We start from the raw sequence: 57,671 nt of genomic DNA, 5'->3' as shown, positions 1-57,671 counted from the left end.
ATTTTGATGCTTATAATTAGTAATCACTTCTTCTACTACATCTGCTAAAACAGCAAAATCATCAGCATTCTTATCACTTCTTAAAAAAGGCACTTCCGCACCATATGCTATAGCTATTTTTGCAATTTCCTGATCGTCTGTAGAGACCATAACCTCATCAAACAAATTACTTTTTAAAGCAGCTTCTATAGAGTATGCAATAATAGGTTTCCCTAAAAAAGGCTTTATATTCTTTTTAGGAATTCGTTTACTCCCACCTCTTGCAGGTATTATTGCCAAATTAGCCATAGATATATGATAACACTTTTTCTATTACGTATGCCTGTTCTTCATCCGTTAAACTTGGATACATTGGTAAGCTAATACATCTAGCATAGTACTTTTCAGCATTTTTTAAACTTGCACTTTCATATCCTATTTCTTTATAATAAGGCAAAGTATGTACTGGAATATAATGTATCTGTGCAAAAATGTTTTGTGTTCTTAAAAAGTTATACAAACCTTTTCTATCGTCAACTTCTATAACAAATAAGTGATGTGCGTTTAAAGATTTTTCATCTAGGCTTTGAAATTTAATTTTATCCTTAAACGCTTTCTTGTAAGTACGTGCTATTTCATTTCTTCTTTCAACTCCTGCCTTATTTTTTGCTAATTGCGAAATTCCTAAAGCTGATTGAATGTCTGTTAATCTGTAATTATAGCCTAACTCTTGCATTTCATAGAACCAACCTCCATGATTCTCTGTCATATCTTCTTTGGTGATACCATGCGTTCTTAAAGAGGAGAGCTTTTTGTATAGTTTTTCAGAATTTGTAGTAACCATTCCTCCTTCTCCACAAGCAATATGTTTTACTGGGTGAAATGAAAATATACCAATATCAGCATAATTGGCATTACCGCACATTTGTTTATCTCCTTTTGAATCTACAAAATAGCCTCCTGGTGCATGACAAGCATCTTCTATTATCCATAAATCATGCTCTAGAGCTAATTCTTTAAAAGCTTCTAGATTTATGGGAAGACCTGCAAAATCTACTGGAATTATTCCTTTAAAAAAACCTTTTGGTTTACTCTCAATTAATTTTTTAGTACTCTCTAAAGACAGTAAATAGGAATCTGGATCTATATCTGCAAACCAAACTTCTCCGCCAGCATATCTAACACAATTTGCTGATGCTGCAAAGGTAATTGGTGTTGTAATAACCCGCTCTCCTTTTTTTAAGCCTAAAGCTAAGACAGCTAAATGTAACCCAGAGGTTGCATTATTAACAGAAACAGCATATTTAGCGCCTACATATTCTGCAAATTTATTTTCAAATTCTTTGACTTTTGGCCCTTGAGTTAAATAATCTGCTGTAAGTGTTTCTACTACTGCATCAATATCATCTTGTTCAATATTCTGTCTTCCGTATGGTATAGATTGCATTATATAACAAAATTAGTATCTACATGTTCTTTTATAAGTTTTCTTAACGTCTCTACAGTCTCCCATTCCTCATTTTCACCTGAATTATAACTAAAATTTTGTGGGACAGGTTTTGCATTAAATTCTTTAATAAAGTCTTCTAATTTCCATTTATGCGTAGAAGGTAAAATGGTATAATATTTTCCAAGGTCATAGGTATAAAATGAATCAGATGGTGTTATCATTTCTTCATGAATTTTTTCGCCTGGTCGGATCCCTACAACAGGTTTTTTACATTCTGGAGCAATAGCTTCAGCTACATCTGTAATTCTATATGAAGGTATTTTAGGTACGTATAATTCTCCCCCCCAAGCGTATTCCATTGCATGCATTACCATATCTACTCCACCTTGTAAGGAAATATTAAAACGCGTCATATTTGGATCTGTAATTGGTAAAGAACCTTCTTTCTTCTTTTTAATAAAAAATGGAATTACAGAACCATTTGATCCCATAACATTTCCATATCTTACTACAGAAAACCTTATAGGACTATCTCCTTTAATATTATTTGCTGCTATAAAAAGTTTATCTGAAGTTAATTTTGTTGCACCGTATAAGTTTATGGGTGCACAAGCTTTATCTGTTGATAATGCCACAACTCGTTCTACACTAGTTTCAAAACACGCGTCTACAACATTTTGAGCTCCTCCAATATTAGTCTTTATACATTCTTCAGGGTTATATTCTGCTAAATGAACATGTTTCATAGCTGCTGCATGGATAACATAGTCAACCCCTTTAAAAGCTCTCTTAAGGCGCTCCTTATCTCTAACATCACCTATAAAAAAACGTATTTGAGGAAATTTATTTTTTGGAAATTCCTGAGCCATTTGAAATTGTTTTTGCTCATCACGAGAAAAAATTATTACTCTTCTAATTTCAGCATGCTTAGATAAAATATGAGTTGTTAATGCTTTCCCTAGTGATCCAGTGCCACCAGTAATTAATAGTGATTTACCTTTATAATCCATTTATTTATTTTAAAATACTACTTTTTGGTCTCTTAACAAAGCTACAACAATTATTATCTCTTACAAGCGTTGTGTTCTCATTAAGATTATTTTCTATTATTATTTTCGAAGCAAAATCATACCTTGTTATTTCTTTTTTATCCGTAAAATAATATATCCCATATTTTTTTACATTTTTAGATGCTAAATGCAAGACATAATCCGCTAAATTTATAACGATCGTGGAGTATGCTTTTTGGAAATCGGCACCATACGTTTTACTATATAACCAAGAGGTACAAATAATAAAATAATTAGTTATTATTTCTAGAATATGTTTTTATCTGGCTGACTTTGATTATCCAAACTCGTTTATTGGATTTGGGATATCACCAATTTTGTATAAAATTCTTTTTTTCTCCATCAAAAACATACTCTGTAGAAATATGAATATCTTGTATAGTCAAACCTAATTGACCAGAAGTTTCTGTAACTAAAACATTGCTCATTTAAATAGTGCTTTAAAATTAGGTAACTTCTTATCTTTTTCTGATATTATAAATTTATGAATAGGAAACTCCCAGTCAATATCTAAATTTCTATCATTATATAAAATACCTCTTTCTAAATCCTTTTTATAATAGTTGTCACATTTGTATTGGAAAATAGTTTGGTCAGCTAGCGCTAAAAAGCCATGGGCAAAACCTTTAGGGATAAATAAGCTAATATGATTTTTTGCTGATAACTTTATTTTAAAATGTTTTCCAAAAGTGGGGCTTTCTTTACGAATATCAACTACTACATCTAATACTTCACCAAAGGCAACACTCACTAATTTAGCTTGTGCCGCTCCTTCTGTTTGAAAATGTAAGCCTCTTAATGTCCATTGTTTGGAAATAGATTGATTGTCTTGTACAAAATCAACGGATTCTCCAATTGTTTTTTCAAAATATTCTTTCTTATAGGCTTCAAAAAAAACACCTCGGTTGTCTTTAAAACGAGTTGGTTCAATTACAAAGCAACCTTTAAGGTATGTTTCCGTTATTTTCACCTTACTTTTTTGTTTTTAATAAATACTCCCCGTAACCACTTTTCAATAAAGGTTGCGCTAATTGATGAAGTTCGTCTTCTGTTATATAGCCCATTTTATAGGCAACCTCTTCTATGGCTCCTACCTTTAAGCCTTGCCTTTTTTCAATAACCTCTACAAACTGTGAAGCTTGCATTAATGAAGAGAATGTTCCCGTATCTAACCATGCCGTTCCAGAGTCTAAAACACTTACTTTTAATTTACCTTCTGCTAAATAGGCCTTATTAATATCGGTAATTTCTAATTCTCCTCGGTTACTTGGTCTTATTTCCTTTGCTATTTCTATTACTGTATTATCATAAAAATAAATTCCTGGTACTGCATAATTAGATTTAGGTTGAGATGGTTTTTCTTCAATAGAGATAGCCTTTCCATCATTGTTAAATTCAACAACACCATAGCGCTCTGGATCATTTACATGATATGCATAAATAATTCCTCCATTGGGGTTTTTGTTTTCCTGTAATAATTTAGAAAAACCAGATCCATAAAAAATATTGTCCCCTAAAATAAGGGCCACACTATCTTTTCCAATAAATTTTTCGCCTATTAAAAAGGCTTCTGCTAAACCATTAGGTTGCTTTTGAATGGCATAAGAAAATGTACAGCCTAATTGAGAACCATCCCCTAATAATTTTTCAAATAAGGATTTATCTTGTGGAGTTGTTATAATGAGTATTTCTTTAATGCCAGCAGCCATTAGCGTTGCTATAGGGTAATATATCATAGGCTTATTATAAACAGGCATTAATTGCTTGCTCACAGCTATTGTAAGTGGGTGTAATCTTGTTCCAGAACCTCCTGCTAAAATAATTCCCTTCATTATTATATTATTGATATTGTTTTTTATAATAATCTAGGTATGTGCCAGATGTTACATTATTTAACCATTCTTTATTTTCTAAATACCAATCAATTGTTTTTAATAAGCCTTCTTCAAAAGTAACTGACGTTTTCCAACCTAAATTATTCTTCACCTTTGATGCATCAATAGCATATCGTAAATCATGTCCTGGCCTATCTTTAACATAAGTAATGAGTTGTTCACTTTCTCCTTTTTTTCGATTTAATTTAGTGTCCATTAATTGACAAAGGAGTGTTACTACATCTATATTTTTCCATTCATTAATACCTCCAATATTATATGTTTCTGCATTTTTTCCTTTATGAAAAATAGTATCTATGGCTCTTGCATGGTCTTCTACATATAACCAATCTCGCACATAATTACCATCTCCATAAACAGGTAATGGTTTTTTTTGTATGATGTTGTTAATCAATAGTGGAATTAATTTTTCTGGGAATTGATTTGGGCCATAATTATTGGAACAATTACTAATGACATATGGTAAATTATAGGTTTCTCCATATGCCCTTACAAAATGATCTGAGCTTGCTTTGGATGCTGAATAAGGAGAATTAGGATTATAAGCATTTGTTTCTGTAAACAGACCTATTTTTCCTAAAGAGCCATATACTTCATCTGTACTAATATGGTAAAATCGTTTTTGTTTTGTATTATTTTCCCAATTATTTTTAGCAGCATTTAATAAGTTTACGGTACCTATTACATTTGTTTTAACAAAGGCTAAGGGATCTGTTATTGAACGATCTACATGTGATTCAGCTGCGAGATGAATCACGCTATCAAAATTATACTTCAAAAATAAATCAGTAATAAATGTTATATCTGTTATATCTCCTTTAATAAATTTGTAATTAGGTAGTGCTTCTATATCTTTTAGGTTTTCTAAATTGCCTGCATAAGTCAGTGCATCTAAATTATAAAGATGATATTCAGGATATGTTGTCACTAATCTTCTAATAACATGAGAGCCTATAAAACCTGCTCCTCCAGTTATTAAAATTTTTTTTAAAGTCATATTTATTTACAAAATTTCTTTAGCCCTTTTATTTAAATATTTTATAATAGACCATAAAAAGAATATTCCTAAAAATATTGTTGGAAAAAAAACTAATCCTTTTCCAAAAAATGTTTTTTTAACTTCTTGGGGACCCCCAAAATTTATAATAGTTATCGTTTCTTTTCGCTCTTGAATACCTAATTTATTAATTGCTATATCCTTAATTAATCTACTCTTTAAATTCAATAAACTAGGTATGTCTAAGCCTTCTTCTCCACCTAATAAAACCATGCTATCTCCATTACTATTAGATTGATTCCCTAGCGTATTTGTATATTTTTCTATTAACTTATTTATTTGGGAAATAAGAACTTCATTTTCTTTAATTCGAGTTTCCGAATTGACTAAATTAATCTTTTTAATCTCTTTAAAATATTCATTTCTATTAATATAAGCCATGATTTTTTTAGCCGCATCTTGCCCAATACTAGCATCTTTATAATAAAAAGAAATTTTGTGACTTATATAACTACTGGCAAGAACTTCATTTTTAATAATTTGCTTAATAACATTGTCATCTTTTAAGTTTCCTAAATATTCTAGATATTTTAAATCTTCCTGTAAATCAGATTTTTTTTTATTGTCTTCTATAGGTTCAATTTCAATTTTTAAATCATTTATGGAATCTAAATCTATATTTAGGCTTTTAAAAAAAAGTTTGTCTTTTCCTTTTATTTTAAACTGTAGTTCTTGAATCGTTCCATATAAATAATCCTTGCTTTCAAAATTAGGAGTTACGATAACCTCTGTTTTTTTTAGTTTTTCTGAAATAGAACTTAGACCATATCCTATACCAGCACCTACTATAATTAATACCAATAGAATTATGAGGTTTTTCTTGAAATACAGAAACAGTTTTAAAATAGAAATAAATACTTTTTTAAAAGCGTTTCCTATTAATGCAAAGAGTTGTTCTAAGTCTATTTCTTCGGAGTTATTATTGGGTTCTTGTTGATTAGACATATGATGTTAAGAATTAAATATCTGAGTTAAAATTTTATCTGTTATTAAATAGGTAGGTTTTACTCCTGTTGTTCCTAGCCCTCCAGAAGCTAATGTGCTGCCCGTTTCTAATGGGTTATCTGATGCATAATACGCATAGCGTACTTTTATATCTTCTCTTACGCTTTTCCGTATTTTTGAGGCTGACTGTATTGCTTTTTGATAGTGTACGCCTTCCATTTCTAAACCAATTACATTCCAGGTAGACTCATGAAAAAACTTCAAAATATCTTTGTTTTGTAATGAGGTTCCTAAAACGGTTACCATTGCGCCCTCTAAAACTAAAAGTCCATTATCTTTAAAATCTTCCGCACATAATTCATTTTTAAAAGGATAATTATCTGCGGTACCTTCAAAAATATGTGCAGACGGAATCATTAAATCTCCTTTTCCTCCTTCTAAAATACCCGCTTTTCCCATAATAGATATCGAAACTACATTTAAAAATACCTTTTGGTCTTTTTTAGAGCCGTATGGTCTTAATAATTCATCTATGGTTTCATAGGCTTGCTCTCCAAACGCATAGTCCATTACAAATATAACAGGTTTTTCTTCTTTGGAAAGTTGTTTCCCAAAATCAAAACAACAGGCATTTTCACCAAGCTTAGCAGTATCAAAAATCTGCACATCTATATTTGCACCAGAATCATCATCAATAGATAACATCCCATTTTTTTTTGCATAAGCGTTTACTTTATTTCTTAAGGTTTTATTTTCTGAAGCACTTAAGCTTTCATAAATGTCTAGAGAATCTGCATTTGGAAATTCTTTTTCCAATGCTTTTCTAGCAAATAAAGAGTTCATTACACTATGCATATTAGCACTTATAATGTGTATTGGCCTGTTTATTAAATTATTTTCTTTTAATACTTCTTTTATAGTATTTGCCCATCTTTCGCCATGAATATGATGCCCTAACCGTTCTCTTAATATAGGCGTAAATGTAATAGCTCTTTTCTCTCCTGTAAATTCTTCTTCTATGGCTAGTTTACCGAGCCAATAAATAATTTTTAAAAAACGTTCTGGATTTTTCTTAGATGAAAAAGTATCGTAAATAGCAACGATCTCTTCAAAAGATCTCCCTAAAATGTTGGCTGTATGTATAATAGCAACTTCTCTTTCTGCTTGTGTAAGCTTATCTTTTTTTACAGCTGCTTCTAACTTTTCCCAATCGCGTATGGTTTGCTGTGTATCAGTAATAATTACTCTTTCTGCAATTTTCTCTGACTCTATAAACAGAAAAGTAAGGTGGGTTAAAATGTCATAAATATCAGATCTACCTCTGGTAATCTCAATATTCATCTGTTCATTATCTATTCTATAGCAATTCCTTCTTCTTTTTGGAGGGACTATTGCTTTAAAGTGAGACTTTCCATAGCCTTCATCTGAAGTAAGATTTATAAATCTACATTGCTCTATTCCTTCAGGTAAACGTTCTAAAACATAAACAAGTCCGTTTAATTCTGCTTTTTCTTCAGCAATAGTTCCATAAATTTCTGGTCGGAGTTGTAATAATGCATTTCTTAAGGTTTCACCAGAAACACCCATCGGTTTATAAAAGCCCCTATTAAACAAATGACGCATGGTAATATACAGGCGTTCTATAGCATTTGTAGATTCTTGTGCTCTTGTTGTATTGATTGATTTGCCCATGGAATAAAATTCCTATAAAATTACAACTTAATTTTTGGTTTACTCTATAATCGAGATTTAAATACACTATGGTTTGTCCAGAATATAAATTGTCTTTCTAATACAATTACTTAGTAAACTTGCACGCTAAATTGAATACATAATTATGCTTTTTTAAATTGTAATAATTTATCTGCTACTTTCCTATCATTTGATAAGCGCTGTACTTTATTTTGCCCTCCTAATTTGCCTATAGATTTCATGTAGTCTCTAAATCCATTGCTTTTAATGGATGTGATTTTAAGTGTTTGAAGTATTTTACCTTCAATTAAATCATAATAATAACTATTTTGCTCTTGTAATGTTTTATCTAAGGTTTCTATAAAAATTTCTTTGTTTGTAGGCTCTTTTTCAAATTCTACAAACCATTCATGATAAGGTAACTCTTCATTAGTTGGATTAATTTGTGGTGCTACCGTAAATTCATTTACTTCTGCATCTGTAACCTCAATTGCTTTTTGCATGGCCACTTCTACTTCTTTCCCAATAACATGTTCACCAAAAGCAGAAATAAAATGTTTAATTCTTCCTGAGACTATTATTTTAAATGGCTTTAAAGAAATAAACTGAACGGTATCTCCTAAATTATACCCCCATAAACCTGCATTTGTAGAAATAATCATTACATAATTAACACCAATTTCTACATCTTTAATCGTAATTCGTTTTGCATTTTCTTCAAAGAAAGTATCTGCTTTAATAAACTCATAAAAAATACCCGAATTTAGGAGCAATAGCATTCCTTTTTCTTTCTGAGAATCCTGATAAGCAAAAAAACCTTCACTAGCAGGAAATAACTCTATACTATCTACTTTTCTGCCAATTAAACTTTCAAATTTGGAACGATAAGGCTCATAGTTTACACCACCGTATATAAAGAGATTAAAGTTTTTAAATAAATCTCCAACTTTTTTGTTGCTAACAGCACTCAATTTTTCAAAATACATCTGTACCCAAGATGGGATGCCTGCAATTATAGACATATCTTCTGAGATGGTTTCTTTTACAATTTCGTTTACTTTGGTATCCCAATCTTCGATGCAATTTGTTTCCCAGCTTGGCAGTCTATTTTTCTGAAGGTATTTTGGAACATAATGTGCAGAAATACCAGATAATCTGCCTAACTTAATTCCATTTTTCTCCTCTAAAACTGGACTGCCCTGCAAAAAAATCATTTTCCCATTTACAAAATCAGCATTTCCTGTTTCAGAAATATAATTTAAAATAGCATTTCTAGATGCTTCTACTTGATGCTTAATAGATGCTGAAGTTATCGGAATGTATTTTGCACCAGAAGTAGTTCCAGAAGTTTTAGCAAAATATATTGGTTTATCTGGCCATAATATATTGGGCTTTCCTGCAACAACCTGTTCTACATATTCTTTTAACCCTTCATAATCTCTAACAGGAACATTTTTTACAAAATCTGAATGGTCTTTTATAGCATTAAAATTGTGATCTTTTCCAAAGCTTGTATTTACCGCATTGGTTAAAAGTTCTTTAAATACAATTTCCTGAGTTTTTATAGGATTTTGAACCCATTTTTGAGTTTTTTTTGCAATTTTTTTTGCAAAAATTTTTGCTGCTAAAGCCTTTATCGACATGGTTATTATTTAAAATCAATGAAATCTAAAGGATTCACTGGATTACCATTATTCCAAAGTTCAAAATGAAGATGTGGCCCAGTAGTGAGTTCACCTGTATTTCCTACGGAAGCTATTACTTCACCCGCTTTTACAAATTCTCCTTGTTCTTTATTTAGAGATCCATTATGTTTATAAACAGATAATAAACCGTTTTTATGTTCAAGTATAATTACATATCCAGTATCTACAGCCCACTCCGAAAAAATAACTGTACCATCTGCAACAGCTTTAACAGGTGTATTTGTATTTGCAACAATATCTACAGCAAAATGCTTTTTGTTAGCATCATAAGGTTGAGAAATAGTACCACTTACAGGAGAAAATAAAATAGCAGTGAGGTTTGTAGTATTCTGCTCAAATAAATTGTATTTATCCTCTAAAGCAACCTGTGCTCTAAGGATCGAGTCTTCTTTTATCGGTGTTAAATCAATTGTAGATGGATCTAATTTAAATTGTTCAAAAATAGAATCTCTATTTTCTTCATTATTATCTATATCACCATTTAAAACTTTACGAATATTATCTAAATACTTATTGGTATAATTTAAAACAGTTACTAAAGAATCCGTCTTATAAGTAAGTTCTGTGGCTTGTCTTTTTAACTTTGTAGAAGAATACCCTGGTATGTATTCTCTTAATGGTGTAAAGGCAACTAAAAGTGTAGTAAGTGCTATAAGACAGATTATAAAAATTGATCCTGTAATAAAAACGTTTAGACGATTTAATTTAAAAGAAACTTTTTCTTCAAAAGTATTTTCATTGAGAATTACCAAGCGATACTTATGAAGCAGCTTTCTCTTAATTTCTTTTCTTTTTTTAAGATTCTTTGACATTAACACAAATATAAGCTTAGAATTGAATTTAGTATAAATACTTTTCAAAATTTATAATGAATTTAGTATAATGTTGCTCCTAAATTTCATAAAAAATACGAATCACTATACAAGCAAACTGCATTCAGAAAAATAAATCAAAATTTAGAGTTATTCATTCTTTATTCAATAGCTACAAAAAAAGTACTCAAAGTTTAAATGATACTTATTGAAGTATTAAATATCTTATTACTAAATTTATATCTAGAATACATTTAACCCATCGTACGACGGTCATATTAAACTCATTATATATCCAGAACTTAATTTTAGACTAAAAATGAAAAAAAAGTGTTTTTTAATCATTCTTTTCATGACAACATTAATGAGTTTTAATACAACTCATTTACGAGATTTAGTAAATCCAATCGATTGGGATCAGTTTAAAACAAAAAAACCTAGTGAAGCCTATTTATTGAGTTCAAAACTTATCGCAAATGCAGGGAGGTATTCTATGAAATGGGCAAATGAGTATTACAATTCATCTAAAAAAAACGATCGGTTTATTATTGAAAATGTCAATAAAGAGCAGCCTATTCGCACTCCGTCTAGCGCTGCATTAGGATTAGCTGTTGCCCTTAAAACAGGAGTTGATCCAAAACTAATGGGCAGTACTTATGATGAAATTCAAAAAACCATTACAAAACTTGTAAAAGGTGTTGTAATGCATCATAAAACTAATGGAGGAAAATGGGGGGATCACTGGCAATCTACATTATGGATAGCCCAGGCAGGACGTGCAGGTTGGATGGTTTGGAACGAATTAGATGAAGATACACAAGAAATGCTATGTAAAGCATTGGTGCATGAAGCAGATAGGCATATTAAACCCGATTATAAAGTTGCTTATTGGAATGGTGAAGGCGGAAATTCTAGAGCTGAAGAAAATTCTTGGGATTCTATGCCGCTTCAACTTGCTATTGCTATGATGCCTAAACATCCTAATAACATGAAATGGAAAGAAATAGCCAGTAAATTACTCATTAGTGCATATTCTACAGCGGCAGATATGAGTAAAGCCAGGCCTAAATTAGACGGAAAATCACCAAAAGAATGGCTAGATGGTTATAATGTTAGAGAAGATGGTATTGTTATTAATCATAACCTATTGCATAATGATTATATGGTATCTATTGCCCATTTGCAGATGTCTGGTTTTTTAGTGTTTTCTATGGCCCAACGGCCTGTACCACAAACATTAGATTATAATTTTGATTTCATTTATAAAACACTCGTTAGCAAAGAATTTACATCTCCACCTCATAAATCACCTGGAGGAACTATGTATGTTAAAGGGAGTCCGGAACAATATTACCCAGAAGGTACAGACTGGTCTAAATATAGATATGCTTGTTATTACGGTATGGATGCTTTAGCTGATATATTAAACTATGATAAAAAACTTCCTAAAGCAGCTCAATGGCGAAAATTAAGAGGGCAACGTATATTAGAACTCCAATCTCGGCATAAAGATGGCCATATGTATAAAGATGGTGAATACGATAATTATTGGGGTAAAGAACAAATGGTGTTCTGGATGATGGCAGACGCTCATTTATTACAATGGTTGGCAGACCGGAAAGCACTATCCAAAAAAAAGAATTGGATGAATACACTTTAGCAAGTTTATGATTTAGTTAAAAACAATACATAAACTAATACGCTATACGGCAGTAAGCATAGAACAACCAAATTATTAAAAGCTAGTGACCTAACGTTAATATAACTTTATTAGTACACCAATTATTTAACCTTAAAAATCACATTAATTGTATGGATATATTGCCCAGAAGGAGTACTATAATGCAAGTAAGCTTCTACCTCATCACCCCACCTATTATTAATATCTTCTACTTCTTGTATCTCTCCTAGTTCTTTGCCCATTACATTTGCAATAGTCAAAGCTCTTTTTGTGGCTTTTTCTAAGGCTATTTTACTTAGTTTCTCAGCTTCTTTTGTATCTATGGTAATAATTGATATCGCATTTAAAACTTGTACTCCTAATGTCTTTATTTCAAGGAATTTTTTCATATAAACTTTAGAATTGGTTGCATATTCATAAATGGTACCTTCTTTATTATAACTCATGGTTTCATAGCCAAAATCATTAGGGTTTTCTTTTAAGTCAGTCCAAGGAATTCCTTTTGCTTCAAGTGCTTGTTTAAATTGTTTTTTCAGTTTATCAAGCGCTAGTTCTTCTGCAGGAAGGCTTGAATAGGCACCACTAAGCGAAATAGTAGTCTTAAATGTTGGTGATGGATCTATATATATAGCACGGGCACTTACTTTAATTACTGCTGATTGCTGTTGTTGCGCTATTGCCCAAAAAGGTGCGAATAGGGTAAATAAATAAAAAAATATTTTTTTCATGATATCATTTTTAGTTTAAAAAGTGAGGCTGTCTAAAAAAATACTTTAAACAATACTTTTTTAGACAGCTTCATTTTTGTTATTATTCTGGAATATTAAAATATGTAATTAGCTCCTCGTAAGTCATTTTAGTGTAGTCTGGAGTAGTTTTTTTGGAACCTACCGTATCCGGACCACTATTACCATTAACAGATTGTCCGCCAGGAATGATAATATATCTAAAAACATCATTTAAAAAAGGCTCTCCGATGTTGTTAATTTCTATTCCTTCTACACCTATATTAAGTGTTCCTGCATTGATAACTCTAAAAAAATAGTTTTCGTTTAGGAAACCATAGAATGTAACTGGAACTTGATAGATCGTGTTTGTAGTACTTCTTGCATAAACCAAAATAGTCCCGGTATCTAAAATTTCTTGCGTGATTTCTGGTGCGTCAATGTTAAAGGCATCAAAACCATCTGTAATGTTATCATCAAATCCGGAAGCTATCCAATCCGAATAAATAACATTAGCACTACCTGTTTCCCCTTGCTCTCCTTGAGCCCCATCGGCACCGTTTGCTCCATCAGCACCATCTGTGCCATCCATTCCTGGAATACCCTGTTCTCCTTGCGGTCCTTGTGGACCAATTGGCCCTATTGCTCCATCATCTGTAGAACATGACACAATTAACAATATTCCAAATAATGCAATACTCAGAATTCTAAATCCTCTTTTTGTAGTTTTCATAATTTTAATTTTAAAAGTTTATGCTTCAAAAGTAGTAGGCGGAGATAGCTGTGATGTCCCGTTTTTTTAGATGGCAAAGAATAAGGATAAATTCGTAACAGTTTATAGGTGTACAACTACGTATCATAAATAACAAATAAAATAGTTAGGCTATATATAAAAACAAAAGAGATCAGTACTGATCTCTTTTGAGTTTTAAATTTGATAAAGAAGAAGCTTATTTTAACCTAGTTCTTTGCTATGCCATAGTTTGTAGTCAATTATAAGTCTTTCTAAATTCAATAGGAGACATATCTGTTTTGTTTTTAAATAGTTTGGTAAAAGATGCAGGGTGCTCAAAACCTAAATTATAGGCAATTTCACTTACTGATAGAAACGTTGATGATAGCTGTTCTTTAGCCTTCTCTAATAACTTATCTTGTATGTGCTGTTGTGTGCTTTGCCCTGTTAATGACTTAAGCATACTGCTTAAATAATTTGGAGAAAGGTTTATATGATTAGCAACCCATTGAACAGTAGGTAGTCCTTTTTCAATTAAATTATCATCTTTAAAATAGTCTGATAAAACCTGTTCTAACTGCACTAACACTTGGTGGTTAGAAATCTTACGCGTAATGAATTGTCGTTCGTAAAATCGTTCCGCATAATTTAAAAGCAACTCTAATTGAGAAAGGATTATTTTCTGACTGAATTTATCAATATTTGATTGGTATTCATTTTGAATATTTTTTAGGAGGTCTAACATCATTTGTTCTTCTTTTTCAGAGAGAAAAAGTCCTTCATTTACATTATATCCAAAAAAATCATACCTAGTACTAAGAGTTGCTAAAGGTGAGTTCCACAAAAAATCTGGATGCACCAATAATAACCAGCCTGAGGGTTTATGTTTGCCAATATTAGGGTTATTTCCTAAACTCATCACTTGTTTTGGTGCAATAAATGTCATAACACCTTCGTCAAAATCATACTCTTGTTGCCCATAAAAAAATTTATATGGTACATTTCGCTTTAATCCGATTGTGTAGTAGTCTTGTTTCCATTTTAAGCTATCAATTTCTTTTGGGTAGTTCACTTCACTGTAGTCTACCAAACTTATTAATGGATGTTCGGGTGCAGTAATATTAGCTAATTTATGATAGTCTCCAACCTTTTTAAAATGCCTTAAGTCTTTCATTATAATAAATTTAGGAAAAAAAGGTTAAACCAGCATACCACCAGAGGCTTCTATGCGTTGGCCATTAATCCAACCTGCTTTATCAGAACATAAAAAGGCAACAATTCCTCCAATATCTTCAACTTCTCCTACACGTCCTAATGCTGTAATATTTGAAATTATGGAAGCTTTTTTCTCCTCTTTATTGCTTCCGCCAGCGAAATCTGTTGCAATGGCTCCCGGGGCAACAACGTTAGCAGTAATTTTACGTTGCCCAAGTTCTTTTGCTAAATAGCGTGTAAAAACCTCTATACCACCTTTCATCATAGCATAGGCAGACATTCCTGCTAAGCTAAAACGAGTTAATCCACTAGAAATATTAACAATACGCCCTCCTTTATTGAGATATGGTAATGCTGCTTGGGTTAAAAAATAAACACTTTTTAGGTGCACATGCATCATTTCATCAAATTGCGCTTCTGTAGTATCTAATACTAGATTATAAGTTCCTGTTCCTGCATTATTAATTAAAAAATCAAAGTTAGCATTACCGTTTTCTTTTTGTAAATAGTTGATTACTTTATCAATAAACGCTTGTCCGGTTTTATAATCATTAGCATTAAAAGAAAAAGCACAGACTTTTTGACCTAGTGCCTCTATTTTTGAAATAACTTCGTTTGCTTTCTCCTTGTTTGTATGGTAGGAAAAAATAATATCTACACCATTCTTTGCAAGGTTAAGAGCCATATCTCTACCCAATCCTCTACTTCCACCGGTAATAATTGCTATTTTGTTACTCATTTTTATTGTTTTTTAAATTACAATACAAAATTGAGTATTTGTGCTGTCTAGTCTTTTTTCAAATCTATTTTTATCTTGTTAGAATCTATTATTATTTATATATACTTATTAAAGTTTAGGCTATGCTTACTACTTTATGATATCCATTTAACTTCCTATTACGTCAAGACACTAAAAGCAAATTATTTTTATACTGCACTGGCGTAAGTCCTGTATGTTTTTTAAACGCATTGTAAAAAGCAGATTTAGAATTAAATCCAGACTCAAGTCCTAATGACACAATTGTATAATGCGAAAAAGCTTCAGAAATAAGATTGCGTTTTACATCGGCAATTCTGTATTCATTTACAAAATCAATAAAACTCTTGTTTAAAAGACTATTGACCATACTAGACAGATAACAGGCAGATATCCCTAATGCATCTGCAACAGAGGTAAGGCTTAAACAGGGGTTTCTATATATTTTTTTTAGATGCATCAGACTTTCCAGTTTTTTAAAATATTGATTTGCTTTTGAAAATGGCTTTCGCGATTTTGCATTGATTTCTTTTATTTTTTGACTGCATAGTGATGCAATAATATTTAAAAGATAAAGGTGTTTTTCTGTATAAAATCCTTTTTCTGGATGTTCAGAATCAATAATTCCATAGAGGGTATCATTCACCATAATAGGCACACAGATTTCTGATAAACGAGAGGCATCATCTATTAAGTACCTATAATCTTGAGAGGTATCGGTTATAATTTCAGCTTTTCCTGAAGCAGCAACACTCCCCACAATACCTTCGCCTAGATCTAAATTAATTTGATTATAGATATGGTGTTCATTAGGATTTTTTGTACCATACGCAGCACGTTGTGTTAATTGTTGCTTGGTAGCATCATAGGTGTATATAACACAATCTACAAAGTCTAATTGATGAATTACATTTTTTGTAATATCCCAAAGCACTTCTTCTGCTGTTTCTTTTAAGTATAAAGAAGAAGAAAAATAGCTAATTGCTCGGATTTCTTTAAGTCCACAAAATTGAGTTTCTAACATCATCTTATTTTTGTTATCAAAACTAAAGTGGAGTTGTATTTAAGAACTGTTGGTATGTAACAAAATAATAACCGTATGTAACATTAGTCTTTATGGCTAGTGTTTTTTTGCATACTAAATTCAGAAGGGGTTATTTGAAATTGCGCTTTAAAACATTTCATAAAATAACTAGGTGTATTAAAGCCACTGGCATATGCTATTTCATTAATACTAAGCTCACTTTTTATAAGAAGATCAGAAGCAAGTTTTAAACGTTGCGATCGTATAAAAGCGGATGTTGATAGTCCTGTATAAGTGAGCAATTTTCGATGTAGTTGCATTCTGCTCATAGCTGTTTCTTTACTAAATAAGTCAGCATTAAAAGTAGGGTTTGTTAAGTGTTCTTTTAAAATTAGCTGAATCTTATTTAAGAACTGTTCTTCTATTGGAGATACCTTTAGGTTTTTAGGTTTTATATTCCAATTGTTTCTGTAATATGCTATAAGTTTTTGTCTGTTTTGTATGATGTTTTGCAGACGTTGCCTTAATATAGTAGCTTTAAAAGGTTTTGCTAAATAATCTTCAGCTCCATATTGTAAGGCTTGCAATTCTTTATTTGTATTGGTATTTGCAGTAAGCAATATTATGGGTATATGGCTGGTTCTTTGATCTTGTTTAAGGTTATTGCATAAAGTTATACCATCCATAATAGGCATTCGAACATCACTAACAATAATATCTGGGAATTTTAAAATAGCTTTCTCAAAACCTTCTTGCCCGTTTCTTGCTTGTATAAGCCTAAAATGACCTTTAAGAAGGTCCATAATATATATTCTGGTATCCGTGTCATCTTCTACTAACAACAATACTGGTTTTTCTTTTGTTGTTGTTTTATCTGTTTTTAGTATTTCGTTTTCATCAGCTGTAATCCCTTCTATATTTTGTAACTCTTCTTCTTTAAAAGCTTTTTTAGTTACGTTAAAAGTAACTGTAAACGTAATTTGTTGCTTTCCTGATGAAGCAACTATAGTTCCATTAAAGTGAGCCACCAATTCTTTTACAAATGCCAATCCCAGACCTATACCCTCATTATCTGGATTTGCTTGATAAAATCTTTTAAAAATCAGATTTTTGTCAATACTACCAGCAAGATTATTGGTTACTTGTATTTTTAGTAGTCCATTATCATAAGAACTTTTAAGAACACAAGTACTATCTTCTGGGCTATATTTTATGGCATTAGAAACTAAATTAAATAGTACTTTTTCTACCATGTCCTCATCATACCAGGCCCATGGCATGGGCGAAATTATAATTTCTAATTTTATCTTTTTTTCTTTAGCTTTAAATAAAAAAGAATTCGAAAGTGTTTTAAGAAAAAAAGAAATATCTCCATAAATTCCTTTTTTTTGATATTTCCCTTCTTCTAAACGAGCAAGTTGAAGTAACTGATCTACTAATTTGGTTAATCGGTTTACATTACGAGTAACTAGACCTAACTTTTTATCATTTTTTAACTCTGTCTGTTCTTCTAAAATGGAGGCTATAGGGCCAGAGATAAGGCTTAGAGGTGTTTTAAATTCATGAGCAATATTACCATAAAGTTGTGATCTAAAATCATTTAATTTTTGAAGCCTTTGTGCCTCTTGTTCCTTAATTTGCAAGCTCATTTTCATTTTTAAACGCCATTTTAAATAACTGAAAAAACCAACTAAAATGGTTAAGCTTAAAAACAAGTAAAGTACTTTTGTATAAGTATTCCAATACCATGGAGGTTTTATGACAAATGAAAAGTGAGCTCTATTTGGACTCCATACACCATCATAATTGCTAGATTTTACTTGAAACTCGTAGGTGCCTGGAGGTAATTTGGGATAGCGTGCATAATTTTTATTTCCAGAAAAAATCCAATCTTTATCATAATCTACTAAACGATATTGATACTTATTTTTGGAAGGCAATGAAAATTGCATACTTGCAAAAGTAAAGGCTAATGTATTTTCATCATGTTTAAGCATTGAACCAGGTAATAATGGTCTATTTTGGGTACGTACTGAGAATGATGTAATATTAGTTTGTGGCTTACTTTTGTTTGGTGTTATATGTAATGGATTAAACCAATAAATACCTTTTAGCCCTCCAAAATAGAGCTGCTGTTTCTTTGAAATATGCCAAGCACCAGTATTGAACTCCGTTGCTAAACCATCATAATTATCAAAATTAGTAATCTCGCTCAGTTGTCTTTTCGCGGTTAGTGTAACTTTTGCTATTCCTTTATTTGTACTTAGCCAAAGGTTTTTATTTTGATCCGGAAGAATAGCATAAATAACCATATTTGGTAAACCATCTTCTGTGGTATATTTTTTTACTCTTCCATTAGATAAGGTGTATTTAAGTAAACCATCCCCGTTTGTTCCAATCCAAAGATCATCTTCTTCATAAAATAAGCTTTTAATTGCGTTACTAGATAGTGCTGAATTAGTTTCATTAAAATATGCTATCCGTTCTTCTGATGGATTTACTTTTATGAGACCATTAGCATCTGTTCCTAACCATAAATTATGATGATGATCTTCTGTAATAGTACGTATTGAATTCTTAAAGCGAAACTTTTTTAAAATTCCATGATTCTTATCAAATTGAATAAGACCATTTTCTCTAGAGCCTAGCCAAACTTTCTGGTTTTTGTCTTCATAAATGGTCCATACTGTTTTAATATTAAATTCTTGATTTCCTAATGATTTGGCAGCCCTAATTTCTCCACTACTATCCATAATATACAGGCCTTCTCCCTGTGTGCCTATCCAAAGATCTTGATCTTGATCTACATACAAACTCATAATTCTATTTGTAGCTAGGATACTATTTTCTTTTGTATAAGATTGCCATGTGCCGCTTTGGGTATTAAATTTAGTTAAGCCTTTACCAGAAGTGCCTATCCAAATATTTCCATCAGCATCTGTTGTTATTGCTCGGGTTACATCAACATTAACATTGGCTGGAGTTTGTTCATTGGTAAGCGAACTAAATTTTTCAAGGTGTTCATCAAAATATGAAGCCCCTGCGCCATCTGTCCCAAACCAAAGTACTCCCAGCTCATCTTGATGTATCGTTAAAATATCATTATAATGGATTGCTTTTCGATTATTTTTATCTGGAGTAAAATGCTTTGTTTTTTTGGTTTCTGGATTATAATTAAAAAGCCCGTTCCCATACGTTCCTATCCAAAGTTGATTTTGTGCATCAAATAAAAAATCGAGAATATTTAGATTTTCAGGTAATTGAAAGGTATGTGCTTTTAGTAGTTGCCAATTTTTATTTTTTTTATTCAATTCATATAATCCATGACCGTAGGTACTTAGCCATATTTTACCTTGTTGGTTAGCCCCAAGTTTACCTAATATAATAGGCTTATTATATTCTTGTTTCGGTACTTCTATTCGCTCAATTACTTTAAAATCTTTTAGGTTTATAAGCAATAAAGTATGTTCGGCTACAATCCACAGTTCATCTTCTGAACTTTGAAAAAATTGACGAATGGGACCTTTAATTTTTAGGTTTAATGCTAATAATTTAAATGCTTGGTCTCTATTTCTTCTAAAATAAACTTCGCCATTATGTGTTCCAGTCCAATGTGTCATTCTAGAATCTTGAAAAATGGTGTATATATTAGTTAGCCCAAGTTCTACTTTAAATTTTGTGCTATCATTCGGTAGTTGATACAGTTTTCGATCTAATGGTATTGCCCATAGTGTACCTTTACGATCTACATAAAGCTGCCCCATTTCACTATGGGTACTTCTAGTAATATCTAAAAACTGAAAAGAATATGTTTTAAACTCACGACCATCATATCGGTTAAGTCCATCTTGGGTAGCAAACCATAAATATCCTAGGCTATCATGTACAACATCAATAACACTGTTTTGCGATAAACCTTCTTTTACAGATAAGTTTCTAAATGAAATTTGTTGCTGACCAAAAAAATAAGTTTGAAAAAAGAAGAATAGAAACACCAAAAATATCTTCTGAGAGATAAAAAGAGATTTTTGAGATTTTTGTCTTTTCTTCAAGATGTGTAACTGCTTTTTTCAATTTAAAATTACACATTCTAATTTTTAATGATAGGATCAATGTATGAATTTCATTATTTAACTTACATATGGTTTGTTTAAGAATATGATTTTTCTTTAAATAAGTATAATACATTAGCATTTATTTAAATGCTATGGATGCTATTTATAAAATAACCCATTCAAAAAAACGCTAAAAAAAATGCCGGCTAATTTAGTCGGCATTTTTTATGATTTAAAATAAGTTTGCTATTATTTTTTATAACTATCATTTAAAATTTTAAGTATAGGTTCTGTAACATCTTGAGTTTCTACTCCGTAAAGAACACTACCACCATCACCACCACTTAAAATATAGGTATAGCCATTTGTTTTAGCATAGCTTTTAATTTGCTTTTTAACTTTGCTGATAAGGCTATCCATCTCTACTTGGCTTGCTTCTTGTATATTTTTCTCTTCTTGCTGTAACTGTTGTGCTAAAAATTGGCTTTCTTGTTGTAAAACACCATATTCTGTTTGTGCTTTGTCTTGACTCATTTTTTCTGCTTTTGCCTGGAAAGCTGTGTATCTAAGTTGAAATACTTGAGAAATACTATCTTTTTTCTTAGTAAAAGCCTCTCCTTTTGTTTTTAGTTTCGCTTCAATATCTATTTTTTCTTGATAATCGTTTAATATTTTCTGATTATCTACAAAGCCTATTTTATTCTGTTGACATGCAAATGCTGTTAAAGCTACGATTGCTACTAGTACTTTTTTCATTTTCTTTCTTTATTTCATTTCTGAAAAACTCAGAAACCTATTAATTTAATGCTGCGCAAAAATAGAAAAGCTTTTGGATTATTCTAAAAAAGTTTATGCTTTCATAAAATAACTTTCTCCTATTGTATTACTATTTAGTTACTTTTGAGAAAATTAGACCGTCATGAAATTTATATACGCATTTTTATTTATCCTTAGTTTCTTTACCCTTAGCGCACAAAAAGGTGAGGTTGTTACTACTGAAGATGGTAAAAAAGTACTTTTAAAAGCAGATTTTACCTGGGAATATATCAATAATACCCCTAGTAGAACAACATCTAAAACGATGATTATGCCAGTACCATCGGCAACATCATCGTGCGTACCAACAGAAAGTTTTAAAGAGCCAAAGGGAAATCAAAAAATACAAGCGCAATTAAAACGTGGTAAAGCCACTATTAAACATTTAAAAAAGCGTGTGGCTAAAGATGCTAAATGTGCAGTTGCGGATGTTATCTTACTAAGCATACAGGAACAAAAACAAACTGGCCGTTACGTACTTTGTGCAAATGGCAAAAAGGTGGTGTACAAACGCACCGGTTATGCATTTACAAAGAAGATTGATCTGAAGTTTTAGGATCTTTATCAGAATTACATTTTCAAGACCCTTAAATTAAACATTAAGTTATATAATTAATAACGATATTTAATTGTTAACAAATATTAGAACGAACAGTTAAAATCTTTGATAAAAACATCAAATTATATAAATGAATTTTGAAAACCAACTCATCTTCTTTTTTAGTGCTTTAGGAGCATTTAATGGGTTTTTACTATCTCTCTACTTTGCTATTGTCGCAAAAAAGAAAAAGTTTTCGAATTACTTTTTAGTGTTATTACTACTGGTCTTGAGTATAAGAATTATAAAATCAGTATTCTTATTTTTTAATCCAAATTTATTTAATGTCTTTATACAGATAGGGCTTTCTGCTTGTGTATTAATTGGACCAGTACTTTACCTATATACCGTATCTCAAACAAAACCATCAAAAGCTAAAAAATGGTGGATTCACATAATTCCTTCTTTAAGCATAGTAATTATATTAGGAATTGTATATCCATATTTAGACAATAGAAAACTGTGGACCACATTCTTAGTTAAGGGGATTTATTTTCAATGGTTGGTTTATATTCTTTTAACTGGTTTTAAATTAAAACATATTTTAAAAAAAGTAGTCTCAAAAAGTACAAAGCCTAATGAGGTTGAAGTTTGGTTGTTAAGTATTTTTGGAGGAGTATCAATTATTTGGCTTTCTTATAATATTGCTTCCTATACCTCCTACATTGTTGGAGCCTTATCATTTTCATTTGTTTTTTACCTTTTCGTTTTATTATGGTTGTTTAAAAGGAATAAAAACACTTTGTTTTTTGAAAAAAAAGTGAAATATGAGAATAAAAAAATTGACACAGAAGAGGTAAAACTAATTATAGAAAAATTTACAGTAATTAAGGGTGAAAAATTATTCAAAAACCCCAATTTAAAATTATCAGATATTGCTCATCAACTCAATATTTCATCTCATCAATTATCACAACTTTTAAATGATAATTTAGGAAAATCATTTTCCTTATTTATTAACGAATTTCGAATTGAAGAAGCTAAACAATTATTAATTTCAAGTGAAGCATACACAATTGAAACTATTGGTTACGATTGTGGTTTTAACTCTAAGTCTACTTTTTTTACAACTTTCAAAAAAATAACAGGCACTACACCGGCTAAATACAAAAAAGAAAAGAGTCAAAAAGAAACCAATTAAAAGTCTTTATTTACATCGTAGTAGTTCGGATTTATAATAGAAAACCTTTTTAAATAAGAATGATTGCATATTGCGGTAAACTTATATCGTATGCAAAAAATAACATTCCTACAATTAATTCTATTTATTCTACTAGGATGTAAAAACTCAAGTAAAGACCCAGACAAATTACTTATAATTGGTAAAGACCCATCAGCTTCAGTTTCGGTCACCAAATAGGTCATAAAAAGTGCTAAATACTAAACTTTAATTATAATCAATCCAAATATGAAAACATCAATCACACTATTATTAATTACGTTAAGCTTTTCAGCTAATTTGTTCGCACAAGATTCAGACTACACTCAAATTGAAAAAACGGTTTCTTATTACTTAGACGGTGGTACAAATAACGATTTTGAAACGCTAAAAAAAGCCTTTCATAAAGACGCTACTATGAAATTTATACGCAATGGCGAATACAAAGAGGTCAATGCTATAGAATTTTTTAAAAACGTAATAAAACCTGGTCCAAAACAAAACAGAGAAACACGTATTGCTTATATAAATATAACAGGTAATGTAGCGAGTACAAAGTTAGAAATAGATTATGAAACCTTCAGTTTTATTGATTATATGAATCTCATAAAAATTAATGGGGAATGGAAGGTCGTCAGTAAAATATTTTATAGAAAACAGAACTAATGAAATTTATTTTGTCATTGAAAATTATAAAAAGCCTTTGGAATTAAACCTAGCTAATAATAATGCTATTGAAAATATTAAATACCCTAATTATAAAATGAAACATAAAATAATTCAACTCTTAATATTAGTATTAACCTTGGCGCTTTCTGGCTGTAAAAACTACAAAACGATAGATGCTTATGTTGATGAAATAAACCAAAAAGGAGAACTCAATGGTAATGTTCTTGTTATAAAAAATAAAGAAATTTTATATGAAAACTCTTTTGGTATTGCCCATCCTAAAACAAAAGAACCTTTAACAGCAAATCATCGTTTCGCTATTGGTTCTATTTCTAAAGAATTTCCGGGAGTGGCTGTAATGCAACTCTACGAACGCGGAAACCTTAAACTTGAAGATAAGGTGAGTACATATCTTAAAAATTTACCGGCTTGGGCATCTACAATAAGTATTCAGCAGTTATTTAAATACACAAGTGGTTTACCAAGAGTAGCGTGGGAGCGTTATGGGGAAAATGAAATGACTGTTACTCACGAATTGTTGCTGAATGATTTAAAGAAAGTAGAACAGCTTGCTTTTGAGCCTGGTACAGACTATCTCTATTCAAACTACAATCCTATATTGCTCATCCATATTGTAGAAGAGGTTTCTGGTCAATCTTTTGAGGACTATGTGACGCAGAACATATTTATACCCTCAAAAATGACCAATAGTTATTTTGGAAAGGCAACTCCCTGGAAAAACGAAACCTTACCTGCTTATCCTTTTGACAAAGACAAGCATCTTGATGCTTTTAAGATGGACGGTATAAAGTTTTTAATGTTATTTACAGCGCAGGATATTTACCAGTATCTCCAGCACTTGCACAGCTATCAATTGCTATCAAAAGAATCCATAAAACTCCTTTCTGAAAGAGAAGGATCACAATCACCTTTAGGTGTTTTAGAATGGGACGGTGACAAACTAGAGGTTCACCATCATCATGGCGAACAAGGAAGCTATGAAGCAGTCATTAGATATTTCCCTGAAGAAGAAGTTTATATTATTATTTTAAAGAATCAAAAGTTTTTTAATGTAATGGATATGGCAGATAAAATCAAAAACATCATCACTCAAAAAAACATATAAACTATGAGAGCATTAACACTACTTATAATAACGCTTTTATGCTTCAATCACTCAAAAGCACAAACACTAAACGGAAACAAAAAAGACATTCAAACTATATTGAAGAATACAGCGAATTTTTCAAAATATGTTATGTCCTCAAACTATGAAATGATAGTTGCATCTTATACAGAAGATGCAAAAATCTTCCCTAATAATACCAAAATATTAGAAGGAGAAGATATTATCAAATATTGGACTTTACCTGAAGGGTTAAGTACATCATATCATAAGATTACACAAAGCGAAATAACCATTATTAAGGATACAGCGTATGATTATGGTTATTATGAAGGTAAAACTAAAAATACCAAAGGCGAAGAAAGAACCTGGGGAGGCAAGTATGTTATTGTTTGGAAAAAAATAAATGGAGACTGGAAAATGTATTTGGATATTTGGAATAATATATAAAGTTATAATCAAAGTACTGTTTATTAGATATCTGATAAAATTTTTGAAATAGTAATTTGGGAAACCTGTAGAAATAATTGCTAATGCAGAAATTAAGTAAGGTTTGAAAGTTTACTATAAAAATCTTTTAAAACTATATTTCATGTAATTATATACTTAGAAATAGTGTAGTTAATTTAAAGATATCGTAATAGGTTTATTTAGATATACTGGGCTATATAAAATAAAAGTTTCAAGATTTTTTTGACCACGTAGAACAATATACTTTTCTCTATTGTTATGATCTACTGTTCCTTTTATTTCTTCAACAGTTATATATTTTTTAAAATCTGTAAGGGGTAAATCCTTGTTTTTTTCAAAGGCTGAATACAGGTCTTTATATATTTTTTGACCTTTTATAGTTAAATTAGATAATGCACTATATTTTTTAGGATCTTGTTTCTTTAATTCTTCTATTTCTTTAGTATTATATGGTACATACTCTTCTTTTTCATTTTCAGAAAGTGTTATTAAAGAAATTTCAGAAGTACTAGAGTCATTTAAAGCTTGTTCTTTAGTATTTAACTTACTTAAAATAACTTTATTATAAAAAATAGCAACTAGTTTATATTCATCATTCCCAAACTTAAAGTTCTCTCCAATATTTTCTTTTGAAAGTTTTATTGAGGTATAATCCACTAGAAATTGAATATGATATGTAGCGGATCCTGTTAAAGATTCTGAAGGTGTTAACTTATCTATAATTTTACTGTTTTTTGTAAATCTATCATAATAATATTTTGTGCGTTCTCCATTTTTTAAAATATATTTAGAAGCTCCATGACCAGAAGAACCATAAGAATTTTTCACTTCTATTTCTTGAGCATCACTATTAAAAAGCGCTGTTTTATGAAGATCTATTTTTAAAAGACTTCTAACTTTCCTTTCTAATCTTTTTTCAAAATCTCCACTCTGAATTAATTCTGGGATTTCAGTAGAAAAAAAAAGCTGACTAGCATCAGTATTATTAATAACTTTTAATGTTGCATTAGATTGAATAGAATCTACTATAATTTGAATAGAATCTAAGGATATTAATTTAGATTTTAAATTTTCTAATGTAGATACAGACACTGTTTTATAAAAGTATGAATCTGGTTTTACGAAAACATCTCTAGTAATTTTATATCCAAACTTATAAAACCGCTCATTCATATCTGTCTTATTTTGTGCCATACTCAAATAAGATGAAAAAAATATTAAAATAACTATTACAAGAATTTTTTTCATTTTCAAATCTTTTAATTTATAATTAATCTTCATTTTTTATTTAAGCTGTGTCAAAAAAATTACGTTACTCGTTTCATTCCAAAAAAAGCAAAAAACACAACTATAAGAATTAGTTATACTTTAATGAGTAAAGTATAATTTTTAACTATCTAAAACGGCTTTTTTAAAAGGGGCTATTTAAACGTTTCTCTAAAAAAACAATCTAGTAGACAATTAAAGCTCAAAACAATCAGGAAATGAGCTTAAAATGCGTTTTAGGCTTTCTTAAGAATATAAATATGTGATGAATACTCTTTTGTTTGCCACGCTTTTAGATTAGACCTTAATCCGATAAAAAAAGCTTTCATAAAATTTTGTTTTCCTGTTTTATATTTTTCAGATAAGAGCGAAACATAAAAGGCATCAAAAAGCATTGGTTTAATTTTCACCACTTCTAATCCTTGTTTTACAAAAAGTTTTTGAATGGCAGTTTTAGAAAAATGCCATAAGTGTCTTGGCACATCATACGCTGCCCAAAAGTTTTTATAATACTGCGCATCGTAAGATTTATAATTTGGAACAGCAATTACCAAAGTACCATCTTCATCTAATAAATTATAAAGTGTTTTTATTTGATCTTCTAAATCTGGTAGATGTTCCAAAACATGCCAAAGGGTAATTACATTAAATTTTTTATTTTCCAAAGCTTTTAAATCAGAAAATAATTCAATCCCTTTTTGTTTGGCTTTTTCTTGAGCTTTTATATTTGGCTCTACACCTGTAGAATTCCAATGGTTCTCTTTTGCATGTATTAAAAAATCGGCTGTGCCTGCTCCTACATCTAAAAGATTTTTAGCATTGCTATAGGATGCTATAAGCTGAAGTTTATTTTTTAGATTTATTTTTTTTACTGATTGATATATTTTGTCTACAAATGTTTTTCTAGCATCGGTATGAGAAATATATACTTCACTATCATAATAAACACTTAAATTATTTGGTTGCGGAGTTGTCACTAATAAATCTAAATCTGTATCATATACTAATTCAAACTCTTCTTGACTAACAGCATAATCTTTAGTTTTTAAATAGTGTTTCATTATAATTATCAGTCGCTAAATATTCCTCTTTTAAATTACGAAGATACTTTAAAACCGTATCGCGTGAAAAAGAATTTTCTGCTAAACAATCGTTTTCTTCATCATTATAAACTTCTAAAGCAATATAGAAATGCCCTTCTCTAGAAATGGTATTGTCTTCTGTTGTAGCATACGTTTCAAAATCTTCATTTTTTAATAATCCATTTGCAGCAACATCAACTGCTATGGGAACTAAATTAAGTGCTTTCGTTTTTTTCTCTACTTCATAGAACGAAAAGAAAAACTGTTTATCGTTAATTTGAAAAGGAATATCGTCATATACGTCCGTATGATTTAAGTTAAATTTTGTATTTACATAGGTATAGAACTCTTCAGCTTCTTTAGGGTCTTCAAAAATAAAAGTCTGTCTTTTAGGCAAACCTTTTTTAAATTTTCTGCCTTTTACAATTTTATAATCTTCTATGTTTGGAGCAATTTGTAAGGGGATACAGGAATGAAACAGAAATAAACCCATAAGGAGAATAGTAATTTTTTTCATTTGTGTTGTTTTTGTTTGAGTTCAAAAAAGAATTCAAATATTATACCAAATTACTAATATTAAAACTTTTACTTTTAATCATACAGATAATTTACGGACATAAAACTAAATTAATCTAGGCTTTTACCACCTTAAAAACAATACTTCTTTTGAAAAAAGTTCTTCATCGACAGATATATAAACCACAAAAAATAATGCTTTCACAACAAAAATTTGGAATTGTTCCACGTGGAACATTATGTTGTTTTGTCTACCAATTCAACATCTAAAAAGACAGATAATGTCTTCGCTTTTTCTTTTACATCTGCTAAAGATTTACTTTTATATACAGTAAAATGTTTGTTTCCTTTAAAAAAACGAATCACATAACTTTTATGTTTTCTCTCGTTCCCTAAAGCAGCTATTGGTCCCCAATCTGAACCTTGTTTGAATTTAGCAGAAAACACAGAAATATATTCAGGATAAATACAATCTAATTTTAATTTAAGAATGCTTAATCCAAACAATTTAATATGTTGTTTGTTCTTAAAATCGTTTGCAATTTCATAAGAAATAGAATAGCCAATTAATACAATTCCAATCAACGACATTGTAATTAATTGACTTAAGGGTATGGCATAATTAATCATCATTATAACTAATACCAATAAAATAATAAAGCCAATTATTTTTGGTGTTAAAGGTTTTAATTGTTTAAAAAATAAAGATTTTTTCATCGTCCTAGATACACTAACAGTACACTTATATCACTTGGAGAAACACCACTGATTCTAGATGCCTGTGAAATAGTTACGGGTTGTATTGCTGTCATCTTTTCTCTTGCTTCGTAAGACAAAGATTTTAGTTTAGTATAATCAAAATTAGCAGGTATTTTTACATTCTCTAATCGATGTAGTTTGTCTGCATTATTTTTTTCTTTAGCAATATAACCAGCATATTTAACCTGAACTTCTGTTTGCTCTAATACTTCCCTATCTATAGTATTTTCCTTTACAAACGATGAAACTGCATCTAATTGCAGCATATGATCCATAGTAACTTTTGGTCTAGAAAAGAATTTAAACATTTTAGCAGATTGATTAACTGTTGCAGAATTTACATCTTCCAAAATGGGGTTAATATCATTTGGAACTACACTTGTTTTTCTAAAGAAATCTACGAATCGTTCTGATTTATCAAGTTTTTCTTCCATACGTTTTAGACGATTTTCATCTGCTAAACCGAGTTGATATCCTCTTGGTGTTAAACGCAAATCAGCATTATCTTGTCTTAATAAGGTTCTATATTCTGCTCTAGATGTAAACATTCTGTATGGCTCTTCAGTTCCTTTTGTAATTAAATCATCAACTAAAACACCAATATAAGCTTCATCTCTTGTTAAGATAAAAGGGTCTTTTTCTGTTACTTTTAGATGCGCATTTATACCCGCCATTAATCCTTGAGAGGCTGCCTCTTCATAACCTGTAGTGCCATTAATTTGACCGGCAAAAAATAAATTTTCAACCAACTTCGTTTCTAAAGAATGCTTTAATTGTGTAGGTGGAAAATAATCATATTCTATAGCATAACCAGGTCTAAAAAACTTTACATTTTCAAAACCTACTACAGAACGAAGTGCTTTAAATTGAACATCTTCGGGTAAAGATGTTGAGAAACCATTAACATAAACTTCAACTGTATCCCAACCTTCTGGTTCTACAAATAGTTGATGACTCGTTTTGTCTGCGAATCTATTTATTTTGTCTTCAATTGAAGGGCAATATCTTGGTCCTAAACTTTTTATTCTACCGTTAAACATTGGTGATCTGTCAAAACCTTCGCGTAATAAATCATGAACTAATTCACTAGTATGACTCATATGACAATCACGTTGATGTGCTAATGGTTTTGTATTGGTGTAACTAAATTTCTCTGGTATAGCGTCACCAGGTTGCACTATCATTTTAGAAAAATCTAGAGACCTACCATCTACTCTTGGTGGCGTACCTGTTTTCATTCTTCCGCTTTCAAAACCAAGATTTACTAATTGTTCAGTAATACCTGTTGCCGCTTTTTCACCGGCTCTACCACCTCCCAATTGACGCTCTCCTATATGTATCAATCCATTTAAAAATGTACCATTAGTAAGTATTACTGATTTACTTTTTATTTGAATCCCTAAAGAAGTAACTACGCCAACGGCTTTATGATTTTCAACAATAAGACCAGAAACCATTTCTTGGTAAAAATCTACATTAGGAGTTCTTTCTAATGCTAAACGCCATTCTTCTGCAAAACGCATTCGATCACTTTGCGCTCTAGGACTCCACATTGCAGGTCCTTTAGATTTATTAAGCATTTTAAATTGTATGGCCGATAGGTCGGTAATAATTCCACTATAACCTCCTAAGGCATCAATTTCTCTTATAATTTGTCCTTTAGCAATACCACCCATAGCAGGATTACAAGACATTTGTCCGATGTTTTGCAAATTCATGGTTACAAGCAATACTTTAGATCCCATATTTGCTGCAGAAGCTGCAGCCTCAGCACCGGCGTGCCCACCACCTACAACTATAACATCATATTCTTTATCAAACATAATTTTTAATGTTCCACGTGGAACAGTTTTATGGTTTCTTCTTCTTTACTACGCATTATTTTTATATCCATATCTTCTTTGTCTTTAAAACCTAAAAGATGTAGGATACCATGTGCCATTACACGTTTTAATTCAGTATCAAAATCTACATTAAAATCTAATGCGTTTTCCTTGACTCTTTCTATCGATATAAAAATATCACCACTTATTGTCTTACCATTACAATAATCAAAAGTGATAATATCTGTATACGTATCATGATTTAAATACTGTTTATTAATTTCTAAGAGGTAAGAATCGTCACAAAAAATAAATGATACATTAGAAACAAAACCTTGGTGTAAAATGATTACTCTAGTTAACCAATCGGCATAATAGTTTTCATTATTTAATTCAAATTCAAATTCGTAATTAAAGTCGATCATTCTTTTATAAAATAGTCTCTTACCTTATTTTTAAAATTTTGCTGCAAAGGTAATGCTTGTCTATTTAAAATTTCTATTTCGTTTCTATAATTCTGTAAACTAGATGGTTTGGTTAATATAGGATTCTGATAATTATTTGTATTAGAATTACTTTCTCTTTCTTGTTTTTTTCCTTGTTTCATTGCAGCATTCTCTAGTTTTAAAAGCTGATAGTTGATAGTGTTAACTTTTTCCATTGTTCGTTGCGTAATTCCATTTTCTAATAAGTCATTCTGGAAGTCTTCCATTTGCTGCAACATTCTTTTTCCAAGTTGTTTATCACTATTTTTTATTAAATTCTCTAACTGCTTTTCTAATGCTTGTTTTATAATTTCTTGTTGTTTATAAATTTCATAAATTTCTTTCAACTCTTGTTCTGATAAACCTTGACCATTTTGACCTTGTGAACCAGATCCATCTCCCTGACCTGGTTGGCCTTCTCCATTAGCTTTTCCATCATTTCCTTTTTGTCCCTTATCATCTTTACCATTCCCAGACTCCTTACCTTGACCTTCTTTACCCTTTCCAGATTTACCCTCATTACCTTGCTTACCATTATCAACATTTTTTCCGCTACCCGTTTGTCCCTGCTCTCCTTGCTGGCCTTCTTGACCATCTTTACCTTCTCCAGATTTGCCTTGTTGTCCTTCCTTACCTTCATTACCTTCTTTACCTTGCTCACCCATTTTTTTTCCGAGTTCACCCTGTTGCTTAATAATATCCGGTAATTGAAAATCTTGACCAGAACCCTGGCCTGAACCTTGTTGCATGCTTTGATTCATATTATCAAGTATACTTGCCAATTGATCGGATAATACATTACCAGCAGTAATCACATATTTTTGATACCCAACACTTTGGTATGCTCTATTATCCGCTAAAGAGGTCACTGATTTATCTATATTATAAAAAACTTCTGTTATTTGTTCGTTTATGGTTTCAGATATTTCAGGTACACGTAATGATAATGCAAACAAACTATCGTCGACATGTTCGAACAATTTTTTTAATTCTTGTTCTTTTTTAATGATCTTAGATTGTTGCGAAAAAGTATTTTCTTGAGTAGATAAATTATCCATTAGTGCTTCTTGTTCAAAAGTAAAAACGACTAAATTATCTAAGATCTGTCTGAGCATATCAGCATCTTCAGAAATTGTGGATTCACTTGAACCTCCAGCAGAAGAAGATTGTTGCAAAGATTCACTCATTTCTTTCATTTGTTGTGCAGCAGATTTTTGCTTTTTACTTGCACTTTCAGGCTTTTGCTGCTCAGCATTTTCTTCTGGTTTTAGTTCTTGTTTATTTAATTCATCTAAAGCAGATTTCTGATCTTCTTTTACTTGATCTTCTTTTGCTTTATCAATAGCAAGCTTAAGTGGTTTTTTAAGCTTTTGATTATCCTTTTTTAGCGTTTCTAATTCTTTAGCTATTTTCTCGAAATCTTTATTTAATTGCTCTTGTTGTTTTTTTGCCTCTTCGTCTAATGTGTTAGATTCTGCAGCCTTTTCTTGTTTTTTTGCTAATTCTTCCAAATCCTTAGCCAATTGCGAAGCCTTTTCAGTAACATAATAGCGTTTGGTCAATTCTAATAACTGCTCCAAATTACGTTCGCTACTATTTTGTTTTTTAGCTATTTCTTCTAACTTTTTAGTTAATTCTTCTTTATTTATTTTGTCTGCAACTTTTTGCAACTCTTTAAGCATTTCCTCATTTTTCTTAGCTGCCAACTCTTGCCTTTCTAATCGTTCTTTTAAGAATTTATTTAACTTCTCATCTTCACTAGATTTCTCTAAATTTTCTTTTAATTGTTTAGAAAACTTTTTCATTAAACTTTCTTGCTGTTCTTGCTTTTGTAGAAAGTCTTTTATTTTATTTTTATCATTAAAATTAAGACTGTTTTTTTCTTTTTGTTCTTTATTAATTTCGTTTAAATCTTTCTTTTGCTCTTTAAACTTTTCAAAAGATTTATCTAAATCGTTTATAATATTTTGTTGATTTTCTAATTGTTTATCTTTAAGCTGATTAACGTCTAAAATGCTTAAGCTAAAGATTTCACTTTTTACGGATTTAGAACCATTAACTCTATCATTATCAGATACTTGAAAATAAAAACTATAGTCTTTTCCTTCTTCTAAATTTAAACCAGACGGGAAGGTATAATAAAACTGCTCAACATTAGATTTAGGTGACAATAATAGTATTTCCTGTATACTATTAGCATTCTTTGTTTCGTAGCAAAACAGTTTTATGCTGCTTAAACCATAATCATCAGAAGACTCACCAATATAATAGGCTACGTTTAAATCTAAAGAGTCTCTAACTTCCTTTACACTTATCTTAGGAAATGCATCTTTAATGACCTTAAAATTATAAGATAATGTTTCAAAGGCTTTTACATTTTTATTTGAAGTAGCTATTTCATATGAAAGATTATTCTTAATAGTTTTGGCCAGCTTGAAATCGTTTTCTGTTTTTGTAAAAAGCAGATTAGTATCTTTAAGCACAAGATTTACAGCATCTGTATTTTCTCCTTTAATCTCCCAACGTACAGATGTGCCTTCTGGAAAAGTAGCATTACCACTGCTTTTTAAAGTCTCTGTCCTTCTTTTTGTATAATTTGGATAATCTAAAACCAAATTAAAATCTAAAATAGATGGCGTTTTTAAAACGGATAACTCATAATCTCTAGAATTAACTTCATTTGCAGTAAAATGAAAGCTTGTACTTTTTAGTGGAGCAGGAAAATTATAATAAAACAATCCATTTCGTTCTTGCATTAATAGGTTCTTTCCTTCAACATTTATATAAACAGCATCTGGTTTTATATCACCTACTGTTTTTATAGCAATTTCTAAAGGTTCTGATTCTAAAACTTCAAGATCTTGAGATACCAATTGAAATGCAAAAGGAGCAGGTGGTTCATAAGCTAGATCATAATTAATAACTCGTTCATAAGAACCAAAAAAGGAACTAATATTTCCAGAAAACCATAATACACCTATCAGCAAAATGGGTATTGCTAAATACTTAGCATAACTCAAACTCTTTTTATACTCAATTGCTTTAGTAAATGGTATTGGACTTAAACTTTTAGATCGTTGTTCTATACTTGCCAATAGTAATTCCGATCTATTTTTATCTTCAGCTAAATCAAATAGATTAAACAGTTTATCATTTACATTAGGAAAATGCTTTCCTATTAATACAGCTGCAGCTTTATTGTCAATTCCTTTTTTAAGCTTAAATAAATAAAAGAGTGGTGTTAAAAAATACCTGAATAATAAATAGCCTTCAATACAAATAATAGCAAGTAATAAAAAAAGACGCCCAGTAGAATTCATCCATAGGAAGTATTCTACTGCCATTAATATCATAAAAAATAATACCCCAAGGCTTAAAAAAAGGAGTAAACCTTTTATGAGCATATTCTTATAATATTTTTGAATAAACTGACTTAGTTTATGCTGAATGTTTTGATAATTATTCAAAATAACATGGGTTTTTACTACTAAAATACTTAAAATAATTGCCTTAACTGTAAAAGAGTCCCTTACAAAGTATAATTTTATAACGCTATTAACATATTAGTACACACTTATCCTATAGAAAACTGAACTTATAGGCAACTGGTTTTAGTATCTTTGCAACCTATTAATTTTGATATTATGACGAAAAGAGTGCGTGTAAGATTTGCGCCTAGTCCTACAGGACCATTACATATTGGTGGTGTACGCACCGCATTATTCAATTATCTTTTTGCTAAAAAACATGGTGGCGATTTTATTTTAAGAATAGAAGATACAGACCAAAACCGTTATGTAGAAGGAGCAGAGCAATATATTATTGATGCTTTGAACTGGTGTGGAATTCCTTTTGATGAAGGCCCTTCGACTACGCTCAGGGCAAGCCCTTCAGCTGGTCTCGATGCAAGCGCTTCGGCTTCGTTCAGCGATCATCCAAAAAAAGGAAAGTTTGGTCCTTATAGGCAGAGTGAACGTAAACACTTATATGCAACATATGCTGATCAGCTTATTGAGACTGGGAATGCCTATTATGCTTTTGATACTTCGGAGCAATTAAATTTTCATAGAAAAGACCATGAAACAAAGGGAAAAACCTTTATTTACAACTGGCATAACAGATTAAAACTAGATAATTCACTTTCACTTTCTGCAGCGGAAACGGAAAAAAGAATTAAGGCAGGAGAACCTTATGTGATTCGTTTTAAAACGCCTCAAGACGAAAAATTATCGCTTAAGGATATCATTAGAGGAGATATGACTATTGATACCAATCAGTTAGATGATAAAGTTTTGTTTAAAAGTGATGGTATGCCTACCTATCATTTAGCAAATATTGTTGATGATCATTTAATGGAAATTTCTCATGTCATTAGGGGCGAAGAGTGGTTGCCTTCTTTGGCTTTACACCAACAACTCTATGATGCATTTGGGTGGCAAGCACCAGAATTTGCTCATTTACCTTTAATTATGAAACCTGTTGGGAAAGGAAAATTAAGCAAAAGAGATGGAGACAAATTAGGGTTTCCTGTTTTTCCGATTTCTTGGAACGATTCTATTGGTTATAAAGAAGCTGGATATTTTCCAGAGACAGTTGTAAATTTCTTAGCCTTATTAGGGTGGAATCCAGGAACAGAACAAGAGCTTTTTAGTCTAGAAGAATTAATACAAGCATTTAGTTTAGAGCGCGTTAACAAATCTGGAGCACGTTTTGATCCTGATAAAACCAAATGGTATAATCAGCAATATGTACAAGCTGCTTCTGATGCTGAACTCACTAAACTTTTTATTCCAATCTTAGAAGAAAAGCTGACAGCATTAACGGAAGAAGGTCTCGACTCCGCTCGACCAGACCATATTAAAATACAAAAAGTGATTTCTTTAGTAAAAGAGCGTGCTAACTTTGTAAATGACTTATGGAATTTAAGTGATTTCTTTTTTAAAGCTCCAGAAACTTATGCAGAAAAAGGAGTAAAGAAACAATGGAAAGAAGGTACGCCAGATGTAATGAACCAATTGGTATCAGTATTAGAAACCATTGAAGATTTTAGCTCAGAAAATACAGAAACACTTGTAAAACAATGGATTACGGACCAAGAACTTTCTTTTGGTAAAGTAATGCCACCGTTGCGTTTAGTGATTGTTGGGGATATGAAAGGACCTCATCTATTTGATATTATGGCGCTGATTGGAAAAAAGGAAAGTATTACTAGGATTAAAAGGGCAATTGTTAGTATTAGGTAGTTAAGTATAAAAAAAGAAAATATGATGATTAATAGATTAAAAAAATTAAAATATTATTCTAAATATGCAATTTTTATTGCATTACTCATGCTATCGTTTAATTGTAGCAATAGTGATGAAAATGGAGGAAATGAGCCCTCTGAAACCAGATTATATGCAATTGATGGATTTGGAAGTGATTTAAAAATTGTAGAAGTTAACCCTTTAAATAATGATTTAGTTTCCATTTTTTTAGATTTTGAACCAAGACAAGCTAGGGTAGATTTCGACTTCGCATATCTAAATACGACAAATCAATTATTAATTAGAGAAAACGTTTTTGAAAGAGGAATAGGTCCTCAGTTAATAAAAGTTGATATAGATACTAAAGAAAAAACTACAATTAGTTCTGAAAACTTTAGTACTATAATAGCTGGTAATGGAAAATTATTTGGATTTAAACGAATTGTTGAAAATACACTTCTAACATCAATTAATTTGGTAGAGATTAATCCAGAAGATGCTTCAACAATTTCAACAATAGAGGTATTTGAGGCTTTAGAAGATGCACCAAATAGTAACAGGGTAGGTATTTCCAGTATTTTATTTTCATTTGATACTAATGAACTTTTAATTCCTAGAAGAATTTCTTTTTTATCCAATGCAATTGATCAATTAATAAAAATAGATGCCAATACAGGTCTAAAGAGGATAGTATCTATAAATAATTATGAATCAATGACTGTTGGTAGGAATGGTCGCTTATTTGCAGTTAAACGAGTTATTGATCAAAATTTAGGGGAAATTACTTTTAATGGGATAGTAGAAGTAGATATAGATAATGGAAACGAAATAGGTGTCATAAAAGAATTTGATAATAACAGTCTATTTCCATTTTCTGAGATTAGTTTTTTAAGTGAAACTAATGAAATACTATTAGACGTTGGGACTTTGTATAAAATCAATATTGATAATAAAACTGAATCTATTCTAAATAATGAAAATGAATTTTATAGTTTTAGAAGTGTTAATATTTACTAAAATAAATCTACACTAAGAATTGATATAACAATTCAACATTTAAAACCATTTGTTATTTAAAAGATTAATTCTTCTTTACGCAATCAGCTTGTTTTATTTTATTTTTCCACTGTATCCAGTATTCTTGTAGTCCTTCCGGAGTTGTTTTCAATGTACTAATTGATAAATTTTCTCCCGTTAACAATGCATTTTTTAATTCTGCTTTTCTTCTTTCTAGATCTGGTGAATGGTTCCAACCACCAACATGATCAAAAGAGGTATAAGCATCACATTTTTCAGCAACAAAAGTAAATGGAACTGATAAAGTATAGGTGACCCATCCTGTCCCCATTCCTACTGTTGTCATTGTAATATGTTCAAAATCTACTTTAGCATAATTTCCATTTTTATACAGTCGCTTTAATTGCTCTCCAACTTTATAAGACATTGTATTGGAAAATTGATGCGCCACATCAGCACCATTTATAAACTCTGGCCCTGTATATGTTCCAGTACAAGCATCCTTAGAACATTTTATATGTCCGCTATCTTGAGAAATACAAAACAGCGGTATTAAAAAAATAATATTATACACTAAAAATAATTTCATCTATTTGATTATCAGTATCTAAAATTACTCAAAAATAATAAACAATATTAGGGCAAGCCTCAGAGCATTTAAATCTCGATTGTCGCGTAAAAAAGAATCGATCTATAGATTTTTTTGCTCTTTGTATTTCTGAATTTGTAAATTATTATCTTAAATTCTGTAACAATTCTTACAAATATGCTACTGATTTGCTAAAGACTTTGTAAATTCATAATTCTAACTTAAAAAACATAAACCTATGCCTTATTACATTATTCCTATTATTCTTTTTATTGTTGTTGCCTTTGCATCAACGGTATTTATAGTAAAACAACAAACCGCAGCAGTTATAGAAACATTCGGTAAATTTAGTAGCATCAGACATTCTGGTATACAATTTAAAATTCCTTTTGTGCAACGCATCGCAGGGAAATCTAGTCTAAAAATCCAGCAATTAGATGTAATTGTAGAAACTAAGACTTTAGATGATGTTTTTGTGAAACTAAAAATCTCTGTACAATATGTTATCATTAAAGATAAAGTATATGAAGCATTTTATAAATTAGAATATCCGCATGAGCAAATTACATCTTATGTATTTGATGTAGTGCGTGCAGAAGTTCCAAAAATGAAATTAGATGATGTTTTTGTTAAAAAAGATGATATTGCCATTGCTGTAAAGTCTGAGTTACAAGATGCCATGATTAATTATGGTTTTGATATCATAAAAACCTTAGTAACGGATATAGACCCAGATGCGCAAGTAAAAGAGGCTATGAACCGTATTAATGCTTCGGAGCGTGAAAAAATTGCAGCACAATTTGAAGGTGATGCAGCACGTATCCTTATTGTAGAAAAAGCAAAGGCAGAAGCTGAAAGTAAGCGTTTACAAGGGCAGGGTATTGCAGACCAAAGACGTGAAATAGCAAGAGGTCTTGAAGAATCTGTAGAAGTATTAAACAAAGTAGGCATCAATTCGCAAGAAGCATCTGCACTTATTGTAGTAACACAACATTACGATACTTTACAATCTATTGGAGAACATACCAATGCAAACCTTATTCTTTTACCAAATTCTCCGCAAGCAGGTAGCGATATGTTAAATAATATGGTAGCATCATTTACTGCTAGTAATATGATCGGTGAAAATATGAAAGACCAGAATGCTAAAAAGCAACTACCTCCTAAAAAATAGGGGACAAGCCTAAAACGAGTTAACCAGTTATTCTTTAAAAATAATTTAAACTCAGGCACGCTTAAGAATATTTTAATCTTTATTAAGTTAAAAAGAGAACCGAGTACCTTATCGTAAATAAGTAAACCAAAAAACCCTCTTGAAAATTATTTTTCAAGAGGGTTTCTTTTTTATAGAGATGATTTTTATCCTTGTATTTAAAGTACAATATAAAATTATACTGATCATCATAAAAATTAACGCAAAACTCAAAATAAAGCTTTTTTATAGACACTTTAGTGAACCAACTAACAAAGTGATGTCTTTTCTACAAAAAAGCATTAAAACGTATTAAAATAAGTCACTTTTAATAGAAAATACTTATAGGTATTAAAATTAAGATCAGTAAATCTTATACAACTATTTTTGCTGAATTTTTGCCCAAGTATCTCGTAAGCCAACTGTTTTATTAAAAACTAAATTTGCTGCAGTGCTATCTTTATCTACATTAAAATAACCCAAGCGTTGAAATTGAAAATGCTCTTCTACTTTTGCTGTTTTTAAACTAGGTTCTACAAAAGCCGTAATAACTTCTAAAGAATCCGGATTTATAAATTCCATAAAATCTTTATCCTTATGTGCATCTGGAGTTTCATCCGTAAATAAACGATCGTACAAACGCACTTCTGCGGGGACAGCATGCGCTATAGAAACCCAATGCAAAGTGCCTTTTATTTTACGTAAACTTTCTTCAGTACCACTGCCACTTTTACTTTTAGGGTCGTAAGTACACTGAATTTCAGTAATTTTCCCATCGTTATCTTTTGTGCAGCTTTCTGCTTTAATAATATAACCGTTCTTTAAACGCACTTCTTTGCCTAGTTTTAGTCGGAAAAATTTCTTATTTGCTTCTTCTCTAAAATCCTCTTTCTCAATATACAATTCCCTAGAAAAAGGAACTTTTCTAAAACCAGCAGTTTCATCTTCTGGATTATTCTCTGCTTCTAACCATTCTTCTTGCCCTTCTGGATAGTTGGTAATTACAAGCTTTACTGGGTTTAACACTGCCATTACTCTTGGTGCAACCTTATTTAAATTTTCTCTGATCGAAAATTCTAAGAGCGATACATCAACAACATTGTCTCTTTTGGCAATCCCAATAGTATTCGCAAAGTTTCTAATTGCAGCAGGTGTATATCCTTTTCTTCGTAAGCCAGATATGGTTGGCATTCTTGGGTCATCCCAACCTGTAACAATATTTTCTTCAACCAATTTTAGCAATTTCCGTTTACTCACTACGGTATGGCTAAAATTACGTCTCGCAAATTCGCGCTGCTTAGGGCGTACTTTTTTAGGATCAACAACTTGGTCTAAAAACCAGTCGTATAATTCTCTATGCATGGCAAATTCTAGCGTACAAAAAGAATGTGAAACTTGTTCTAAATAATCACTCTCCCCATGTGTCCAGTCGTACATAGGATAAATACACCAATCGGTATTTGTTCTGTGATGCGCTTTATGTAAAATACGATACATAATAGGGTCGCGCATCAGCATATTACTAGAGGTCATGTCTATTTTTGCACGTAATACATGTTCCCCTTCTTTAAAATCGCCGTTTTTCATTTGGGCTAAAAGGCTAAGGTTTTCAGCTATATCCCGCTTTCTGTATGGGCTAGCGGATCCTGCTTCAGTAGGAGTTCCCTTTTGTTCCGCAATTTCATCTGCCGTTTGGCTGTCTATATAGGCTTTTCCTTCTTTTACTAAAAGAACAGCCCAATCGTATAATTGTTGAAAATAGTCTGAAGCGTAACACTCCTTTTCCCATTCAAAACCCAACCATTGTACATCTCTTTTGATGGCATCTACATATTCTTGCTCTTCTTTTGCTGGGTTGGTATCGTCAAATCTAAGATTTACTGGGGCATTGTAGCGTAATCCTAAACCAAAGTTTAAACAAATAGAACTGGCATGCCCTATATGCAAATAACCATTAGGTTCTGGTGGAAAACGAAAACGTAAATCCTCTTTAGAAAAACCAGCTTTAAGGTCATCTTCTATGATATGTTCTATAAAATTTAACGATTTAGATTCCTCGCTCATGATCTATTATTTAAGCCACAAATGTAGGAAAAGAAGGGGTATTGGCAATGTATAAAATGCTTTGACTCTATAAAAAAAGCATTTCACAACAAAATTTATATGTACTACAACATTAAATATGTCAGGGTAAAATTATATCTCATATTTGTTGTTATATACTGTAATAGTGTAAGATAAAGATGAACTGCACAAAAAATTAACCAGAAAAGGTGTAAAAAACGTTAAACACAAGTTTCATCAAATCAGAGTATTACGTCCCAAACCATTCATAATACTACAACCTATGATCATGACTAAAAAATGTATTAAATATTCTCTTAGCCTTATAATCCTATTCTTTTGTGTTTCAGGACTCCTAGCACAGACTCTAAATGCGCCTAGATTGATAAGATCAGTTAGTGATCGTGCGAGTCAAAACGCTTATTGTGCTAGGGCTGGTTTTAATGAACTTCTTGTAGAATTTACATGGGATGATAATCCAACAGTAAATTCTGATAATTCGTTTATTTTAGAATTATCTGATGTGAACGGAAATTTTGAAAACCCGATCACTTTAGCCACAGTAGGAGATAAAAATGATCAAACTTTATTCGATTTTATGTTTGCACTCCCAACAGATACAAGAGCTAGTGATGATTATAGGTTGAGAGTACGAAGTACGAGTCCTGCAATAACTAGTGATCCTTCTACAACATATAATTTAGTATATATTGATTTTCTTCTGCCTTTAATAATTACACAAGATGCTAGTGGTAATATTGGTGACGGTACCATTTCTATTTGTAATGGAGAAACTGCTATTATAGGGGTAAGTAATGTACCACAGGCAGAAACCTATCAGTATATTTGGACTAGAAGCTCTACAATTTTACCAGAAAAAAGTAATCTGTTAGAAGTCTCTGAACCAGGAATGTATATTGCACAAATTGATTTTGGAACAACTTGTAGTGGTAGTAATTTTTCCAATCTCATTACCGTTAATTTATTAAACCCCATAGGTCTTGAGGTCAACCCACCTATAACAACTGAATATTGCCCTGGAGATGTAGCGCCTCCACTAGAAGCAAACTTTATGGATGCAACTGTATATTATACCTGGTTTAAAGATGGTGTAGAAGTACAAGCTAGAACATTAGGCGCACATACTTACACTATTGATACCAATGCTATTGGTTTTGCAGGTGATTATACTGTAATGATAGAAGGTGATGGAATCTGTGATGAAACTTCACCTGCGTTAGCAATCACAAAACCTGGTGACTTTACTATCACTAATGATAATCCTTTGAACCTAGTGCTCCTTCCTAGTCAAACGCAAACATTAAGTGTAAGCACTACAGCAACCACCCCAACCTACCAATGGTATAGAAACGCAATTGCTATAACTGGTGCAACAAATAGTACTTTAGACATTACCGAAGGTGGTGAATATTATGTAGAACTTACTGCAACAGATATATGTACCATAACCAATAGATCAGAAACCATCTCAGTAGTTACTCCAGCTTCCTTTGGTATAGTAGCAGATTATACAACAGCATATGAAAGTTGTGTAAATACATCCATAGCCTTAGAAGTTACGGGTATTAATGCAATCGCCATAGATGGAACAAGTATGGATGTTACTGCAGATCTACTTAATAGTTTTAGCTACCAATGGAAAAAAGATGGCATTGTAGTTCCTGGCGAAACAGCAAGTACAATTAACTTAACTACAGTAGCTGATAATGGTACTTATGAAGTAGATGGGATACTCACAACATTCAATAGTACTTCTAATAGTTTACCAGTGAACTTATTGGTTAATGAAACATTAGAAATTACAGCAACGTCTACCGCCCTTTGTGCTAATGCTAATACCAGTGTATTAAGCACTACAACTGCTATAGCAGGACAAAACTTTGAGTGGATAAAAGATGGTAGTACGATCAATACTACCGATACCTCTCTTAACGTTACGGAAACAGGAATATACCAATTGGTTGTTACTAGAGGAGGTTGCCCCTTGCCATCAAACGAGATAAACATAGTTCCTTTTGACGAATCTTTGATTAGCATAAATAGCCCCGATGATATTATTTTCCCTGAAGGCAGTTCTGAAACTATAACAGCAAGCGGAGCAACTTCGTATCAGTGGTTAGATGCGAACAATACAGCATTAAGTACTACAGCATCTGTTACACTATCTGAAGAAGGCACATATATGTTAATAGCTACAATAGACAGTTGCGAAGTTGTAAGACAAATAACTGTTACGTTTAAAGATACATTTAGTGTACCAAATTTAATTACACCTAATGCCGATGGTCAAAACGATTTGTGGATATTGCCTAACAGCTATTCTAATGATGAAAACATCCAAGTTATTATATACAATAGTCAAGGTACAGAAGTATTAAATGTATTTGATTATCAAAATAATTGGCCACAATCCTCAACAAGCTTTAATACCCAAAATCAGCTGTTTTACTATAAAATACAAGAAAAAGGTGAGGCTGTAAAGCAAGGAACCATAACTGTTATACGTTAATACAAAATGTTAAAAAAAATATTTACCTTATTGTTTTTATCTGCTTTGGCACTAACAAAGATTAATGCACAAGTAGATGACCCTTTTGCTGTATATGATGTACCTGCTCAAAACCTTTTAAAATACAATCGGTTTTTAATCAATCCAACATTTTCAACAGTAAGGGAAGATAAGTCTTATGTAAATTTATTACACAGAAATCAGTCAGCAAACTTTGCAGATAACAATCAGGTATACTTTTTAAGTTATAGCGGTAGGGTAAATGATAGAGTAGGTCTAGGACTTAGTCTGTATACACAACAAAGAGGTGCTATCTCTAATTATGGTATTCTGGCCAACTACGCCTATGGCATAAAATTAAGCGATAAAAGTAATTTTACTTTTGGAGCAAACGTATCGTATTACAGAAGTGGTTTAGACAGAGGAAGAACTAATACAATAGATGATATAGATCCTCTTTTAGATGGTGCAATAGATAGTAATTTATTTTCTTTTCAGCCTGGTTTTAATATTTCTTATGGGAATTTTGATTTTGGTGTATTTGGTGAAAATCTTTTTGACTATAATTTAAAAACAAATACATCGGTAACAGAATTTGCTGAAAAAACTTTTTCTGGACATTTACAATATACCCATCAGTTTAAAAATTCATCTGGAATTTTGGAACAAGCAAGGTTGATGCCTTTAGCGCGCGTTCGTCTAGGAGGGCAAAATTTTAATGCTGATGAAAGCGAAGTTGTTTTAGGAGGAAGTTTAATTTTTGATTTGCCAAAACTAGGTTGGGCGCAAGCTGGTTACGATAGCTTTTATGGTGCTTCTGCTGGTTTAGGTTTTAACTTAAGCAAACGACTTTCTTTAGGCTATACTATGGAAAGAGGTGTTACTAATTTTGGAAACCTAGGGGTTACCCACGAAATTTCTTTTGCATACTCCTTTACACCTAATTTAACAGAAGACAGGGTTTTCCTTGATGAAGAAGATACCGATTTTGCAGATGCAGATGAACTGGTTGAAGATTCTATTGCAGAAATCTCTAAAGATGAAGAATTAGAAAAACTTAGAGAATCATTAACAGAAAACAACGAAATTATTGCAGAGCTAATATACCGCCAAGACTCCTTAGAACAAAGTAGAAATAAAGATCTAGAAAGACGTTTTGATATGGTAATGCGTATGGTACGCAGGGAAACCAATGGAGGAAATCCAGAGATTGAAGATAAAGCAAGAAGAACTTACTTTCTTAATAATGTAAAAGAAAATAGTACTACAGAACAAGTAGCTTTTGCAGAAAATCCTAAAAAAACCATAAAAACAAATACCAATCCTAAAAAATATCTTGAAACTAAAAAAGATATCGTTTCTACCACTAAAAGGAATACACAAAAAAATTACGCGAAGGCTAAAAAGAATTCTAGTATTGTAAAAAGTAAGAAGTTTAGAAATTTAGATGGAGTAGATGATGGTTATTATGTAGTTGCCAATGTATACAAAGGCGAAAAATATATGCATAAATTTATAGAAAGCCTGGAAGCTAAAGGAATATCCGCTGGTTATTTTGAAAATCCAAAGAATGGTCTAAAATATGTATACTTAAATCATCATAACTCTTGGAATACAGCATTAGATTCTTATAAAACAAGGTCAGATGGAGCTTACGATGGTGATGTATGGATTATGAATGTAGATAACACATCTGATTTAGATAAAGCTTATGCTTCTAATACCAGAAAAATAAAAGATAAAGCTGCAAAATATGATACAAACAGATTACAATCTAATATTATTGTAAAAGATAAAGTAGCTAAAAACAAAGAAATACCAACTACTAAAAAGTACAAAATAAATGGTGTTGGTAGTGGTTACTATATTATAGCTAATGTATTTGCAAATCCTAAAAATGCAAAGAACTTTGTAAAGTTCTTAAACGAAAAAGGACTCAATGCCAGTTATTTTATCAATCCAGAAAATAATTATCGCTATGTATATTTAAAAAAATATGGTAGTTGGAACAACGCTTTGATATCTTATTATTCCAATTTAAATAATGCTTATGATAAAAAGATGTGGATTATGCGTGTAACTCCAGGTCTAATAGCATAAGATATATACTGAATGGTATTTTTAAGATTTCCTTCATTTAATTTATTATCTCTTTTTAACTAATTAAAACCCTTATCTAATTTTACAATTGTGTTCTTCATTATACAGGGTCATCTTTAATTATTGATGAATTAGAGAAACTTATAAGTTTACATCGGAAAGCTATTCTTAAATTAGGTTAATTAAAAAAGTTATTGGTATCTAATTTTTATTAACACTACATTCCTAAATAAGTCTAACAACAGATTTAGTCACCTCGATATAATCATAAGAGGTTTCAGAATAATTTCAATTGGTTCGTTTTGTATACCACTTTATGGTTTTTTCAATTCCTTAATCTCACACATATTTTAAAATTGTACTCTCCTCTCCAAACGTACTTGCTGTCTTTTTAGAATATTCAATAGACCTAAATAAACCACCCCAGAATAGTTTCTTGATTTCAGGATGCAATCTAAATAACACTTTTGATATACTACTTTTTAAAATTTTTATTATTTGAGTTGAAGTTTTCATTAGTATAGATTGCAATAAAAAATGAACCTGATTTTCATTTCTACCAATCTCTAAAAAAATATAACTCATTTCACTTTTTGTTTCTAAACAAAACTCTAAAAGTGTTTTATTAACTTCAGAACAAAAAAACATGTTTCTAATATTTTATCAGAAAACAAAATAGTATAATAAAATAGATCCATTATAAGATTGGTGTATGTGTACAATCTTGATCTTGCAGAAAAGTTAAGATCAAAATCGATTTATGATTTTGATCATGTTTTATAGACTTCTCTAAATTGAGTTGTATCCATAAAATCTATTACGTTTCTTATCCACAGATACAAGATTTATTTATCAGTAAAAGAAATTATTTTCAATAATTAAAATGAAAAACATTAAACAAGGCGCAAAAGTTATTTTAAAAAATTAATTTGAATTTGAGCGAAGCATTAGCGATTGAAATTTTGAGTCCTCTAATAAACAATATGTAGTTCCTAATATATTTATTACTATGATATCTTAAAATTAATGATAAGCACAACTTACTATAACTGCCTCCAATTGTGTTTCACCCAAAAGTTGTTTTGTAAAAATAATTTATGTCTCAAGAAAATTTTTAGCTACACGAAAATCTTGTTGGCAATAATCTGAGATAATGCTTCTTTAAATAAACTTCCTAAATGCTAACATAAGAGATATGAGAATAATATTGTTTGGTTAGATTTGCGCAACACTTTATGGTTTTTTCAATTCCTTAATCTCACACATATTTTAAAATTGTACTCTCCTCTCCAAACGTACTTGCTGTCTTTTTAGAATATTCAATAGACCTAAATAAACCACCCCACAATAGTTTCTTGATTTCAGGATGCAATCTAAATAATACTTTTGATATACTACTTTTTAAAATTTTTATTATTTAAGTTGAAGTTTTCATTAATACAGATTGCAATAAAAAATGAACCTAATTTTCATTTCTGCCAATCTCTAAAAATATAACACATTACACTTTTTGTTTCTAAACAAACTTCTCAAATTGTTTCGTTAACTTCAGAACAAAAACATGTCTCTGATATTTTGCAAAACAACCAAAATGGTATAATAAAATAGATTTATTATAAGATTAGTTTATGTGTACACTCTTGATCTTGCAGAAAAGTTAAGATCAATTCTAACTTATAATTTTGAGCCTATTTTATAGACTTCTCTAAATTAAGTTGTATCCATAAAATCTATTACAATTCCTATCCACAGATGCAAGATTTATTTATAAGTAAAAGAAAATATTTACAATAATTAAATGAACAAGATTAAACAAGGCGCAAAAGTTATTTTAAAAAATTAATTTGAATTTGAGCTAAGAATTAGCGATAGAAATTGTGTTTTACCAAAAAGTTGTTTTGTCTAAATAACGTGAGTTCGATGTAATTTCTTGAATTTTCAAGCTAGCTATATATACTTAAAAGTAATTTAAACTTATTCATTCTTAAGAGAATTACATTCACTTTTTTGGCTTGCTCAAAGAAAATAAACCAAATGAAAGAACACTTTTCCCAAGGTTTTTTTCTAAACAAAATTTAGCTCGTACCCTCGTTGAATAGTTTATTTGTAAATAATTTATGTCTCGAGAAAATTTAAAGCAATGCGAAAATCTTATTGGCAATAATCTGAAATAATGCTACTCTATATGAATAACCTTGGTGCAATCACATGAGATTTTTGAATAATTTCAATTGGTTCGTTTTGTACAACACTTTATAGTTTTTCAATTCCTTAATCTCCCACATATTTTAAAATTGTACTCTCCTCTACAAACTTACTTGCTGTGTTTACGGAATATTCACTAGACCAAAATGAGCCATACTATAATTGTTTCTAGATTTCAAGATGTAATTTAAATAATGTCCTTGCGTTAATATTTTTATTATTTGAGTTGAACTTTTCATTAATACAGATTGCAATAAAAAATGAATCTAACTTTCATTTCTACCAATCTTTAAAAATGGAAATCCATAACGCTACTCTATTTTTAAAGAAACTTTTTAAATTGTAACATTAACTTTAGAACCAAAAAACAAGCTTCTGATATTTTACTAGAAAAACAAAATGATTTAACAAAATAGATTCATTATAAGATTGGTGTGTGTACAATCATAATCTTGCAGAAAAGTTAAGATCAATTTCAATTTCAACTTATAATATGGAGCAGGTCTTGTAGAGTTCGGTAAATTAAGTTGTACCCATAAAATCTATTATAATTCCTATCCACAGATGCAAGATTTACTCATAGATAAAAGAAAATATTTTCAATAATTAAATAAACAATGCTAAGAAAAGCTCAAACGTAATTTGAATTTGAGTGAAGCATTAGCGATAGTAATTTTGATTCATCTAATAAATAATATTTAATTCCTGATATATTTATTATTACCCCAATTGTGTTTCACCAAAAAGTTGTTTTATCAAAATAATTTATATCTCAAGAGAATTTATAGCCATACTAAAATCTTGTTGGCAACAATTTGAAATAATGCTTCCAAAAATTCAAAACATTATTTCCATAAAGTACAAGTATTTATTATTGCGAATGAAAATACATTTGATAAAAATGTGATAATATCACTCAAAAATTTATCTTTCTAACACTATTATTTCCGTTTTTTAACTTAATATTTTCTCAAAAAAACAAGCTTGAAAAATTAGGATAATGGAAAATTAAAAGAAAAAATTTATTGTGGATAGCACTCTCAATGGTTATGATATTTATTATTAAAAAATAGAGAAATTCAAAAATTTTAAATATGAAACCAATCACACCAAAATTTACATTGCTGGTTGTGGCGTTGGGAATAATTCATATATCCGAAAAGGAAAAAACAAGGGGAATAGAAAGATTAATATAAAAATGGAACACTTAAATCTAAATACAATTATTTTGTAGTTTAAGAAAAGGTAATTGTTTTTAATACCGCAGACAAAGAAATGGGAACATAAGAAGTTCTATGAAAATGGACTCATAGCTAAGAATTCAACATACTCCATTCAGTATTGTAAACACCATGGGTAAGATTTAAAGGCAATCGTTGAAACGAAATACTACCAAAATGGTGCTGTAAAAATTCAGCATACAATTAAAGAATTACTGGATCATACAGAAAAATAATGTGTTAAAGAGTATCATCCAAACAGGTTTTTAAAAACAGAATTGGAAAGAGTTGACCTTGATAAAATTGGAATTTATCGTAAGTTTTATGAAAATGGAAATACAAAATAGGAAGGGATTTTTAGAGATAAAAATCGATTTACGAACAATACTATTATAACCAAAAAGGAGAAGTACTAAAAATCGAGACTTGGAAAAAAGCAAAATAATAAACATGGCAATAAAATAAACTACTATCAAAACGCATAAGAAAAAACAGAGCTATTTGAGTACAATTAGAAGCATAATGTTTATTTGTAAAGCCCTCAAATATAAATTTTGGTATTTCCCAAAAAGTGATAAAATCAAATTATTAATACTTGATATAGTACCTATTCAAAACGTATTACTTATCACATAAACTATGTTTATTATAAGAGATCTTATGTTTATAAATACTACTATTTTTATTTCATAATATCATTATTTCTGATCCAAATTTTACAAATGGAAACGTAAAAAGCAACAGCTCATTTTATCATATTAAAAGATATTTAACCCCTACTCAGACCACAGAACTTAAATAAGAAATCGACCAAAAAGTAGAGCATATTAAAACAATATCTCGCTAAAAAAAAGGGTGAATTTCTACTTACATTTTTGAATTAACCTATTAAACTTCTCAAAAATGAGTTTTATTAGTATAAAATAAAGACTATTTTAAGTGTACAAACTCGTCTAAATCTTAGAACTATTATTTAAAATTTCAAGCTAAATATTGGAATATTTTAAGTACAATTATCAAGTAAAATTAAAAATTATTTTTTCTAAAAACCTTCCCATTTTATTTAAAATTTAGACTTCCATAAACAGTTCTTTTTACATAATTAAGGCAAAAATTATTACGTTTTTTAGACTTAAAAAAAAGAATAAAAATTCTTAGAAAAAGCTAGAAAAAGCTAAAAAAAGGACTTTTTATAGCGTTAAAGAAAGGAAAATTAAAAATGCAAAACCATGCAGAAAATACCTTTCACAACATAAATAAACCATACTACAACAATAAATTTTACAGCTAAATAATATAAATCATATTTGTTAACATATGTAATTTAAGCAGAACACCCTGTTTGAATTGGGTATGATAACCAAAAATTAAAGTATTGAACTCGCAAATCAGACCTACTCACCAAATCAGACCGCAAATGAGAAATTTTTTCTTTAGAAGTCAAGGTAAAAAACTATTATTTCTAGTGTTTTTTATAGCAAGTTTTGCTATTTCTAAGCTCTATGCTCAGCAGCCTTTTCAGCCAAGACTAAGAAATGAAACAGACCCTTCTCTAAGGTATATTAACATCAAAGGAAATTACACTTTTCTATCGAATACTGTAATGAATAGGGTAACTACTATAGATTCAACTACAGCAAACATTCCTTATAATGGAAATTTAGGAAACAATAACTTCTTTAGAGAATATATCAATATTGATCCAGACCCAGATCATACGGACTTCAATGATCCAGATCGTATTTTCAGTTCAAGTAGTTCTACATTAGCATTTGCTGAATGTTCCCAGATTTATTATGCAGGTCTATATTGGGCAGGAAACTATGATGCGGAACGATTTAGTAATCTTGGTTTTAGCAGTGCTTACCCCAACAATTTTGATTATAATGACCCCACACGAATTAAATTTAAAGTCCCTGGTGGAAATTATATAGATATCCAAGCAGATAATAATCCTGATCCTGCCGGTGAAGAAGATCAGGTAATTTACAATGGTGTACAAGATTATATAGATAGTGGTTTTACGGTATACGAATCTAATGCATATGTATGTTACAGAGATGTTACCCAAATGCTGCGTGCTTTGCCAAATCCAGAAGGCGAGTATACAGTAGCAAATGTACGAGGCACCAGAGGTGCTAATACTTATGGTGCTGCAGGTTGGACGCTTGTTGTTATATATGAAAACCCAACCATGACCGGAAAATATATCTCTATATTTGATGGTTATGAAGGAGTAACTACTAATGCTGGTAATGAAACAGCAGACATTTTTGTTTCAGGATTTAATACAATCCCCGTTGGAAATGTAAACGCAAGACTAGGAGTTAGTGTTATAGAAGGAGAGCCAGATCTTACTGGTGATAGTTTTAGCATTGCTTCAGCTATGAATTCATCTAACCCTCCATTAGATTCAGATTTTACAAACTTATCTAATCTTGGAAACCCGGCAACAAACTTTTTCAATTCTAATATTACTATAGATGGTAATAATGTGGTAAACAGAAATATTAATGGTACCAATAGTATGGGCTATGATTCTGATATTTTTGAAATCAACAACCCTGGTAATACCATTATACAGAATGGAGAGACAGCAGCAACATTAAGATTAAGTACTTCTGCCGATTTTTTTGGAGCCTTTCTTACAACATTTGGTATAGAGATTATAGAACCTGATATTGTCTTAGAAAAAAGAGTTGAAGATATTGCTGGTAATGATATTACCGGGCAAGGTGTTAATCTTGGTCAAACATTAGAATACGTATTATCTTTTAGGAATATTGGTAATGATGATGCATTAGATTATGTAATACGAGATGTATTGCCTTTAAACGTAAGTTTAGATGAGTTTAATTTAGATTTTACAAATGCGCCTGGAGTTACCTTTACTTATGATGAGCCAACAAGAACTATTTTATTTTCTATACCTCCTGAATTAGTTGAGGAAGGTGCACCAACAGCAAGTATTAGAATGCGAGTTGAAGTTGCGGAAAATTGTTTTGATTTTGTTGACGCTTGTTCTACCACTATAGAAAACATAGCTTTTTCTACCTATAGAGGAGATGATAATGATAATGTAATATCTGATGACCCTAGTGTATCAGATTTTGATGATTGTGGCTTTACCACTCCTGGAGCAACAAACTTTTTGTTAGATGATTTAAGTGCTTGTACTTTTGATAGAACAGTACAATTATGTGGTGATGATGTACTTTTAGATGCAGGAGATAATTTTGATAATTATATCTGGTATAGAGACATTAATGCAAATGGTGTTATTGATGTTGGAGTAGATGTTGTAATTACCGACGCAGATACTGATAATGATCCTAGTACCTTATTGGTAGACCAAACAGGAAGTTATATTGTAGATAAAATTGTAGCAGATCCATGTATTGGATACACAGAAACAATTACAGTAATCCTTTTTGGAACTACCCAAACCAATCCTGTTTTAGATCTCTTTAATGCTGTAAATAGTGATGCTGATATAACAAATGATATACAAGGTGAAATTTTAAGATGTTCTATTGATGGAGAATTTTTAACCAACATCTTTTTATGTGGTGCTAATGATACGGAACTATTACAAATAAATATCCCTGATGCCACAACTATAGAGTGGCAACAACTAGATGAAAGTACATGTACCGTTTCTGACCCTGCCTGCCCAAATAAAAACAATAGTTGTTATAGTACTATAACCACAGGGAATGATTTTTTACTTACAGATTCTGGAATGTATCGGTTAGTTATAAACTACCAAAATGGTTGTTCTAGTCGGTTTTATTTTAATGCGTTTAAAAATATATTAGACATTAATACTATAGATAGTGATATTTACTGTACCACTGATGGAAATATAACCGTAACCAACTTAGGTACTGGTTATGAATTTCAATTATTCAATACAGCAACCAATACTATTGAGGTACCTTTTAGTGCTAATAATGGTCCTAGTTTTGATATTGCTACCAATGGTAGTTTTAGAGTAGATGTTCGTCAGGTTGATGCCTCAGGAAATCCAATTCCTGGTTCTTGTATTTTTGAAAGTGAAGAAATAGGGATACTCAATAGGGATTTTCAAGTAGATATTAATCTTACTCCTGCACAATGTGGTGACCTAGGTAGTATTAATGTGCAAGTTTTAAATGTAAGAGCAAATTATAATTATGAACTACGTTTCGATGACGGAACCCCAGGAGGTGGTGCTCTTGTAAACCAGGCTTCTGCACAAACAACTAATAATTTTACCTTTGATAATCTAAATCCAGATGATTATATTGTTATTACCAGAACGCAAGACGGTTGTATAGATACACAAAGTGTAACGATTACAGAAATAGAAGATCTTAGCGTAAATGCAGTAACCACTGCAAATATTGGTTGTACATCTGGAATAATAGACTTAACTCCACAAGGAGGAAGTCCTGCTTATAGTTATGCTATCTGGAGTAAGGATGGTGTACCATTATATTCGGATTTTAGTGATATTCCTGGAAGTGCTTTTCAAACAAATCCTACTTTTGAATTTGGTTATGAAGTGTCAGGAGGTCCAACACAAACAGATCCAGATATTCCTTTTGTGTTTACGTATATTCCTAATCAAGATGGAGATTATACCTTTATCGTTGTAGATAATAATGGATGTTATATAGAGTCTAATGTGGTTACTTTATTAGATAATGGAACCATGGCGATCTCTGTAACAGAAGATAGTCCTGTTACATGTGCAGGCACTAATACGGGTGCACTCACAATTGCTACAACTGGTGGTGTAGGGCCATTTCAATACAGTATAGATGACGGCACAACGTATCAAGCAACACCTAGTTTTCTAGGTCTTAGTGCTGATACGATTTACAATATTCGCGTTTTAGATAGTTCAGGTTGTGACGAAACAACTACCTATTCTTTTACTGCTCCTTTTCCGTTATCAGCAGCTGTAGGGGTTGCAACAGATATTACATGTGACCCTACTGGAGGTGCAATAGTACGTGTTACTAATGTTATAGGTGGTACTCCTCCTTATGAGTACAGTTATGATGGTGGAACAACATTTACTAATAATAGTACTACTTCTTTACAACCCGGAACTTATAATACTATTGTTGTTAGAGATTCTAGAGGTTGTGAATACCCAACTGATATTGTTGTACCGAGCTTGCCTGTAGAACCTACAATTACTCCTACAATAGATTACAATTGTGATGGTACTGCTGAAGTTACGATTAGCTCAGATATAAATACATATAATTACACTTATGCATTAGATGGTGTTTTAAATAGCCCAGATGCAACTAGTAGTACTTTTTCAAACCTTACAGACGGTAGTTACACGATAACAACAAACTATATTTCACAAACACCGCCTACACCAAGTCAACTATTGTTAGAAACTTTTGGTTCTGGCCCCACAATTCCAAGCTTACCTGGGTCATCAACTGAAGGGTATTTTTATGAAGACTTAACAAGTGGAACAACTGCATTAGGAGGGCCTAATGATACTGATAATCGTGTAAACGATGGAGAATACACTATAACAAGTGATGTTGTTAATCAGTTTGGTCCATTGTTTAATCCTATTGATCATACAACAGGAACAAGAGCAAGTGAAGGGCGTTACTTATTTGTAAATATTGGTTCACCAGGACCTGGTCAAGTTATTTATAGAAAAGAAATTAATGAAATTCTTCCAAATCAAAATTTAGAAGTATCCTTATGGGCCATTAATGTAGTTCGCTCTGGTAGAAACTTAGTGCTTCCAGATTTAAGAATTGAATTACGAAACTCTGCTGGAACGGTTATTGATTTTCTAGAAACAGGAGCGATTCCAGAAAATGAAACTTGGACGCAATATACTGTTGCTTTAAATCCGGGTACCAATACTTCTCTTGATTTAGTTATTGTTACTAACGAAAGTAGAGACAGTGGAAATGATGTTGCTATAGATGACATTTCAGTAGTACAAACTCCTGAGGTTTGTGAATTATCTGTTGATACTACAATAATAATAGAGCCTAATAGAGCTTTTGATGCTACTTTTATATCCTCTACAAACCCAACTTGCTTTGGTGCTACAGATGGAACTATAACTTTTGATGTAGCAAACTTCAATGCTGCTGGATTTCAATATGCAATTGATGGAGGAGCTTTCTCTTCCACAATAACAACATCTCCTGTAACAACTCCTGCTGTATTATCGGGTGGTGATCATACTATAGTGATCAGAAGAACAGATGATACAACCTGTATATCTCAATTTACACAAACCCTTACACAACCTACTCAAATTACGGTAACTGGGTCGGTAACGGCGCCTGATACCTGTACTACAGATGCAACCATTTCTGCCGTAGCTAATGGAGGTACTCCAACATACACATACCAACTAATCAATAACACTACTTCTGCTATAGTTGCTGGATATGACTTTGCAACTAATGGTAGTAATACGGACTTCACTGGGATCCCTGCTGGAGACTATATCATTCAAGTAAGAGATAGTAACTATACGCCTGCTAATAATTGTGAGGCGAGCTCTACCGTAATTACCGTAGATCCGCCTACTACACTAACTTTCACGGCAACAGCTACGCCTTGTTACTCTGGTAACAATGATGCTTCGATAACCGTAAACGTTACTGGAGGTAATGGTGGTTTACTTTTTAGTATCAATGGAGCCCCTTTTGTTGCGCCAACACCTACAACTAGCAATACTTATACCTTTAACAACTTAAGTGCTGGTACGTTTACCATTGATGTACAAGATCAATTCGGATGTACTGCTACACAACAATCTATTACCATTAATCCTGAATTAAGCCTCTCTGCTACAGCTGAGCCTATAAGCGCTTGTAACCCTTCTACTGATGTAACAATTTCTGCTACTGGTGGTGATACAAACTATGTATACGCTATCGTTAATGATGGGGTAACTCCTGTAGATGCTGACTTTGGAGCTGCTAATGTAATTGCTATCGCTACTGCTGGTGACTATGACGTATACGTTCGTGATAATAATGGAAATGCTGGGTTCTGTTTTGAAATCTTTGACTTAAACATATCTCAAGATGCGCCTATCGTAATTGCAGAGGTCATTACGGATGTAAACTGCTTTGGTCAAAATAACGGGGCGATTACTCTAAACGTTACGGGTGGGGAAGCGCCTTACCAATACAGTATTGATAACGGTACTACTTACCAAACTACTAATAGCTTCCCTAACTTAAGTGCGGGAACTTATCCTATTAGTGTTTTAGATAATAACAACTGTCAACAAACAACTAGCCTTACGATTAATCAACCGGATCTAATTGTAGCGGAAGCAGCTGTAACAACTCCATATACATGTACTACTGATGCAATCATTACCGTAGGTGGTGTAACACCTACTGTTGGTGGATCAGGAGACTATCAATATAGCTTAAATGGTGGTCCATGGACGGCCTCTACAACGGGAGGAACTACTTTCACTGGCCTTAATGATGGTACTTTTACCGTAAGCGTAAGAGATGCTAATGCTATTGATTGTATTATTAGCCTTACTCCGATTACTATTGATCCACTACCTATTGAACCTACGCTAAACTTTAGTGTAGCTTATAACTGTGATGGCTCTGGAAACGTAACGGTAACTCCGCTTGATCCTACATATACTTATAGCATTGATGGAACTAATTTTGTCGCTACCAATACCTTTAATGATGTCCCTGTTGGAAATCATACCATTACCGTAAATTATGGTAGCAACTGTACAACTACTATTCCTGTGGTGGTTGATCCTGGTAATCAATTAACAACAGTTATCACTGGATTCTCTAATCCTACCTGTTTTGGTGTCGCTGATGGAACTATAACTTTTACAGTTAACAACCCTAGTAACGCAAATAACGAATTTAGATACTCTACCGATGCAGGTGCTACTTTTATCTCTGTA

Annotated in this window: 40 protein-coding genes (2 of these 40 cut by a window edge); 12 read left to right on the top strand and 28 right to left on the bottom strand. The window is 31.2% G+C overall.

Going from position 1 to position 57,671, the window contains the following annotated elements:
• The 11 genes from pseF to ACZ451_RS05695 all read right to left on the bottom strand — a co-directional run.
• Window positions 1–288, bottom strand: partial view of a pseudaminic acid cytidylyltransferase gene (gene pseF / locus ACZ451_RS05745; RefSeq protein ID WP_464216145.1) — the 5' portion only. 417 nt of this gene lie to the left of the window's left edge; the window shows 288 of its 705 coding nt (coding positions 1–288); the start codon lies at window positions 286–288; its stop codon lies off the left edge, out of view.
• Complete coding sequence (pseC, locus tag ACZ451_RS05740; RefSeq protein WP_464216144.1) at window positions 281–1,426, bottom strand: UDP-4-amino-4,6-dideoxy-N-acetyl-beta-L-altrosamine transaminase; 1,146 nt, start codon at window positions 1,424–1,426, stop codon at window positions 281–283. Before pseC ends, pseF begins: the two co-directional genes overlap by 8 nt.
• Window positions 1,426–2,439: a UDP-N-acetylglucosamine 4,6-dehydratase (inverting) gene (pseB, locus tag ACZ451_RS05735; protein WP_464216143.1), complete on the bottom strand. Its 1,014-nt coding sequence runs from the start codon at window positions 2,437–2,439 to the stop codon at window positions 1,426–1,428. Before pseB ends, pseC begins: the two co-directional genes overlap by 1 nt.
• Before the next feature lie 4 nt (window positions 2,440–2,443).
• Window positions 2,444–2,722, bottom strand: coding sequence for a sugar nucleotide-binding protein (locus ACZ451_RS05730; protein WP_464216900.1), 279 nt, complete (start codon window positions 2,720–2,722; stop codon window positions 2,444–2,446).
• Window positions 2,723–2,923: 201 nt separating this feature from the next.
• Entirely contained in the window at window positions 2,924–3,469 is a 546-nt protein-coding gene (gene rfbC, locus ACZ451_RS05725; RefSeq protein WP_464216142.1) for a dTDP-4-dehydrorhamnose 3,5-epimerase, read from the bottom strand.
• Window position 3,470: 1 nt separating this feature from the next.
• The gene (rfbA, locus tag ACZ451_RS05720; protein ID WP_464216141.1) at window positions 3,471–4,331 is read right to left on the bottom strand and encodes a glucose-1-phosphate thymidylyltransferase RfbA; all 861 of its coding nucleotides are present in this window, start codon (window positions 4,329–4,331) and stop codon (window positions 3,471–3,473) included.
• A gap of 7 nt (window positions 4,332–4,338) precedes the next feature.
• Window positions 4,339–5,391 carry a dTDP-glucose 4,6-dehydratase gene (rfbB, locus tag ACZ451_RS05715; RefSeq protein WP_464216140.1) on the bottom strand — a complete coding sequence of 351 codons (1,053 nt, stop codon included), beginning with the start codon at window positions 5,389–5,391 and terminating at the stop codon, window positions 4,339–4,341.
• Window positions 5,392–5,397: 6 nt separating this feature from the next.
• Window positions 5,398–6,396, bottom strand: a complete 999-nt coding sequence (locus ACZ451_RS05710) for a hypothetical protein (RefSeq protein WP_464216139.1) — start codon at window positions 6,394–6,396, stop codon at window positions 5,398–5,400.
• Window positions 6,397–6,402: 6 nt separating this feature from the next.
• Window positions 6,403–8,088 carry a DUF6909 family protein gene (locus ACZ451_RS05705; RefSeq protein WP_464216138.1) on the bottom strand — a complete coding sequence of 562 codons (1,686 nt, stop codon included), beginning with the start codon at window positions 8,086–8,088 and terminating at the stop codon, window positions 6,403–6,405.
• Window positions 8,089–8,231: 143 nt separating this feature from the next.
• The gene (locus ACZ451_RS05700; RefSeq protein WP_464216137.1) at window positions 8,232–9,731 is read right to left on the bottom strand and encodes a GH3 auxin-responsive promoter family protein; all 1,500 of its coding nucleotides are present in this window, start codon (window positions 9,729–9,731) and stop codon (window positions 8,232–8,234) included.
• A 5-nt stretch (window positions 9,732–9,736) separates the two neighbouring features.
• Entirely contained in the window at window positions 9,737–10,606 is an 870-nt protein-coding gene (locus ACZ451_RS05695; protein ID WP_464216136.1) for a M23 family metallopeptidase, read from the bottom strand.
• A 319-nt stretch (window positions 10,607–10,925) separates the two neighbouring features.
• On the opposite strand from ACZ451_RS05695, the gene ACZ451_RS05690 reads away from it, so the two are divergent.
• A complete protein-coding gene (locus tag ACZ451_RS05690; RefSeq protein ID WP_464216135.1) occupies window positions 10,926–12,266 on the top strand; it encodes a hypothetical protein in 1,341 nt (446 codons plus the stop codon).
• Window positions 12,267–12,388: 122 nt separating this feature from the next.
• Here ACZ451_RS05690 and ACZ451_RS05685 read toward each other — a convergent pair whose 3' ends face one another.
• From ACZ451_RS05685 to ACZ451_RS05655, 7 genes are all read right to left on the bottom strand, one after another.
• Entirely contained in the window at window positions 12,389–13,015 is a 627-nt protein-coding gene (locus ACZ451_RS05685) for an SIMPL domain-containing protein (RefSeq protein ID WP_464216134.1), read from the bottom strand.
• An 82-nt stretch (window positions 13,016–13,097) separates the two neighbouring features.
• Window positions 13,098–13,745 (bottom strand): hypothetical protein, encoded by a 648-nt coding sequence (locus ACZ451_RS05680; RefSeq protein WP_464216133.1) that lies wholly within the window; start codon window positions 13,743–13,745, stop codon window positions 13,098–13,100.
• 256 nt (window positions 13,746–14,001) lie between these two features.
• Entirely contained in the window at window positions 14,002–14,919 is a 918-nt protein-coding gene (locus tag ACZ451_RS05675) for a helix-turn-helix domain-containing protein (RefSeq protein ID WP_464216132.1), read from the bottom strand.
• Window positions 14,920–14,943: 24 nt separating this feature from the next.
• Window positions 14,944–15,699, bottom strand: coding sequence for an SDR family NAD(P)-dependent oxidoreductase (locus ACZ451_RS05670; protein WP_464216131.1), 756 nt, complete (start codon window positions 15,697–15,699; stop codon window positions 14,944–14,946).
• 163 nt (window positions 15,700–15,862) lie between these two features.
• Complete coding sequence (locus tag ACZ451_RS05665; protein ID WP_464216130.1) at window positions 15,863–16,744, bottom strand: helix-turn-helix domain-containing protein; 882 nt, start codon at window positions 16,742–16,744, stop codon at window positions 15,863–15,865.
• Window positions 16,745–16,824: 80 nt separating this feature from the next.
• Entirely contained in the window at window positions 16,825–20,793 is a 3,969-nt protein-coding gene (locus ACZ451_RS05660; RefSeq protein ID WP_464216129.1) for a hybrid sensor histidine kinase/response regulator transcription factor, read from the bottom strand.
• 252 nt (window positions 20,794–21,045) lie between these two features.
• The gene (locus ACZ451_RS05655) at window positions 21,046–21,552 is read right to left on the bottom strand and encodes an OmpH/Skp family outer membrane protein (RefSeq protein WP_464216128.1); all 507 of its coding nucleotides are present in this window, start codon (window positions 21,550–21,552) and stop codon (window positions 21,046–21,048) included.
• A 163-nt stretch (window positions 21,553–21,715) separates the two neighbouring features.
• Between ACZ451_RS05655 and ACZ451_RS05650 the strand changes: the two genes are divergently transcribed.
• The 5 genes from ACZ451_RS05650 to ACZ451_RS05630 all read left to right on the top strand — a co-directional run bounded on the left by ACZ451_RS05650 (window position 21,716) and on the right by ACZ451_RS05630 (window position 25,614).
• Window positions 21,716–22,168 carry a DUF3157 family protein gene (locus ACZ451_RS05650; protein WP_464216127.1) on the top strand — a complete coding sequence of 151 codons (453 nt, stop codon included), beginning with the start codon at window positions 21,716–21,718 and terminating at the stop codon, window positions 22,166–22,168.
• Window positions 22,169–22,301: 133 nt separating this feature from the next.
• Window positions 22,302–23,351, top strand: a complete 1,050-nt coding sequence (locus tag ACZ451_RS05645; protein WP_464216126.1) for a helix-turn-helix domain-containing protein — start codon at window positions 22,302–22,304, stop codon at window positions 23,349–23,351.
• A gap of 267 nt (window positions 23,352–23,618) precedes the next feature.
• A complete protein-coding gene (locus tag ACZ451_RS05640) occupies window positions 23,619–24,035 on the top strand; it encodes a nuclear transport factor 2 family protein (RefSeq protein ID WP_464216125.1) in 417 nt (138 codons plus the stop codon).
• Between the two features lie 37 nt (window positions 24,036–24,072).
• A complete protein-coding gene (locus tag ACZ451_RS05635) occupies window positions 24,073–25,164 on the top strand; it encodes a serine hydrolase domain-containing protein (protein ID WP_464216123.1) in 1,092 nt (363 codons plus the stop codon).
• A 3-nt stretch (window positions 25,165–25,167) separates the two neighbouring features.
• A complete protein-coding gene (locus ACZ451_RS05630) occupies window positions 25,168–25,614 on the top strand; it encodes a YybH family protein (protein ID WP_464216122.1) in 447 nt (148 codons plus the stop codon).
• Window positions 25,615–25,785: 171 nt separating this feature from the next.
• Here the strand turns inward: ACZ451_RS05630 and ACZ451_RS05625 are convergent, their stop codons facing one another.
• The 7 genes from ACZ451_RS05625 to ACZ451_RS05595 all read right to left on the bottom strand — a co-directional run bounded on the left by ACZ451_RS05625 (window position 25,786) and on the right by ACZ451_RS05595 (window position 35,033).
• A complete protein-coding gene (locus ACZ451_RS05625) occupies window positions 25,786–26,883 on the bottom strand; it encodes a hypothetical protein (RefSeq protein WP_464216121.1) in 1,098 nt (365 codons plus the stop codon).
• A 254-nt stretch (window positions 26,884–27,137) separates the two neighbouring features.
• Entirely contained in the window at window positions 27,138–27,962 is an 825-nt protein-coding gene (locus ACZ451_RS05620; protein ID WP_464216120.1) for a class I SAM-dependent methyltransferase, read from the bottom strand.
• Window positions 27,940–28,500: a hypothetical protein gene (locus ACZ451_RS05615; protein WP_464216119.1), complete on the bottom strand. Its 561-nt coding sequence runs from the start codon at window positions 28,498–28,500 to the stop codon at window positions 27,940–27,942. The genes ACZ451_RS05620 and ACZ451_RS05615 overlap by 23 nt, the downstream gene beginning before the upstream one ends.
• A 236-nt stretch (window positions 28,501–28,736) precedes the next feature.
• A complete protein-coding gene (locus tag ACZ451_RS05610) occupies window positions 28,737–29,216 on the bottom strand; it encodes a hypothetical protein (RefSeq protein WP_464216118.1) in 480 nt (159 codons plus the stop codon).
• The gene (gene mnmG, locus ACZ451_RS05605) at window positions 29,213–31,081 is read right to left on the bottom strand and encodes a tRNA uridine-5-carboxymethylaminomethyl(34) synthesis enzyme MnmG (protein ID WP_464216117.1); all 1,869 of its coding nucleotides are present in this window, start codon (window positions 31,079–31,081) and stop codon (window positions 29,213–29,215) included. The genes ACZ451_RS05610 and mnmG overlap by 4 nt, the downstream gene beginning before the upstream one ends.
• A gap of 5 nt (window positions 31,082–31,086) precedes the next feature.
• A complete protein-coding gene (ybeY, locus tag ACZ451_RS05600; RefSeq protein WP_464216116.1) occupies window positions 31,087–31,506 on the bottom strand; it encodes an rRNA maturation RNase YbeY in 420 nt (139 codons plus the stop codon).
• Window positions 31,503–35,033, bottom strand: coding sequence for a hypothetical protein (locus ACZ451_RS05595; RefSeq protein ID WP_464216115.1), 3,531 nt, complete (start codon window positions 35,031–35,033; stop codon window positions 31,503–31,505). Before ACZ451_RS05595 ends, ybeY begins: the two co-directional genes overlap by 4 nt.
• Before the next feature lie 177 nt (window positions 35,034–35,210).
• Here ACZ451_RS05595 and gltX point away from each other — a divergent pair, with 177 nt between their 5' ends.
• Complete coding sequence (gene gltX, locus ACZ451_RS05590) at window positions 35,211–36,809, top strand: glutamate--tRNA ligase (RefSeq protein WP_464216114.1); 1,599 nt, start codon at window positions 35,211–35,213, stop codon at window positions 36,807–36,809.
• 21 nt (window positions 36,810–36,830) lie between these two features.
• Window positions 36,831–37,829 (top strand): hypothetical protein, encoded by a 999-nt coding sequence (locus ACZ451_RS05585; RefSeq protein ID WP_464216113.1) that lies wholly within the window; start codon window positions 36,831–36,833, stop codon window positions 37,827–37,829.
• A 64-nt stretch (window positions 37,830–37,893) separates the two neighbouring features.
• On the opposite strand, the gene ACZ451_RS05580 is transcribed toward ACZ451_RS05585, so the two are convergent.
• Complete coding sequence (locus ACZ451_RS05580; RefSeq protein WP_464216112.1) at window positions 37,894–38,418, bottom strand: hypothetical protein; 525 nt, start codon at window positions 38,416–38,418, stop codon at window positions 37,894–37,896.
• Window positions 38,419–38,656: 238 nt separating this feature from the next.
• Here ACZ451_RS05580 and ACZ451_RS05575 point away from each other — a divergent pair, with 238 nt between their 5' ends.
• Window positions 38,657–39,592: an SPFH domain-containing protein gene (locus ACZ451_RS05575; protein WP_464216111.1), complete on the top strand. Its 936-nt coding sequence runs from the start codon at window positions 38,657–38,659 to the stop codon at window positions 39,590–39,592.
• Between the two features lie 399 nt (window positions 39,593–39,991).
• Here the strand turns inward: ACZ451_RS05575 and ACZ451_RS05570 are convergent, their stop codons facing one another.
• Complete coding sequence (locus tag ACZ451_RS05570) at window positions 39,992–41,674, bottom strand: glutamine--tRNA ligase/YqeY domain fusion protein (RefSeq protein WP_464216110.1); 1,683 nt, start codon at window positions 41,672–41,674, stop codon at window positions 39,992–39,994.
• A gap of 382 nt (window positions 41,675–42,056) precedes the next feature.
• Here ACZ451_RS05570 and ACZ451_RS05565 point away from each other — a divergent pair, with 382 nt between their 5' ends.
• Both ACZ451_RS05565 and ACZ451_RS05560 read left to right on the top strand, forming a co-directional pair.
• Window positions 42,057–44,204, top strand: coding sequence for a T9SS type B sorting domain-containing protein (locus tag ACZ451_RS05565; protein WP_464216109.1), 2,148 nt, complete (start codon window positions 42,057–42,059; stop codon window positions 44,202–44,204).
• Between the two features lie 6 nt (window positions 44,205–44,210).
• On the top strand, window positions 44,211–46,304 hold the full coding sequence (locus ACZ451_RS05560) for a PorP/SprF family type IX secretion system membrane protein (RefSeq protein WP_464216107.1): 2,094 nt from the start codon (window positions 44,211–44,213) through the stop codon (window positions 46,302–46,304).
• Between the two features lie 339 nt (window positions 46,305–46,643).
• On the opposite strand, the gene ACZ451_RS05555 is transcribed toward ACZ451_RS05560, so the two are convergent.
• Window positions 46,644–46,952: a transposase gene (locus ACZ451_RS05555; protein ID WP_464216106.1), complete on the bottom strand. Its 309-nt coding sequence runs from the start codon at window positions 46,950–46,952 to the stop codon at window positions 46,644–46,646.
• A 4,194-nt stretch (window positions 46,953–51,146) separates the two neighbouring features.
• Between ACZ451_RS05555 and ACZ451_RS05550 the strand changes: the two genes are divergently transcribed.
• Window positions 51,147–57,671, top strand: the 5' portion of a protein-coding gene (locus ACZ451_RS05550) for a T9SS type B sorting domain-containing protein (RefSeq protein WP_464216105.1). Its footprint extends 22,932 nt past the window's final position; 6,525 of the gene's 29,457 nt are visible here — the first part of the coding sequence; its start codon is at window positions 51,147–51,149; its stop codon lies off the right edge, out of view.

This window comes from Allocellulophaga tsushimaensis (genome assembly GCF_055383085.1).
The sequence above is the reverse complement of the archived record's forward strand: the minus strand, read 5'-3'. Positions and strand labels throughout refer to the sequence as shown.

What these genes read in the sequence shown, in the direction of transcription:
- pseC (WP_464216144.1), bottom strand. Translation starts at nt 1,426, where the DNA reads ATGCAATCTATACCATACGGAAGACAGAATATTGAACAAGATGATATT.
- pseB (WP_464216143.1), bottom strand. Translation starts at nt 2,439, where the DNA reads ATGGATTATAAAGGTAAATCACTATTAATTACTGGTGGCACTGGATCA.
- rfbA (WP_464216141.1), bottom strand. Translation starts at nt 4,331, where the DNA reads ATGAAGGGAATTATTTTAGCAGGAGGTTCTGGAACAAGATTACACCCA.
- rfbB (WP_464216140.1), bottom strand. Translation starts at nt 5,391, where the DNA reads ATGACTTTAAAAAAAATTTTAATAACTGGAGGAGCAGGTTTTATAGGC.
- ACZ451_RS05710 (WP_464216139.1), bottom strand. Translation starts at nt 6,396, where the DNA reads ATGTCTAATCAACAAGAACCCAATAATAACTCCGAAGAAATAGACTTA.
- ACZ451_RS05705 (WP_464216138.1), bottom strand. Translation starts at nt 8,088, where the DNA reads ATGGGCAAATCAATCAATACAACAAGAGCACAAGAATCTACAAATGCT.
- ACZ451_RS05700 (WP_464216137.1), bottom strand. Translation starts at nt 9,731, where the DNA reads ATGTCGATAAAGGCTTTAGCAGCAAAAATTTTTGCAAAAAAAATTGCA.
- ACZ451_RS05695 (WP_464216136.1), bottom strand. Translation starts at nt 10,606, where the DNA reads ATGTCAAAGAATCTTAAAAAAAGAAAAGAAATTAAGAGAAAGCTGCTT.
- ACZ451_RS05690 (WP_464216135.1), top strand. Translation starts at nt 10,926, where the DNA reads ATGAAAAAAAAGTGTTTTTTAATCATTCTTTTCATGACAACATTAATG.
- ACZ451_RS05685 (WP_464216134.1), bottom strand. Translation starts at nt 13,015, where the DNA reads ATGAAAAAAATATTTTTTTATTTATTTACCCTATTCGCACCTTTTTGG.
- ACZ451_RS05680 (WP_464216133.1), bottom strand. Translation starts at nt 13,745, where the DNA reads ATGAAAACTACAAAAAGAGGATTTAGAATTCTGAGTATTGCATTATTT.
- ACZ451_RS05675 (WP_464216132.1), bottom strand. Translation starts at nt 14,919, where the DNA reads ATGAAAGACTTAAGGCATTTTAAAAAGGTTGGAGACTATCATAAATTA.
- ACZ451_RS05670 (WP_464216131.1), bottom strand. Translation starts at nt 15,699, where the DNA reads ATGAGTAACAAAATAGCAATTATTACCGGTGGAAGTAGAGGATTGGGT.
- ACZ451_RS05665 (WP_464216130.1), bottom strand. Translation starts at nt 16,744, where the DNA reads ATGATGTTAGAAACTCAATTTTGTGGACTTAAAGAAATCCGAGCAATT.
- ACZ451_RS05655 (WP_464216128.1), bottom strand. Translation starts at nt 21,552, where the DNA reads ATGAAAAAAGTACTAGTAGCAATCGTAGCTTTAACAGCATTTGCATGT.
- ACZ451_RS05650 (WP_464216127.1), top strand. Translation starts at nt 21,716, where the DNA reads ATGAAATTTATATACGCATTTTTATTTATCCTTAGTTTCTTTACCCTT.
- ACZ451_RS05645 (WP_464216126.1), top strand. Translation starts at nt 22,302, where the DNA reads ATGAATTTTGAAAACCAACTCATCTTCTTTTTTAGTGCTTTAGGAGCA.
- ACZ451_RS05640 (WP_464216125.1), top strand. Translation starts at nt 23,619, where the DNA reads ATGAAAACATCAATCACACTATTATTAATTACGTTAAGCTTTTCAGCT.
- ACZ451_RS05630 (WP_464216122.1), top strand. Translation starts at nt 25,168, where the DNA reads ATGAGAGCATTAACACTACTTATAATAACGCTTTTATGCTTCAATCAC.
- ACZ451_RS05625 (WP_464216121.1), bottom strand. Translation starts at nt 26,883, where the DNA reads ATGAAAAAAATTCTTGTAATAGTTATTTTAATATTTTTTTCATCTTAT.
- ACZ451_RS05620 (WP_464216120.1), bottom strand. Translation starts at nt 27,962, where the DNA reads ATGAAACACTATTTAAAAACTAAAGATTATGCTGTTAGTCAAGAAGAG.
- ACZ451_RS05615 (WP_464216119.1), bottom strand. Translation starts at nt 28,500, where the DNA reads ATGAAAAAAATTACTATTCTCCTTATGGGTTTATTTCTGTTTCATTCC.
- ACZ451_RS05610 (WP_464216118.1), bottom strand. Translation starts at nt 29,216, where the DNA reads ATGAAAAAATCTTTATTTTTTAAACAATTAAAACCTTTAACACCAAAA.
- mnmG (WP_464216117.1), bottom strand. Translation starts at nt 31,081, where the DNA reads ATGTTTGATAAAGAATATGATGTTATAGTTGTAGGTGGTGGGCACGCC.
- ybeY (WP_464216116.1), bottom strand. Translation starts at nt 31,506, where the DNA reads ATGATCGACTTTAATTACGAATTTGAATTTGAATTAAATAATGAAAAC.
- gltX (WP_464216114.1), top strand. Translation starts at nt 35,211, where the DNA reads ATGACGAAAAGAGTGCGTGTAAGATTTGCGCCTAGTCCTACAGGACCA.
- ACZ451_RS05585 (WP_464216113.1), top strand. Translation starts at nt 36,831, where the DNA reads ATGATGATTAATAGATTAAAAAAATTAAAATATTATTCTAAATATGCA.
- ACZ451_RS05580 (WP_464216112.1), bottom strand. Translation starts at nt 38,418, where the DNA reads ATGAAATTATTTTTAGTGTATAATATTATTTTTTTAATACCGCTGTTT.
- ACZ451_RS05575 (WP_464216111.1), top strand. Translation starts at nt 38,657, where the DNA reads ATGCCTTATTACATTATTCCTATTATTCTTTTTATTGTTGTTGCCTTT.
- ACZ451_RS05570 (WP_464216110.1), bottom strand. Translation starts at nt 41,674, where the DNA reads ATGAGCGAGGAATCTAAATCGTTAAATTTTATAGAACATATCATAGAA.
- ACZ451_RS05560 (WP_464216107.1), top strand. Translation starts at nt 44,211, where the DNA reads ATGTTAAAAAAAATATTTACCTTATTGTTTTTATCTGCTTTGGCACTA.
- ACZ451_RS05555 (WP_464216106.1), bottom strand. Translation starts at nt 46,952, where the DNA reads ATGTTTTTTTGTTCTGAAGTTAATAAAACACTTTTAGAGTTTTGTTTA.